Raw genomic sequence first — 57,536 nt, 5'->3', positions numbered from 1 at the left:
GTTTCGATGGCTTCGATGGAGGGCGCGAGCGGTTGTACAGGGGCTTCTGGGGGCCTGGCGGCAGCCGGCGCGGCATCAGACATGGCCTTGGCTGCGACTGGCGACGTCCTTGTGGCCGCTCCTTCCGACACCTGGGAGAACGAGGTCTCGGACGACGTCGTCTCAGTCGGGCTGGTCTTGCTTAGAGGCGTTTCGGTCGGGAGAGGGTCCTTGACCGCGACTGTCGGCTCGGACGCGGTCAGGGCCGTCGGGTCACGCTTGGCGACCGGGGCGGAGACCCGTTCGGGCGCGAGCGTCTGCAGGGTTTGGGTGGGCGAGACGTTCAGGGCGGCGAGGGCCTTGGCGACGGCCTGTGCGGCGGTCGCGGTCGGACTCGCAGCGGATGCGTCGGTTGAGGCGTCAGTCGACGCGGCAGGAGCCTCAAGCCTCTCGCCGTCAGATTGTTCGGCAGGGGCAGGGCTCGCCTGGTCGGGCGTGGTGTCGATCGGGGAAGGGGCGACGGCCTGGGTGAGCCGACTGGCGGCTTCATCCGACGCTGCCGACCTGACGGACACGGCGACGGGTTCCGGCAGGGGCGTGACGGCCGGCTGGGGCGACGCGGCTGAGTCCGATGAGGGCTGGTCCGTGTCGGCGGCCTGGATCTCGGAGGACAGGTCGGATGCGCCGATGGTCGTTTCAGGATCGGCCGGCAGTTGATCCTCGCTCACGGTTGCAGCGACCGGAACGTTCGCATCCGTCCCCGCTGTACCGGTGCTCTCGACGGCAGCGCCGCCTTCGGCCGGACGGGGCTGGAGGGCGAAGGCGAGGGCGGTGGAGATCAGGGCGTGGACCTGATTGGGGGCGGCGACCGGCTGGGCGTGCTCGGCCGATGTCGTCGTTGGAGCGGCAGGCGGAGCCGTATCCGCCGTCGCGGTCTCGGCGGCGACCAGTCCAGCGAAGGCACCGTCGTCGGCAGACGCGACGGAGCCCGTGTCGCCCCTGGGGGCGACGGTGGCGGTCGGCATGGCGAGGAGGACGGCGGCGGACATGAGGCGGCAGGCTGTTTCGGCTGGAGGCGGGGCGGCGCCTGCTGCGCCTGGGTGTTCATTGTCGGGCCTCGCAAGCGGCGGGCCAGTTCGTTGGCTGTTGTATTTGCTCGGAAAATCATGACGGAGCCGTGGGCAGGTCGTCCGTCATCGTGGCGATTCTTGCCGCGTCTTCGCGTTTTTTGCCCGGCGGCGCGGTGCGGCTTGCGTCTGGCCCGACGCTTGCGCACCTCGCCTCTCATGCAACAGGCGCGATCAGCCATCTTCAAGGAATTCAAGGCCCTGGCGGTCATTGAACATACCGTCGCCGGGCAAGAAGCGCCGCGCGGTCGGAAGGCCTTGCCGGGCGCCGACTTGGCCATGGTGGAGGCGATCCCATGTCGCTGAGTTCCATCATGAACATCGCCAACTCGGGGCTGTCCGCCGCCCAGACCCAGTTGCGCGTGGTTTCGGACAACGTCGCCAACGTCAACACGCCCGGCTATGTCCGCAAGATCGCCGAGCAGGTGTCGCTGACCACCGAGGGCGTCGGGTCCGGCGTCGAGGTCGCGAGGGTTCGCCTGGCCACCGACCGGTTCCTGCAATCCGCCAGCCTGAACGCCAGCGCCGACTCCAACCGCCAGGGCGTCCGGTATGAGTTGTACGACCGGATCCAGACCCTGTTCGGTGATCCGGGCGGAAACAGCGGCTTCTTTTCGCAGGTCGATGCGGCGTTCGCGTCGTTTGCGACCATGGCCGAGAGCGCGGGCTCCTCGCCGCTGCGTCAGGAAGCGCTGTTCAAGGTCGAAGCCCTGTTCGACGAGTCCACGCGCATCTCGGCCCAGATCCAGTCCGTGCGCGAGGACGCGGACGGCCGGATCCAGACGGCGGTCGAGAAGGCCAACGACCTGTTGCAGCATATCGAGACCCTGAACGTCGATATCGCGCGGGCCACGGTGATCAACGGCGACGCTTCCGGTGCGGAAACCCAACAGGCGACACTGATCAGCCAGCTGGCCGAATTGATGGACGTCAAGGTGTCCCAGCGCTCGAACGGCGGGGTGTCTATCCGCAGTTCCGCGGGCCTGCTTCTGGCGGGGCAGGGCGCGGCGACGCTGGAGTATCGCGGGGCCGGCGCGGTCAACGCCGAGAGCACCTTCGAGGACGTCTGGGTCACCGAGCCGGGCGGCCAGAAGCGGTCGTTCACAGACGGGCTGAAGAGCGGCGAGATCAAGGGCCTGCTGGAACTGCGCGATGTCGAAGCACCGGCGACGGCGGAACGGCTGGCCGAACTAATCACCCGGGTCGCCGACGAGCTGAACCGCGCCCACAATGCCAACGCCAGCGTGCCCGCGCCGACGACCCTGACCGGACGCAATGTCGGCCAGACGCTGGAGACGGCCCTGACCGGGTTCAACGGCCAGACCACGATCGCGGTGACCAACACGTCCGGCGTGATACAGGCGCGGGCTGACATCGTCTTTTCCGGATCGTCGATGACGGTGAACGGGGTCGGGACGACACCGGCGAACTTTCTGACGACCCTGAACGCTCAGCTCGGCGGTGCGGCGACGGCGTCGTTCACCAACGGAGTGCTGAGCCTGAGCGCGACCGGTACCAACGGCGTGGCCATCGCCGACGACGCGACCTCGCCTTCCAACAAGGCCGGGCGCGGATTCTCGCACTATTTCGGGCTCAACGATCTGGTCACGACCGACCGGATGGCGCTGTATGACGTGGGCCTGACGGCGGCGTCCCAGCACGGTTTCACCCCGGGCGAGACGGTCACCTTCCGCTTCGCCGAAGAAGGCGGGGCGCGACTGCGCGACCTGACGGTCGCCGTGCCGGCGGGAACGGGCACGATGTCGGAACTGCTGACGGCGCTGAACAGCCCGGTGACCGGGGTCGGTCGATATGGCGCCTTCGTGCTGGACGGAACGACGGGCGCGGTGACGTTCCGGGCCTCCGGATCGCCGCCGGCCGTGGTTTCAGTTGCCGAAGACACCACGACCCAGACACCGTCCGGCGTCTCGCTGACCGAGCTGTTCGGCATCGGGTCCGGGGTCCGGTCGTCGCGCGCCGACGGGTTCGCGCTGAGGACCGACATCCGCAACAATCCCGGCAAACTGGCCCTGGCCCAGTTGAACCTGGGTGTCGCGGCGGGGGCGACCGCACTGAGCGCCGGCGACGGGCGCGGGGCGCTGGGTCTGGCCGACGCGGGTCGCAGGTCGGCGAACTTTCAGGCGGCGGGCGGATCGGTGGGCGGGACCCAGTCGATCGCGCGATACTCCGCAGACCTGTCCGGTGACATCGGCGCGCGCGCCGCTGCGTCCAAGACCCGGGCTGAAAGCTCGCAGGCCATTCAGACCGAGGCGGCGGCTCGGCAGTCAGCTTACGAGGGCGTCAATCTGGACGAGGAGCTGGTCAAGATGACGACCTATCAACAGGCCTTCAACGCCTCGGCCCGGCTGATCCAGTCGGCCAAGGACATGTATGACGTCCTTCTGGGGATGGTGTGATGAACCGCGTATCGACCCCCGGCAACTATCAGTCGGCCCTGCTGAACCTGATGAATGCGCAAGCCCAGCAGACGGACGCCCAGACCCGCCTGTCGACCCAGAAGAACGCCACCGACATGGCGGGGTTCGGCCGTGGGGCCGAGAACCTGACCACGCTCAAGGCGGCGACGAGCCGGGTGCAGTCCTTCCTCGATACCGGCGAAGCCGTCGCCGCCAAGCTGGCGACCCAGGACCAGGCCCTGAACCAGATCAACGACAGCATCGGGACCGCCCGGGCCGCGATCGGCAGCGTGCTGGCCTCGGAGTCTGCCGATGTGCTGATGCTGGAACTGCGTGGCCAGTTCCAGTCGATCCAGAACGGGCTGAACGCCGAACACCAGGGTGTCTATCTGTTCGGTGGAGGCAATACAGGACAGGCCCCGGTCAATGTGTCGACCATGGGCCAGCTGGCGGCGGCTCCGGACGTGGCCTCGACCTTCGACAACGACAGCCTGACGCCGGTGTCGCGGCTGGGTGAGGGGCGCTCGATCCAGACCGGCTATCTGGCCGAGGACATCGGCACCGCCATCTTCCAGATCTTCCGCGACATCCAGGCCTATAACGACGACCCCGCGACAGGCCCGCTGACCGGCAAGCCGACGGATGCGCAGAAGACCTTCCTGACGGCCCAGCTGAGTCGCCTGGACGCCGCCAGCACCGATACGATCGAAGTGATCGCGCGCAACGGCTCGCTGGCCAAACAGGTCGAGACCACCAACGCCAGCCATCTGGGGCAGGTCGAATCCCTGGACGCCATGGTCGCGTCCAAGACCGACGCCGATCTGGCGCGGGCTCTGACGGACCTGCAACTGTCACAGGTCGCTGTGCAGGCGTCGGCCCAGGTGCTGAGCAAGCTGGGCGAGTCGTCGCTGCTCAACTACCTGCGATAAAAGCGAAAAATTTCGAACGGCCACGCTGGACCCGGAGTCTGTTCCGGAACATACAGCGAACATGGCTCAACTCGATCTGCGACAGAAGCTGGCCGTTCTGGCGGATGCCGCCAAATACGATGCCTCCTGTTCGTCGTCCGGAACCTCGAAGCGAAACTCGGTCGGCGGCAAGGGGATCGGCTCGACCGAGGGGATGGGCATCTGTCACGCCTATACGCCGGACGGTCGGTGCGTGAGCCTGCTCAAGATCCTGCTGACCAATTTCTGCATCTACGATTGCGCCTATTGCATCAACCGGGTGTCGTCGAACGTGCAGCGGGCCCGGTTCACGGTCGACGAGGTCGTCGAGCTGACGCTGAACTTCTACAAGCGGAACTATATCGAGGGACTGTTCCTGTCGTCGGGGATCATCCAGTCCGGCGACTATACGATGGAGCAACTCGTCGAGGTGGCGAGGAAGCTGCGGGTCGATCACGATTTCCGCGGCTATATCCATCTGAAGCTGATCCCCGAGGCCGATCCCCGGCTGGTCGAGGCGGCGGGGCTGTATGCGGATCGGCTGTCGGCCAATATCGAACTGCCGCGCGAAGAGGCTCTGGGCCGGCTGGCCCCGCAAAAGAGCATGGGCGTGATCAAGAAGGCTATGAGCCAGGTTCGGCTCGGCGTCGAGGCTGCCCGGCCCGGCAAGCGCGATCGGGTCAAGCCGCCGAAATTCGCGCCTGGAGGCCAGAGCACGCAGTTGATCGTCGGAGCAGACGGCGCTCCGGACAGCGAGATCCTGGATCGCAGCGCGTCGCTGTACGGCGGTTATGGGTTGCGCCGGGTCTATTATTCGGCGTTCTCGCCCATCCCGGATTCCAGTTCGACGCTGCCGCTGTCGAAGCCGCCGCTGATGCGCGAGCACAGGCTGTATCAGGCGGACTGGCTGATGCGGTTCTACGGATTTTCTGCGCCCGAGATCGCGGGGGCGACGACGGGCGGGATGCTGGATCTGGCGATTGATCCCAAGCTGGCCTGGGCGCTGAACAGCCGGGCGGCGTTTCCGGTCGATGTGAACATCGCCGATCGGGAGATGCTGCTGCGGGTGCCGGGGCTGGGGGTCAAGTCGATCGACCGGATGATGCGGGTTCGGCGCTATCGGACACTGCGACTGGAAGATGTCGCGCGGCTGTGTCGAGGCATCGACAAGGTGCGGCCGTGGATCACGGCGCTGGACTGGTCGCCGGGCGGGCTGACGGATGCGGCGGACCTTCGGGCGCGGCTGGTCAGGGAACCGGAGCCGGTTCAGCTCACTCTGTTCTGATGCGGGTCGCGACGCTTGAGCACGAGACGGATTTCGACGGGTGGCGCACGGCGGCGCGGGCGTTCCGGCTGGCAGGGGTGAGGCCGGAGGAGGCGGTGTTTCGCGTGGCTGGCCTCAGCCAACAAGCCGGGTTGTTTGAAACCCTCTCCGCTCATCCCGGCGAAAGCCGGGACCCAGTGCTTTCGCGAACCATGGCGTCAGGGATTCCCGACGGCGAACAAATCTCACCCGTTCAACCGCCCAAAGAACTGGGTCCCGGCTTTCGCCGGGATGAGCGGAAGGAGAAGGAATTCACGGTCCCCAAGGCCTTCATCGATGTCGCCAAGGAAGTGATCCTGCACCGGTCGAGCGACCGGTTCGACCTGATGTACCGTCTGCTGTGGCGGCTGCGCGACGAGCCCGATCTGATGAAGATCGTCTCCGACGTCGATGTCGCCGACGCCATGGAGCGCGCCAAGAACGTCAGTCGCGCCAGTCACAAGATGAAGGCCTTCGTCCGGTTTCGGGAGGTGAAGGACGAGGCGGGCGAGGCCTGGGTCGCCTGGTTCGAGCCCGCGCACCGGGTGCTGGAGAAGACCGCGCCCTTTTTCGTCAACCGGTTCACGACCATGCGGTGGTCCATCCTGACGCCGGACGGGTCGTGCTTCTGGTCCCCGCCGGGCGCGGGGATGACAAAAGAAGATGCGGGCTTGTCGTTCGGCCCGCCGGCCAGCGCCGCGGATGCGCCGCAGGAGGACGAGATCGAGGCCTTCTGGCAGACCTACTACGCCTCGACCTTCAACCCGGCGCGGCTGAAGACGCGAACCATGCAGGGCGAAATGCCCAAGCGATACTGGAAGAACCTGCCCGAGGCGAAGCTGATCCCGGAGCTGATCGCGGCATCGGCCGTCCGCACCGACAAGATGGTCATGTCAGCGCCTTCCGAACCCAACGCCCGGCTGGCCAAGGCCATCGCACGCGCAAACCGCGACGGGTCATTCGACGAGGGGTTCATTCCGTCCAGCCTGGAAGAGCTGCGTCACGGGGTTCAGGCCTGTCGCCGCTGCCCGCTCTATCGCGACGCCACCCAAGGTGTGTGCGGGGAAGGGCCGGCGAGGGCAAAGTTGATGATCGTCGGCGAACAGCCGGGAGACCAGGAGGATCTGGCGGGGCGGCCTTTCGTGGGGCCGGCGGGTCAGGTGCTTAACGCAGCACTTGAAGAGGCAGGGATCGATCGCGGTGAGGTGTTCGTCACCAATGCGGTCAAGCATTTCAAGCACGAGCCACGTGGCAAACGGCGTCTGCACAAGACGCCGGTGGCGTCCGAGGTCTCGGCCTGCCGCTGGTGGCTGGATCACGAGCGTCGGCTGGTGAGGCCCAGGGTGGTGCTGGCGCTGGGAGCCACGGCGTCACTGGCTGTGCTGAACCGCAAGGTGGCGGTGACCCGGGAGAGGGGACAGCCGCTGGCGCTGGACGATGGAACGGCGGCCATGATCACGGTCCATCCGTCCTATCTGCTGCGACTGCCGGACCCCGAAGCGCAGACACGCGAGCGCGCCGCCTTCCTCGCCGACCTGAGGCGCGTGAGGACGATGATGTGACGCCTTTTAGGCGCCATAGCTGAACCGTAACGAGGGATCGGCGTTCGTAACGACAGCTTGGCCATGGGCGTCGTCCCGGAGCTGGGTTAAGGGGAGTTGATGAGCACAGCCGATTTCCAGATTGAGGAGGCCCAGGGTGGCAGCGCGCGGCTGCGGCTGACCGGCGACTGGACCACGGCAGGGCTCGGTCGGTCGGCGCAATCACTCAGTGACAAGCTGTCGGGCCGCAAGATTTCCAGTGTCGATCTCAGTGGTCTGGGGCGGTTCGACACGGCCGGTGCTCTGGTCATCGTCCAGGCCTCGGACTGCGTGTTTCCGGCGGACGCCTGGGCCGACCGGCCGGAAGCGGGCCGGGTCTATGCCATGGTCGAGAAGCTGGAGCGCGAGACCGCACCTCCGCCTCGCAAGCCTGATCCGTTTACCCAGACCTTCTCCAAGATCGGCCATGGCGTGGCCGACGTCGGGGCCGAGTTTGTCCTCTCGATGGCCTTCCTAGGCCGGTTGATCACCTCGACGGGCACGGCGCTGGCCCGTCCCGGCCGGATTCGCTGGGCCGCCTGGTTCAGCCAGGCCGAGCGATCGGGGCTGGACGCCCTGCCCATCGTCGCCGTGACCAATTTCTTCATCGGTGCCGTCATCGCCTTCCTGGGGGCCAACCTGTTGACCCAGTTCGGGGCCGGGGTGTTCACGGTCCAGCTGGTCGCCGTGGCGGTGCTGCGCGAGCTGGCGGTGCTGATTACCGCCATCCTGCTGGCCGGTCGTTCGGCCTCGTCCTTCGCTGCCGAGATCGGGTCGATGCGGATGAACCAGGAGGTGGACGCCATGCAGGTGATGGGCGTCAATCCGTTCCAGGCCCTGGTGATCCCCCGGCTCGCGGCCATGGTGCTGATGATGCCGCTGCTGACGTTCATCGGCATGGTGTCGGGCTTCTTCGGCGGCCTGCTGGTGACGTGGAGCCAGCTCGACTACGGCCCGGCCTTCTTCATCCAGCGCATCAGCGAGGACCCAAACATGGGCACGCATTTGATGGTCGGGATGATCAAGGCCCCAGTGTTCGCAATCGTCATCGCCGCCATCGGCTGTCGCCAGGGCATGGCGGTATCGGGGGACGTGGAGAGCCTGGGCCGGCGGGTCACGGCGGCGGTGGTGCAGGCAATCTTTGCCATCATCCTGCTGGACGCCATCTTTGCTCTGGTCTTCCTGGAGCTGAACCTGTGAGCGCGGAAAAGGGCGAGGCCATCGGTTCCTATGACGGCGACAACCTGATCGAGGTGCGCGGTCTGCTGAGCCAGTTCGGGGAACAGGTCATCCACCGCGACCTGGACCTGGACGTGAAGCGCGGCGAGGTTCTGGGCGTCGTCGGCGGGTCGGGCACGGGCAAGACCGTTCTGCTGAACTCCATCATCGGCCTGAAGCAGCCCGAGGGCGGCACAATCCGCATCTTCGGCCACGACACCGGCGACCTGACGTCCCAACAGTCGGCCGATATCGAGCAACGGACCGGGACCCTGTTTCAGCAGGGTGCCCTGTTCTCGTCCCTGACGGTTCTCGAGAACGTCGCCTCGCCCCTGGTGGAGCATACGCGGCTGTCCAAGGACACGATCCGCGAACTGGCCGAGATGAAGATCGCCATGGTCGGCCTCAAGCCCGAGAGCCATCACCAGAAGCCGGCCGAACTGTCGGGCGGAATGAAGAAGCGGGTCGGCCTGGCCCGGGCCCTGGCGCTCGACCCGGAACTGCTGTTCCTCGACGAGCCGACGGCGGGGCTGGACCCCATCGGTGCGGCGGCGTTCGACGCCCTGATCCGGAACCTGTCGGACGATCTGGGGCTGACCGTCTTCATGATTACGCACGACCTCGATAGTCTGTACGCGATCTGCGACAAGGTCGCAGTGCTGGCTGACAAGCGGGTCGTCGAAAAGGCCACGGTGCAGGAGTTGGAGAAATCCGACCATCCGTGGATCAAGGAATACTTCCTGGGGCCGCGTGGACGCGCGGCGACCAAGTCCGCCGCCTGAGGATCGAGATGGAACGAGACGCCCACTACGCCGCCGTCGGCATCGCCACAGTCGCCCTGGTCGCGGCCCTGATCGTGTTCACGATCTGGCTGGCCCGGTTGCAGTTCAACGACGACTACGACGTTTACGACATCGTGTTCTCAGGGCCGGTGAACGGTCTGTCGGAAGGCGGCGAAGTCCACTTCAACGGCATCCGGGTCGGTGAGGTGACCGACCTGAACCTGGATCCCAAGAAGGGCGATCAGGTCATCGCCCGCATCCGTCTGGACGCCACGACGCCGGTTCGGGTGACATCCCGCGCCCAGCTGGAGCCGCAAGGCATTACCGGCCTGAACTACGTCCAGATCACGCCGGGCACCGAGGGCAGCGCCTTGCTCAAGAGCCAGTACCCCGAGAACGTCATCCCGGTGATCCAGAGCCAGCCCTCGCCGATCGCCGAGCTGCTGAGCGGGTCCGGCACCGTTCTGGCCCAGACGGTGGATGCGCTGAACCGGATTAACCGGGTGCTGTCAGACGACAACATCCGCTCGTTCTCGACCACGTTGAACAATGTCGAGACGATCTCGAACGAGCTGAACGCCCGCAAGGGCATGTTCGACCAGCTGGAACAGGCCCTGACCAAGGCGAACGAGGCCGTCGCCGAGTACCAGGCCCTGGGTGCCGACGCCCGCCGGCTGATCAACACCGACGGTCGGCAGGCCATCGAGAACATCAACAAGGCCACCGAGGAAGCCCAGGCGGCCATCGCCTCGGCCAACCGTTCGGTGAGTTCGCTGGAACGGCCGCTGGGTGATTTCGCCACCACCGGCCTGCCGCAACTGACCCAGACGATCGAGGAGTTGAATGAGGCGACCGGCTCGCTTCAGGATCTGATCGACGACGTCCGGGCCAGCCCGCGCGACTTCATCGGCCGCCCCGCATCCAAGGAACTGGAGGTCCAGCCATGACCGGCGCATCGTTCACCCGCACGGCCCTGAAACTGGCCTCCGCATTTGCCGTCACGGCGGCCCTGTCCGGCTGCGCCCTGTTGTCGACGCCCGATCCGGTCCAGACCTATCGGTTCGGCGGCGAAGCGCCCGAGGTGGTCAACTCCGCTGTGGCGGCGCGAACGGTGGCCGTGGCCCTGCGCCGCATCGATTTTCCCGAGGCGTCCAAGGGCGATCGCATCCTGGGCATCACCGGAACCGAGGCCGCCTATATCGGTGGGGCGCGCTGGATCTCGCCGGCCGAGGTTCTGTTCAACGATGCGCTGGAGGCGACGTTCGCCTCGCGTCCCGATCAGGTCCGCCTTATCGGGCGGCGCGAGGTCGGGGCCTCGACCCGGGTGCTGAGCCTGGATGTCACGACCTTCGAGGCGCGGTACGATTATGCTGGCGCGGTGCCGACCGTCGTGATCTCGGCGCGCGCCCGGATGGTGGTCCTGCCGGAACGTTCGGTGACCTCGGAACAGGTGTTCACCGTGCGCCAACCGGCGACCGAGAACCGGGTCTCGTCGATCGTGGCGGCCTTTGATATCGCCACGCGCGACCTGAACACCCAGCTTCTGGAGTGGACGGCCGGCGAAACCGACTGAGGGTTCAGAGCCCGCGTCGGGCCTGTTCCATTCTGCCGTCTTCGTCGATGCGCCGGGACCGCCCGGTCTCGACCTCGCGAACGGCGGTGTCCAGCATGGCCAGGACGGTTTCGCGAGAGGTCGCCAGACGCGCCTGATCGGGGCGGATCGTCTTCGGCTTCCTGACGTGCATGCCCAAGGCCTGGGTCCAGTCGGCGTTCCACTCGATCAGGGCTTCGCAGGCCAGTTTCAACCGATGCAGCGCCTGGACGTCCGTGTTCTGGATGACGCGGACCGCGGGCAGCAGCCGCAGAGCCGCGTCGCGGGCATCCGCCAGCCGGTGCCCCCGCTCGACGAGAGGCGCAGGGCCCGAAGGATGCAGGGCCAGCGCAGCGCAGGCGTCCAGATCAAAGGCCGCTCCCCGCATCGATTCCCACAGGCCATCCAGAACCTGAGACCGCCGGTCCAGCGCGCCGATGCGGATTTGAAGGTCGTCCAGGGATTCGCTCAGCGTCCGCGTCGCTTCGGCGAACCGGGCGCGGAAGGCCTTGAGGCGTCGTTTGCGGCTGTCGAACAGCCCGCCCAGGCCGCGACGGGTCAGAAGGGTCCGGGGGTCCAGTCGGTCGATCCCGCCCCGCAGATGGGCCAGTACGGCCAGGGCCTCGGTCAGCTCCCCGCCGCGAGTCTCTGATCGGATACGGTCGCAGGCCCCCAGGGCAGCAAGCCGGGTCGCCTCGCCGAAACCTGCAGGTTCGGCCGGCGGACGTAAGCCCTCGGCCAACTCGGCCAGACGTGCCGACGCAGGCGCAGGCAGGCCCGGCCGCGTGCGGTCGACGCGTCCCTCGCTCATCATCGCCCCCGATCCATGCGCGTCTCCCCAGCCGGACTATCGGCCCGTCAGGCCGCCGACGACAAGGGGGATCGCCTGTGGGTTGCCGGGCGGAGCGTCTAACCGACCAGCAGCGGCGAGATCGAATAGGTGGCTTCGGTCTTGGCGGCGACCTCTTCCAGGGTTACGCCCTCTGCCAGTTCGATCAGCTCAAGGCCCGCGCCGTCCGGTTTGACGTCGAACACCGCCAGGTCGGTGATGATACGGCTGACGACGCCGGTGCCGGTCAGGGGCAGGGTGCAGGCTTTCAGCACCTTGGACTGGCCATGCTTGTTGGCGTGTTCCATGACGACGACCACGCGCTTGACGCCCGCGACCAGGTCCATGGCGCCGCCCATCCCCTTCACCAGCTTGCCGGGGATCATCCAGTTGGCGATGTCACCGTTCTCGGCGACCTCCATCGCCCCCAGGATCGACAGGTTGATGTGGCCGCCCCGGATCATGGCGAAGCTGTCGGCCGAGCTGAAATAGCTGCTTTCGGGGATCTCGGTGATGGTCTGCTTGCCGGCGTTGATCAGGTCGGCGTCGACATCCTCGTCGAACGGGAAGGGACCCATGCCGAGCATGCCGTTCTCGGACTGGAGGGTTACCTCGATCCCGGCTGGGATATAGTTGGCCACCAGGGTCGGTATGCCGATGCCCAGGTTTACATAGAAGCCGTCCTGAAGCTCGCGGGCGGCGCGGGCGGCGAGTTGGTCGCGGGTGCGGGCCATGGTTACGCGACCTCCCTTTGAGTGATGGTTCGCTGCTCGATCCGCTTCTCGAAGGTGCCGAGGATGATGCGATCGACATAGATGCCCGGCGTGTGGATGTTGTCGGGGTCCAGCGAGCCAGTCGGGACGATGTGCTCGACCTCGACGACGCAGGCCTTGCCTGCGGTCGCCATCATCGGGTTGAAGTTGCGGGCGGTCTTGCGGAACACCAGGTTGCCGGCCGCGTCGGCCTTCCAGGCCTTGACGATCGACAAGTCGGCGACGAGGCCGGTCTCCATGACGTATTTGCGACCGTCGAACTCACGGACTTCCTTGCCCTCGGCGACCAGGGTGCCGACGCCGGTGGCGGTGAAGAAGGCCGGGATGCCGGCACCGCCCGCGCGGATCCGCTCGGCCAGGGTGCCCTGAGGATTGAACTCGAGCTGGAGCTCGCCGGCCAGATACTGGCGCTCGAACTCCTTGTTCTCGCCGACGTAGGACGAGATCATCTTGGCGATCTGGCGCGTCTCCAGAAGCTGGCCGAGGCCGAAGCCGTCCACGCCTGCATTGTTGGAGATGACCGTCAGATCCTTGACGCCTGAGGCCTTCAGCCCCGCGATCAGGTTCTCGGGGATGCCGCACAGGCCAAAGCCGCCCGACATCACCGTCATGCCGTCGAAGGTCAGACCCTCGAGGGCGGCGGCCGCGTCCGTAAAGATCTTGCGCATCGGCTCCCTTTTTCATTCTCTGATGAATATGCGTTGGTGGGCGGGTCGTAACGCCTGATCCTTTGCGGATCAAGGGTCGGTTGCCGCCCTCCATTATGCACGATCGCAGAAGCGGTGCGCCACGGTTAACCTTTTTCTTCGCTCGCGAGGCGCAGGCGATGGGCGGGATCGCCTTGCTGGGTTAGACACGCGGGTCGGGGCAAGTCAGGACGTGTGGGGCGTGCGGGCAGGGATCAACTCATTGACGGCGGCGCTGCTGGTCGGCGTGGCGATCGGCCTGGTGCTGACCCCGGACGGCCGGGCGTGGCTGCGCCGGCCGACGCTGCTGTTCGGGTCCAGTGCCAATGCCTCGGCCCCGGCGGTCGAGCCCGCGCCTCCGCCGGTCGCGGCCGGGCCTGCGCTTCCGACCGTGACACCGTTGAAGGATCGTCTGGCCCAACGCCGGGCGTTGCGGGTCGGGGTGTTCGGGGATTCGATGGCCGACGGGCTGTGGACCGGCCTGTACCGCGAGCTCAACGGCCAACCCGGTGTCACGGTGACCAAGTTCAGCGAGGTCTCCACCGGCCTGTCGCGATACGACTATGTCGATATCCAGGACAAGACGGCGCGCCAGATCGCCGAGACACCCGTCGACGTCGCCGTCATCCTGTTCGGCACCAACGACGCCCAGGGGATCAGCATCGACGGCCAGATCCATGATTTCGGCTCGGCCGGCTGGAAGGTGGCCTACGCCAAACGGGTCGACGACCTGGTCGCCCTGCTGAGGAGCCGGGACGTCATGGTCTACTGGGTCGGGCTACCGCGGATGAAGCGGGCGTCGTTCGACGGCAAGATGGCCGTGATCAATGAGGTCGTGTCGGCGCGGTTGGCGGCGCTGAACGTGCCCTATCTGTCGACGGTGGCCCTGACCTCGGACGCCGAGGGCGACTATGACGCCTATCTGGCGGCGACCGATACGGGGCGACGCCAGTTGATGCGGGCCAATGACGGGATCCATATGTCGATGGCCGGTTATCTGAGAATCACCGAGCCCGTCGAGGCGGCGATCCGGCGTGACGCAGGCCTGGTCGCACCGGCAGCCGCTTCGCCCGAGGCCACAGGGACGTGACCGCAAGGCTGGGCCTTGTCCTGGCGACTCTGACGCTGGCGATCGGCGTTTCGACGTCCTCCGGTTCGGCCCAGGAAAGGGCGTGGACGCCCCTGCCGTCGCCGGTCAGCCGGACCTGCCCGGACGGCCTGTGCCAAGCCGAAGCCCTGGCCCCGCTGTTCCGTGCTCTCGATGGCCGCTGGGTCGGCCACGCGAGGATCGTGCAGTTCGGAGACAGCCATACGGCCGCCGGCTGGATCACGGCGGCAGTCGAGCGGCGGTTGCGAGCGAGGTTTCCGACGCGCACGATCGACTGGACACCGGTCGGGGTGTCGGGTGCGACCCTTGAGTTGCTGACCGACCAGCGACTGCCGGTCGCAGACGCCTATCCCGACCTGATCGTCATCGCATACGGGACCAATGAGGGGTTCGACGAGGCACTCGATCTGAGCGCCTACGAGGCTCTGCTGGCCGCGCAGATCCGGCGGTTCCGGATGGAGGCACCGGCCGCTGCCATCCTGATCCTGGGCGCACCCGAGGCGATGCGGGGAGAGGGTGGTGGGACCTGTCCCGGCGACACCGAGGGGCGGTGGCGCACACCGCAGATGCTGGCGGCTGTGCGTGACGTTCAGTATCGCACGGCGGCGCGGATGAACGTCGCCTTCTGGGACTGGCGTGGGCGGATGGGCGGCGACTGCTCCGCCGACCGGCTGACGCGGGCGGGTGCTTGGGGCGATCCGCTGATGCGCGAGGACCACGTCCATTTCAACGAGGCGGGTGCCGACTGGCTGGGCGGGCTGCTGTACGATGACCTGATGACGGCGGGCCGCGCCTGGTACGCGCGCAATCCACAGGCCGCGGCGGGCGGACGTTAGATGCTGTTCCCGACCCTGGCGTTCGGCGTCTTTTTCCTGTTCGCATATTTCACCGCCTGGTCGCTGGACCGCGAGAACGGCAAGCGAAAGCTGTTCTTGCTGCTGGCCAGCTGGGTCTTCTACGCCCAGTGGGACTGGCGGTTCGTGCTGCTGCTGATCGGTTCTGCGGTGCTCAACTGGGGCGTTGCGGCCCTGATCGCGCGAAAGCCGCTCGCCGACGATGGGTCCCGGGTTGGAGCCGGCTGGCTGGTCGCGGCCGGGGTCGCGGCCAACCTGCTGATCCTGGGGGTATTCAAATACTACGGCTTCTTCGTCGATCAGGCGCTGGAGCTACTGTCCCGGTTCGGGTGGGAGCGTGACCTGCCGCTGCTCCAGATCGTGCTGCCGGTGGGGATCTCCTTCTTCACCTTCCAGGGCATCAGCTACGTCGTCGATGTGAAGCGCGGAAAGACGCCGCCGGCGAAGTCGCTGCTCGACGTCATGCTGCTGATGAGCTTCTTCCCGCATCTGGTGGCCGGGCCGATCGTGCGGGCGTCGGACCTGTTGCCCCAGTTCGACCGGGCGCCGCGCCTGACGCGGGAGATGGCGACCCATGGACTGCTGCTGATCTGCTGGGGGCTGTTCAAGAAGACGGTGATCGCGTCGGAGCTGTCGGTGCGGCTGGTCGACCCTGTATTCTTCGATCCGGCGGCCTATTCGGCGCTGGACATCGCGGCGGCCGTCTATGGCTATGCGGTCCAGATCTATTGTGATTTCTCGGCCTATTCGGACATGGCGATCGGGATCGCGGCCTTGCTGGGCTATTCGTTTCCGAGGAATTTCGATCAGCCGTACAGGGCGGCGTCGATGCAGGCTTTCTGGCGGCGCTGGCACATCAGCCTGTCGAGCTGGCTGCGGGACTATCTGTATGTGCCGCTGGGGGGCGGCAAGCGTGGGCTGGTGGCGTCCTGCATCAATGTGATGATCACCATGTTGCTGGGCGGGCTGTGGCACGGGGCGGCCTGGACCTTCATCGCATGGGGTGCCCTGCACGGCGGGGTGCAGGTGATCGAGCGGCTGGGCCGGGCGGTGCTCGGCAATCGCAGCGTGGTTCCCACGGTCGTCGGGGTGGTCGTCACCTTTCATATCGTCTGCCTGGGCTGGATCCTGTTCAGGTCGGAGACCTTCGGGATGGCGCTTCAGGTACTTGAGGGGCTGGGCAGGATGGGGCCCGCGACCCTGGTGACGCCGTTCCTCCTCACTTTGATCGTCGGCGGGCTGGCCATGCACTGGTTGCCGCCCCGCGCGATCGAGGGGCTGGCCGAGCGGATGGCACCGGCACCGTCCCTGACCATCGGCGTTCTGATCGGCCTGGGGTTGCTGCTCGTCGAGGCCGTGCGCCCCGACGGGGTCCAGCCCTTCATCTATTTCCAGTTCTAGCTCAGGGAGACGCGCGCGTGACCGACCCAACCGATCCCGAAGAGCCCGGGCCCTTTCCCACGGCGATACCGGCATCGCCGTTTCCGCCGCGAGGGCAGGAAATGCAGCTGGCTGAGGCGGGGCTGGCCGACCCACCCTCGGACTGGAACGCGAGTGCCGATGCCCACGACCTGTCGGTCGGCCACGAGACAGCACCCAGGAACGCGTTGGTCGCGCTAGGCCGGTTCGCCTTTCCGCCGGGACCGCCACCGGATGACGAGGGGGTGGCGGCACGGGACCGCCGATGGACGACCCGCGCCATCGCCTTTGCGACCTTGCTGATGCTGGTGTTCAACGCGGCCTCGATCCAGAACTGGTCACGCCAGCAGCCGCCGGGCTGGATCACATCGACCGTCCAGCAACTGGGCGACGTCTGGTCGGCCCAGCTGGCCCAGTTGGGCGCCGATCGGCCGCGCCAGGCCGTCCGGGACGGCTGGGTCAGCTTTCAGCGCCTGGGCTTCGATGGGCGAAAGCGGCCTGACGATACGGCCGCCTGACAGTCGGTCTTAACGGTAGGCGTCCATCGCTTCTTCATCACAGACCACGCCGGGATTGTTGGCGCGGGCGATCAGTTCGGCGGACGGACGGTTGGGCGCGATGACCTTGGACTCGCCATCGACGTAGTTGGACAGGAACACCCGCATGGCATGGGCGACGCCGAGGTGGTTCACCTCGCGGTGGTCGGGCTCGTAATACATTCCGCCAGAGAAGCTGCCGTTGAAGATCTCGAACGACGGGAAGTAGTCGACCCAATCGAAGGCCTTGATGGCCATCTCGGCGACGACCCGCAGCACCGACTTGGAATAGGTGGTCGAAACCAGAACGTTGCGGTTCTCGAACGTCGCGATCAGCGGCACCGGCGACACGGTCAGCAGCACCTTGATGCCCGGATTCACCTCCTTCAGTGCCTTCAGGAAGGTTTCGAGCTCCTCCCAGACCTCGGGCACGGTGAAGTTGACGAACTCGTACTTGTCCGGATCGCAGTCCCCGGCGACCACGCCGGGGGCCGATGAGTACACGGAACCGTCGGTCTTCGAGCGCCAGGCCTCGGTCAGGCCCAGGGTGAAGATGAAGACATCCGAGGTTTCAAACATGGTACGCACGGCGGCGAGGTGCGCCTCGCGATCGGCCTTGAGCTCCTTGAGCGTCGCAAAACCGTTCGGTTCGACCTGTTGGCGGAAGACGTCGAAGAACCGGCCGCGCGCATCCTTCCAATAGGTCTCGGCGGGCGTGCGGCGACCGAAAGCCTCGTCGAACAACTGGCGCAGCTGGGCTGTGGTGTAGATGTTGCCGAACCGGGCGGAGAAGACCCCGTAGTTGTGCGGCAGGCGCTGTTCGGGTTCCAGATGCTCGCCAGCCTCGGGCACATAGTAGTTAAAGCCGATCTGGCGAAGCTTGCGCGAGATGTTCTGGGCGAAACAGCTGCCGGCGGTGGCGACCTTGGAGTTCGGGTCGATCTGGAACCGGGTCATGACGACGGGGTCCAGCCGATGCGGCTCGGTGCGCGAGATGGACCGGCGCCAGAACTGGTGATCGGGGAGGCCGCGATAGGGATTGCGCATCAGATCAGTCCGCTGACGTGGTCAAAGATAGGCTGGTCGCCGGGAGCCGTGCTGAACCCCGCTCTGCGGGTCCGACGGCGATGAGCCGGCGTTGAATGAAGTCTCGAATATTGCCGGTGGAGTTAGGGGGTTACGCCCGGCGAGGCAAGGACATGGGCGCGCGATGTAGCATGCGCCAGCCTTGCCCGGCGGCTGAAACTTTTCACGGGAACTCGCCGTTCGCGCTAGGCGGCTGGACAGATGACGGTGTTTGATGAACGGTTGACCTCTCGCGTGGGAGCGAGACGGGGGCGACCATGAAGATCGATCGACGGCACGCGCTCGCCGGCGGGCTGACGGCCGGGCTGGGGCTGGGCGGGACCGAGGCCTGGGCCCAGGCGACGTCGCCGCGCGTGCGCCGCGCCGCATCGACCCTGACGGCGACCAGCGACGATGTCATGGCCTTTGCGCAAGGCGTGTCGTTGATGAAGCGCCGCAATGACAACCGGTCCTGGGCGCGGCAGGTCCGCCTGCACCGGGAGCAGGCCAAGCACGGCAACGCGCTGTTCCTGCCCTGGCACCGGCTGGAACTGGCCCACCTGGAGCGGATCATCGGTCGGTTGACGGGGCACGGGACATTCGCCCTGCCTTACTGGGACTGGCAGGGTGATCGTTTCCTGCCCAGCTGGACCACCACGCCGGGGTTGCCGCTATACGAGCGCCAGCGGGCACCGGGGGCCAACGAGCTGGACTACTCCAAGGCGCGGTGGGCGACGTCGCGCAATGTGGCCCGGCTTCAGTCCGACGACTTCACCACCTTCTGCGGCCGGATGCCGACCGGGGCAGGCTCGGTCGAGGCCTATGGGCACAACCATATCCACGTGCTGGTCGGCGGGCTGATGGGCCGGACAGAGACGGCGGCCCAGGACCCGGTGTTCTGGATGCACCACTGCAATATCGACCGGGTCTGGGCGACCTGGCAGGCCTTGGCCCGCCGCACCTACCCCGCCGCTTGGTCCGCCGAGAAGGTCGAGGGCTATATCGGTCCGGACGGCGAGAACACCGGCACCTGGCGCGCGGGGCAGGTCGTGGAGACCCGCTCGCTGGGGTACCGATACGATCAGCTCTACCCGTTTCCCCTGTTCAGCGTGGCCAGCCAGGGACCGGCCGGGGCGACGACGCGGACGCCGATCGGATCGACCGTCTACAAGCTGAGGGCCGAGGCCCGGCCGGGCGAGAGCGCGATGCGGATCGTGTTTCCCGACGATCTGACTGCGCGGCTCAGGGCGGCCGACGACACCCTGATGATCTCGGGTGTGGGCTCGGTGGCCTATGCGATGGACAGGCGTCTGCTGGATCGGTCACTCGAGATCGCCATGACCGGCGGGACGCGGACCCTGGCGCTCGGCTCTTCACCGACGTTCGTCCACCTGGGGATGATGAGCGACGGGTCGATGGCCCACCATGCGATGCCGCATGACGCCTATGCCATCGGCTTCAACTTCGGCGACGAGATCCTGAACCTGGCCCAGCGCAGCGAGGGGCCGATCGCGGTCGGGGTCACCGCCGAGGATCTGACGCCTTCGGTGCGCCGCCCGCCTGCGCAGGGACGGGTGCTGGAACTGAACGTGACCCTGACGGACATTCGCTGGTCATGAGCGCCCGACGGCTCCTGACGGTCGCCGTCGCGATCCTCGCCGTGGGGCTGCACGCCTGCGCCACGGTACAGGAGCAGCAGCCCGCCGGTGCGCCGCCGCCTGCGCCTACACCCCCGCCGCCGCCTGTGGCCATGGCTGCGCCGCCACCGCAGGTCGATCTGTGGCCCGAAGGGCGGATTCCCATGTGTTTCGAGGCCGGGGCGGTCGAGGATGACTGGGCCCGAGAACAGGTCCGGGCCGCCGCCGGGGTGTGGGAGGCCCAGGCCGACGTGAAGTTCGACTTCGCCGAGACCTGTAGCGACCCCGAGCGTGTGGCCATTCGCATCGTCCACGATCCCGAGATGTTCGCCTCGGCCAGCCACCGGGGCGTCAGCCTGAGGGACGGCGGGCGGATCGTGCTGAACGCCGAATATCTGGTCACCAACCGGCTGTGCGGGCCGCGCGGCTATGTCGGGGAGTTCCGCTGCTTCTATGCCGACGCCCTGCATGAACTGGGTCACGCGCTTGGCTTCTCGCACGACCACGTCAGCCCGCGCGCTCCGAACTGTCTGGCGCGTACGACGACGCCCGAGACCATCGCGGCGGGCGAGACCTATTATGATCCGGCATCCATCATGAATTATTGCAACGCCGACCGCTGGCTGGGCCAGCTCAGCCTGGCCGATACCTGTTCTGTGCGGGCGGCTTACGGCGTGCTGGTCGGAGATCGGCCGACGCGGGCGGACTGTTACGCTCTGGTCGGGGCCGCCCTGCCGGCGCGCTAGACCCGGGCGGCCGCCAGGGTTCGCTCGGCTTGTCGCAGGTGCAACCGTTCGATCATCCGGCCGTCCAGGCGGATCGCGCCCTTGTCGGCGTTGGTCGGGTCGGCGAAGGCGTCGACAACGGTCTGTGCGGCCGCGACCTGACGCGCGTCTGGCGTGAAGACCGCGTTGCAGGGCGCGATCTGGGACGGATGGATCAGGGTCTTGCCGTCGAAACCAAACTCAAGGGCCTGTCGCGTCTGGGTCTCGAAGCCTTCGGCATCGTCCAGCGTGTTGAAAACCCCGTCCAGGATGATCAGCCCATGGGCCCGGGCCGCCGCGACCGCCAGCCCCATGGCCCCGAGGAAGGGCGCACGCAGGGCGTCGGTCTGGACTCCCATTTCGGCGGCGAGATCGTTGGTCCCGAGCACGAAACCGGCGAGGGGGCCGGTTCGGGCCGATGCCGCCATGGCCTCCAGCCGGAACAGGGAGATGGCGGTCTCGATCATGATCCACAGCGACGTCCCGGTCGGCAGTCGCGCCGTGTAGGCCTCGATCGCCGCGACATCACTGACCTTCGGGGCCAGGATCGCGTCGGGGGCCGCCCCGGCCAAGACCGTCAGGTCGTCCTCGCCCCAAGGGGTGTCCAGGCCGTTAACACGCACCACCAGTTCGCGCCGTCCGAAGCCGCCGGCGCGCACCGCCGCCACCGCCTGGTCCCGGGCGAGCGATTTGAGATCGGGTGCCACGGCGTCTTCAAGGTCGAGGATCACGACATCGCAATCCAGAGTCCGCGCCTTGTCGATCGCACGGGCGTTGGAGGCGGGCAGGTAGAGGGCGCTGCGGCGTGGACGGACAGTCATGGCCCAACCTACCGGGCGCGGGCTTCAGGGCGCAACGGCACGATTGATCAGATCCGAAAGTCGTTCCGGGCTTGGCTAGTGGTTGTCGCGAGGGTTGCCGAACTTGTCGATGATGCGGTGGTACTTGACCGCAGGCTCCAGTACCGCGCCCGTTCCCAGTTGGCCGACCGTGGCGCGTTGCAGTTCCTGCCAGGGTGTTTGCGACGGCGGGATCTTGAATCCGCCTGCTGCATCGAGGGCGGCGCGGCGCGCGGCCAGTTCGGCCTCGTCGATCAGAACGTCCACGCGGCAGGTATTCAGGTCGACGCGGACCAGGTCACCGGTCCTGAGCAGGGCCAGGTTCCCGCCGGCCGCGGCCTCGGGCGAGGCGTTCAGGATCGAGGGGGAGCCGGAGGTGCCCGACTGGCGGCCGTCGCCGATACAGGCCAGGGCCGTCACGCCCTGTTTGATCAGGTAGGCGGGCGGTCGCATGTTCACGACCTCGGCCGCGCCGGGATAGCCGAGCGGGCCCGCGCCGCGCATGATCAGGATGCTCTTCTCGGTGATCGCGGTGGCGGGATCGTCGATCCGGTGGTGGTAATCCTCGGGGCCGTCGAAGACGACCGCAGGGCCCTCGAAGGCGTTGGGATCGTCGGGATTGGCGAGGTAGCGTTCGCGGAACTCGGCGGCGATCACGCTGGTCTTCATGATGGCGTTGTCGAACAGGTTGCCGCTCAGGACGAGGAAGCCCGCGTCCTCGACCAGCGGAGACTCCATGGTGCGGATAACGTCGGGCAGCTGGATTTCCGCGCCTCTGCAGTTCTCGCCCATGGTCTTGCCGTTGACCGTCATCGCGCCTTCGCGGATCAGGCCCTTGCTCATGAGCTGGGCCACGACGGCGGGGACGCCCCCGGCCTGGTGGAAGTCTTCGCCTAGATAGGTCCCGGCCGGCTGGAGGTTGACCAGCAGGGGAACGGCGTGTCCACGGGTCTGCCACTCCTCGATCGGCAGTTCGACGCCCGAGTGCCGGGCCAGTGCCGTGATGTGCACCGGCGCATTGGTCGAGCCGCCGATGGCCGAGTTAACGACAATGGCGTTGTGGAAGGCGTCTTGGGTCAGGATGTCGGAGGGCTTCAGATCCTCATGCACCATGTCCACGATCCGCTTGCCGGTCAGATAGGCGACCTGGGGCCGCTCGCGATATGGGGCCGGGATGGCGGCGGAGCCGGGCAGGGACATGCCCAGGGCCTCGGCCAGGGAGTTCATCGTCGATGCCGTGCCCATGGTGTTGCAGTAGCCGACCGAGGGGGCCGAGGTGGCGACCAGATTGATGAATCCTTCGTAGTCCAGTTCGCCGGCGGCCATCATCTCGCGGGCCTTCCAGATGATGGTGCCCGAGCCGATCCGCTCGCCTTTGAGCCAGCCGTTCAGCATGGGTCCAACCGACAAGGCGATGGCGGGGATGTCGACCGTGGCGGCCGCCATGAGGCAGGCGGGTGTGGTCTTGTCGCAGCCGATAGTCAGGACGACACCGTCCAGCGGGTAGCCATACAGGAGCTCGACCAGACCCATGTAGGCGAGGTTGCGATCCAGGCCGGCGGTCGGACGTTTGCCTGTTTCCTGGATCGGGTGGACCGGAAACTCCAGAGCGATGCCGCCCTGTTCGCGAATGCCCTCACGAACGCGTTTGGCCAATTCGATATGGTGCCGGTTGCAGGGGGCCAGGTCTGACCCCGTCTGAGCGATGCCGATGATCGGCTTGCCCGATCGTAACTCTTCCAGCGTCAGCCCGTAGTTCAGGTACCGCTCCAGATAGAGGGCCGTCATGTCGGGGTTTTGCGGGTTGTCGAACCAGGCGCGTGAACGCAGCGGTTTAGCCATGGCGAATCTCTGAGTGGATTTACTCAGACAATTAGCGAAGCATCTTTAGCTTGGCAAGCAAATGCTACCGGTGTCATCGCTCATTCATGGCACCGGCGGTCTGAGCCAGGGCGTGATTCACCAGAGCCTCCATGGCAGCATGCGCTTCTTCGGCGTCTCCGGCGGCGACCGCGTCATAGACCCGCCAGTGCTCCGGCATGGGATCCGGGGGCAGGCGGCGCTTGCGCTGTTTGTAGTGGGTGGTCCATCGCACACCGGCTCCGATGGTGGACGCCAGACTGATCAGCGGCGGGTTTCCAGTAGCAACCAGCAGGGCCTGGTGGAAATCTCTGTCCGCCGCCTGGCCGGCCTCGGTCTTGAGGGTGAGGCGCTCCATGTCATTGAGCGCCTTCCTCATCTGGGTGAGTTGTTCGGTCGTACGGCGCTTGGCGGCCAGAGCTGCGGCGGCCGGCTCGACGATCAGGCGCAGTTCAAACAGGCCGTCGACCATGACACGACTGGGCTCGCTCTCGAAGAACCAGGCCAGCACATCGGGATCCAGCAGGTTCCACCGCTCCATCGGCAGGACGCGCGTACCCGTCCGGGGCCGGCTTTCCACCAGACCCTTTGCCGCCAGGATACGGATGGCCTCACGATAGGCGCTGCGGGAAACCTGCAGCTGTTCGCTGAATTCGATCTCATTGGCCAGGATTTCTCCGGGCGGCCGCTTGCCGGAGACAATCGACGTTCCCAGGTCACGAGCGATGGCCCCGTGCAGGCGTCCCTGGCCGGACGATGGACGTGTGAACGGTGGCTTGGTCTTGGAAGGCATGACGGCATCCGGATCTGACATCTCCCTGTACAGGAATTCGGCACCCGGCGACCATTGACCGGACACCGAAATGCGCCCTATCGTGATGTTAGCGCTATCATCGCCGGACAAACCGGTGAGTACACAGGGAAGAGACGAGATGACCGACGTGACCGGTAAACAGATGACGTTTGGTCGTCGCACACTGCTGGCCAGTTTCGCGTCTGCGCTCGCACTCTCGCAGATGCCCGGTGTCGCAAGAGCCCAGAGCCTGGCCAGGCCGGACGCGGACGCCCTCTATCGTGACCCCAGCCAACCGGTAGACCGCCGCGTCGAGGATCTGCTTCAGCGGATGACGCTGGAAGAGAAGGTCGCCCAGATGGTCGGTATCTGGGAGACCAAGGGGCTGATCCAGAATCCGGCCGGCGACTTCGATCCGGCCAAGGCAACGACTGCGTTTCCAAACGGACTCGGACAGATTTCTCGGCCTCAGGACAAGCGCGGTGTCGATCCGGCCCTGAACGGTGCCGCCGGTGCCGCCGGAGACGCGGTCAACCGTACCGGTCGCGAAACGGCCGACTATGCCAACGCGGCCCAGAAATGGGCCGTCGAGAACACCCGGCTGGGTATTCCGCTGATCCTGCATGAAGAGGCCCTGCACGGATATGTGGCGCGCGGCGCGACCAGCTTCCCCCAATCGATCGCCCTGGCCAGCACCTGGGATCCGGATCTGTTGACGCGGATATTCGGCGTCGCGGCCCGTGAGATGCGGGCGCGGGGTGCGCAACTGGCCCTGGCTCCGGTCGTCGACGTCGCCCGCGATCCGCGCTGGGGTCGTATCGAGGAGACCTATGGCGAGGATCCGCATCTGGTCGCCGAGATGGGTCTGGCGGCGATCCGCGGTTTCCAGGGCGACACCCTGCCGCTGGCCCCCGACAAGGTCTTCGTCACGCTCAAGCATATGACCGGCCACGGTCAGCCCGAGAACGGCACAAACGTTGGGCCGGCGAACATCTCGGAGCGGACACTTCGCGAGAATTTCTTCCCGCCGTTCGAGCGGGCCGTCACCGAACTGCCCGTCATGGCTGTCATGGCGTCGTACAACGAGATCGACGGCCTGCCTTCGCACGCCAACCGCTGGCTCCTGCATGACGTGCTGCGCGAGGAGTGGGGGTTCGAGGGTGCCGTCGTGTCCGACTATTTCGCGGTGCGGGAACTGAACACGCGCCACAAGATGTTCGCCTCCATCGAGGAGGCCGCGATGCGGGCTCTCGATGCGGGTGTCGATATGGAACTGCCTGATGGCGAGGGCTACACCAAGCTGCCGGGACTGGTTCAGGCCGGCAAGGTCGATATCGCTGCGATCGACGACGCCGTGCGGCGCGTTCTGAAAATGAAATTCCTGTCCGGCGCGTTCGAGAAGCCCTATGTCGACGCCCGACGCGCCGACGCCCTGACGGCGACGCCGGACGCGGTCGCCCTGGCCCGCGAGGCGGCGGCCAAGGCGATGGTCCTGCTTAAGAACGAGGGCAATGTGCTGCCCCTCGACCCGTCGAAGATCACGCGAATGGCGGTGCTGGGCACCCACGCGCGCGACACGCCGATCGGCGGATACAGTGACGTTCCGGCCCACGTCGTCAGCGTGCTGGAGGGCATCCAGGCTCAGGCCGGCGGCCGGTTCGCCGTCGATTATGCCGAGGCGGTGCGGATCACCGAGAGCCGTTCGTGGAGCGCGGACAAGGTCGATCTGGTCGATCCTGAGGTCAACGCCGGCCTGATCCGCGAGGCCGTGGCTACGGCTCGCAACGCCGATGTCATCGTCATGGTGCTGGGCGACAACGAACAGACCAGCCGCGAGGCCTGGGCCGACGAACACCTGGGCGATCGTGATTCGCTCGAGCTGATCGGCCAGCAGAACGATCTCGCCCGCGAAATCTTCGCCCTGAACAAGCCGACGATCATCGTCCTGCTGAACGGGCGGCCGCTGTCGGTGAATTTCGTCGCCGAGAATGCCGATGCCCTGATCGAGGGCTGGTACCTGGGTCAGGAGACCGGTCACGCCGTCGCCGACGCCCTGTTCGGCAAGGTCAATCCGGGCGGCAAGCTGCCTGTTTCGATCGCGCGGTCGGTGGGACAACTGCCGATCTTCTATAACTACAAGCCGACGGCGCGCCGGGGCTATCTGTTCGACGAGACGACGCCGCTGTTCCCGTTCGGTTTCGGCCTTTCGTACACGACCTTCGATGTGTCGACGCCGCGTCTGGCGCGGTCCACGATCGGACGGTTTGAAAAGGTCCGGGTGGAGGTCGATGTCATCAATACCGGCGCGCGAGCCGGCGATGAAGTGGTTCAGCTCTATGTCCGGGACGACCATGCGTCCGTCACCCGTCCGGTGCTGGAACTCAAGCATTTCGAGCGCGTGAGCCTGGCTCCCGGTGCCAAGACCACCGTGACATTCGAGCTGACACCGCGCGATCTGGCGTTCTGGAACATCGACATGGAACGTGTGGTCGAGCCAGGCACATTCACCATCAGTGCGGGGCCTAACTCGGTCGATCTGAAGGCGGCGACACTGACCGTCGCCGCCTGACCGAACCAGACGTCGGAGCCGGGCCTGTTTGCGAAAGCGTGCATGTCCAAGGGCTCCGATGTCGACGCCGCGAGGCCGGAGATCGCTTGACACCGGGAGCAGGCGAGTTGAATGTGGTAGCGCTAACAAGAACGACCGAGCTGCAAGCTCCGGCGGGGGACCATGACCAAGATTGTTGACTATCTGCCCGCCGACTGGCGCGAGGCCGTGCTTCTGGGCCGGCTTGAGTTGCCGGAGGGACCTACGCCCGTCCTCGTACGAGGTGGGCGTGTGCTCGACATCTCGCAGTTTGCCGCCACCACTGCCGACGCCGCCGCGAGGGCCGACCTCCGAACGGCAACGGGACCCGACCTGGGGGCTCTGGACGAGATGGAGTTCTCCGTCGCGTGGGACGATGGGTCCGCCGGCGCCATGAAGCTGCTGTCGCCCCTCGATCTGCAATGCGTGAAGGCGTCGGGCGTGACCTTCGCCGTTTCAGCGGTCGAGCGCGTGATCGAGGAACGGGCGCGGGGCGATGCCGGCCGCGCCCAGTCCATCCGCGCCCAGTTGGCCGAACGGGTCGGTGCCGACCTGTCGGCGGTGAAACCCGGGTCCGACCAGGCGATGGCGCTCAAGGACGCCCTGATCGCCGACGGCCTGTGGTCGCAGTATCTGGAAGTCGCGATCGGCAAGGACGCCGAAATCTTCACCAAGGCCCCGGTGCTGTCGTCAGTCGGCTGGGGTGACTGGGTCGGGGTTCGGTCCGACAGCGCGTGGAACAATCCGGAGCCGGAAGTCGTCGTGGTTTGCGATGCCACGGGCCGGCCGGTCGGAGCGGCGCTCGGCAATGACGTCAATCTGCGCGATATCGAGGGGCGCAGCGCCCTGTTGCTGGGCAAGGCCAAGGACAACAACGCCTCGGCAGCCCTGGGGCCCTTCATCCGACTGTTCGATGACGGTTTCAGCCTGGACGATGTGCGCAACGCCGTCGTCTCGCTGGAGGTGACGGGAGACGACGGGTTCGTGATGACGGGGGCCAGTTCCATGAGCCTGATCAGCCGCGACCCGCTGGACTTGATCGGTCAGACCGTCGGCACGACCCACCAGTATCCGGACGGGTTCGCCCTCTATCTGGGGACCATGTTCGCGCCGATCCAGGATCGCGACGCGCCGGGACAGGGCTTTACCCATCACATCGGCGACCGGGTCAGGGTATCGTCGCCGCGCCTTGGTGTTCTCGAGAACAAGGTGACGACCTGCGATCAGGCCCCGCCCTGGACCCTCGGCGTCTCGGGTCTGATGCGCAATCTCGCCGCTCGCGGCCTTCTGGGAACCGCCGTATGAGCCGTGCCATCTATCCGTCGCTGAAGGACCGTCTGGTCGTGGTCACCGGCGGGGGCTCCGGCATCGGGGCCGGGCTGACCGAGGCGTTCGCGCGTCAGGGTGCCCGGGTCGTGTTCCTGGATGTCGCCGAGGCGGACTCGCTGGCGCTGGCCAGCGAACTGGCCACACTCACGCCGGCTCCGCGCTTCATGCTCTGTGACTTGAAGAACCTGTCGGCACTGAAGTCCACGCTCGCCGAGATCATCGACGAGTACGGTCCGGTCGATATCCTGCTGAACAATGCGGCGAACGACGATCGCCACAGCCTGACCGAGGTGACGCCGGAATACTGGGACGACCGGATCGCGGTGAACCTTCGCCATTTGTATTTCGCCGCCCAGGCCGTGGCCCCGGGGATGCGCGAGCGGGGCAGTGGTGTGATCCTGAACCTGGGGTCGATCAGCTGGCACCTGGGCTTGCCGGACCTGTCGCTCTACGAGACGGCCAAGGCCGGGATCGAGGGGATGACGCGGGCGCTGGCGCGTGAACTGGGGGTCGACGGCATTCGCGTCTCCTGCATCGTGCCCGGCAACGTCAAGACGCCGCGTCAGATGAAATGGTACACACCTGAAGGCGAAGCCGAGATTGTCGCCGCGCAATGCCTGAAAGGCCGACTTGAGCCGCAGGACGTTGCTGCACTCGCGCTGTTCCTGGCATCCGACGATGCACGTTTGATTACAGGGCATGAGTATTTCGTAGACGCCGGCTGGCGCTGAGGCGACGATCAATCCGGGCCAAAAGAGCCCATCGGGAGGATAACGACTATGGCTGGACCAACAGGGGGGCTCTCGGAGCCGACCGGCGCGGGAATGGATCGCGTCAATCTAGGCTTCATCATCGCCATCGTGGCGGTCGCGACGATCGGCGGACTGTTGTTCGGCTATGACAGCGGTGCCGTGAACGGCACTCAGGCGGGCCTTCAGGAGGCGTTCAACCTCGATGCGACGGGATTGGGCTTCACCGTAGGATCTCTGTTGATCGGCTGTGCCTTCGGCGCGTTCTTCGCCGGTCGACTGGCCGACGTCGTCGGACGTCGATCCGTCATGATCATGGCCGCCGTCCTGTTCCTGGTCGGAGCCCTTATCCAAGGTTTCACGGATGTGCACTGGCTGTTCGTCGCCGCGCGTTTCGCCGGCGGCATGGCCGTTGGTGCCGCCAGCGTTCTGTCGCCCTTGTACATTTCCGAGGTCGCGCCAGCCAATATTCGCGGCCGCATGAGCACGGTCCAACAGGTGATGATCATCACTGGATTAACCGCCGCCTTCTTGGTCAACTATTTCCTGGCTCAACAGGCGGGAAGCAGCCTTGGCGAGATTGGCGGAAGAGAGGCTTGGCGCTGGATGTACCTGGCCCAGGCCGTGCCCGCCGCCGTCTTCCTCGGCGCCCTGTTCCTGATTCCGGAAAGCCCGCGTTATCTGGTGATGCGCGGTAAGGACGAGGCGGCCCGCGCCGTTCTGACCCGCCTTTCGGGGGCCGAGGCGGCCGACCGCAAGCTGGGTGAAATCAAGGCCAGCTTCGACAAGGGCCACAAGCCCAGCTTCGCCGACGTGATGTCGAAGAAGACGCTGTTTCGACCCATCGTCTGGGCCGGCATCATGCTCGCGACCTTCCAGCAGTTTGTCGGCATCAATATCATCTTTTACTACGGCGAGACGCTTTGGCGCCTGGCCGGCGTCTCCGAAGAAGTCGCGCTGGAACGCAACATCCTGTCCGGTGCCGTATCCATCGCGGCCGTCCTGGTCGCTCTGGCCGTGATCGACAAGGTCGGACGCAAGCCTCTGCTGCTGATCGGTTCGACCGGCATGGCGGTGACGCTCGCTGCGATGACCTGGGCGTTCAGCGGTGCCAGCGCCGACGCTGCCGGAAATCTCGCTCTGAGTGACACTGCAGGCCTCGTCGCGCTGGTCGCGGCCAACCTGTATGTGATCTTCTTCAACTTCAGCTGGGGCCCGGTCATGTGGGTCATGCTGGGTGAAATGTTCCCGAACCAGATGCGTGGCTCGGCCCTGGCGGTGGCGGGCCTGGCCCAGTGGGGCGCCAACTATCTGGTCGTCCAGAGCTTCCCTGCGCTGGCTGACGGGATCGGCCTGGCCGGGACCTACGCCCTCTACACGGCATCGGCCGTGATCAGCATCTTCCTTGTCCGCTCCTTTATCCAGGAGACGAAGGGCAAGGAGCTCGAAGACATGCAGGGCTGAGCCGACAATCAATGCGTCCGGCCACGCGATCCATGCCAGTTCGGCATTCGCGTGGCCGGGCGGCCACCCTACATAGATGACGAACCTCTCCCCAAGGATACGACCATGACCGACACCCTCGACCTCGCCCACTGGATCAACGGCGAGAAGGTCAATGCAGATCGGCCCGGCGAGAGCCACAATCCGTCCAACACGAACGAGATCATCGCCCGTACGCCCAAGGGCGGCGCGGCCGAGGTCGATCTGGCCGTCGCGGCGGCCAAGGCGGCCTTCCCCGCATGGTCCGACGCCTCGCCGGAAGTGCGTTCCGACATCCTGGACAAGGCGTCCAACATCCTGATGGAGCGCCGCGAACAGGTCGGTCGGCTGCTGTCGCGCGAGGAGGGCAAGACCCTGGCCGAGGGGATAGGCGAGACGGCGCGGGCCGCTCGCATCCTGAAGTATTTCGCCGGCGAGGCCCTGCGCATCCACGGCCAGAACATGCTGTCGACAAGGCCGGGCGTGGAGATCCAGACCTATCGCCAGCCCGTCGGCGTATTCGGCCTGATCACGCCGTGGAACTTCCCGATCGCCATTCCGGCCTGGAAGATCGCGCCCGCCATCGCCTTCGGCAATACGGTCGTCATCAAGCCGGCGGGTCCGACCCCAGCGACCGCCGAGGCCCTGATCGCCATCCTGCATGAGGCGGGCCTGCCCGCCGGCGTGGTCAATATGGTCATCGGCGACGGCGACGTCGGTCGCGCGATCGTGGCCCACAAGGACATCGACGGCATCTCCTTCACGGGCTCGCAAGGTGTCGGCCAGGGCGTCGGGAAGGGGGCCATGGAGCGTCAGGCCCGGGTTCAGCTGGAGATGGGCGGCAAGAATCCGCTGGTCGTGCTCGATGACGCCGACCTGGACCGTGCCGTGGCGATCGCGCTGGACGGTTCCTTCTTCGCCACGGGACAGCGCTGTACGGCCTCCAGCCGCCTGATCGTCCAGGACGGCATCCACGATCTCTTCGTCGAGGCCCTGGGGGAAAAGGTCCGTGCCCTGAAGGTCGGCGACGCCCTGGATCCGTCGACCCAGATGGGTCCGGCGGTTTCCGAGAGCCAGATGGAGACTAGCTACAAATATATCGACATCGCCCGTTCGGCCGGTGGGCGGATCGTCACCGGCGGCAACCGTCTCAACCTCGACAATCCGGGTTGGTACGTCCAGCCGACCCTGATCGCCGACACGTCTCCCGACGCCGTGATCAACACCGAAGAGGTGTTCGGCCCGGTCGCCTCGACCATCCGCGTCAAGAGCTATGACGAGGCCCTGGAGATCGCCAACGGGGTCGAGTTCGGTCTGTCGGCGGGGATCGCCACGACGTCGTTGAAGTATGCGCGGGATTTCCAGCGTCGGTCCAAGGCCGGGATGGTGATGGTCAACCTGGCCACGGCTGGCGTCGACTATCACGTCGGTTTCGGCGGATCGAAGAAGTCCAGCTACGGCGCCCGCGAGCAGGGCTACAATGCCGCCGAGTTCTTCACCCAGCACAAGACCGCTTATAGCTGGAGCTGATCGCCCGCTTCAAAGTCGGGTTGTAAAGGTAAGGCGTCATCTTCGGATGACGCCTTTGCTGTCACGACGCCCGGCAGTAGGCCGAGATGAAATCCTCATGCCTGGGCATCCGGGCGACGAGATCGCCGATGACCCGCGTCAGCACGCCCATCCGTTTCTGAACCAGGGCTGCGGGGAGGGTGTCGGCGAGGGGCTCATAGGTCCGGGGCATGACGCCCTGGCCCAGAAGCACGGCGATCCAGCTGGCTTCGCTGAACAGTTCGTCCTCGTACCGGAAAAGCCGGCCGGTGGCGCGGAACAGGTCGATCTTGCGGGCCAGGGAGTCGGGGATCGGCATGTCTCGCACCTGACGCCAGAAGGCCGTGTCGTCGCGCGCCGTCGCCTTGTAGTGCAGGATGATGAAGTCGCGCACCTGTTCGAACTGCTGTTGCGAGAGCCGGTTGTATTCGGCGATCAGAAGCGGATCGAAGCGCCTGTCAGGCATCATCGTCATCAGCTTGGAGATCCCGCTCTGGATCAGGTGAATGCTGGTGGACTCAAGCGGCTCCAGAAAGCCTGAGGCCAGACCCAGAGACACGCAGTTCTTGACCCATTGCGACCTTCGCCGCCCCGTTACGAAGCGCAGCGCGCGGGGTTCGTCGAGCGCAGGGGCGTCCAGGCCGGCCATCAGCTCGGCGCGCGCCTGATCGTCGGAGATGTGGCTGCTGCAATAGACGTGGCCGTTGCCGGAGCGATGCTGCAGCGGAATGCGCCAGCGCCAGCCGGCGGACCCCGCCGTGGAACGGGTATAGGGTGCCAGGCTCGTCAGCCTTTCGGTCGGAACCGCCAGCGCCCGGTCGCAGGGCAGCCAGTGCGACCAGTCCTCATAGCCCGCGTGCATGGCCTTCTCGATGATCAGGCCCTGAAAGCCCGAGCAGTCGATGAAGAGGTCCGCTTCCAGACGCCGGCCATCGGCCAGGATAACCGCCTCGACGAACCCGTCCCCGGCGCGAAGCACGGTGTCGACGATCCGACCTTCGTGCCGGACCACCCCCTTGGCCTCCGCATGACGCCGCAGGTAGAGGGCATAGAGACCGGCGTCGAAATGATAGGCGTACTTCAGCGTCTGAAGGGCCGGTGGTGCGTCGCGGTCCGGCTTTATAAAGCGACCAGCCTCGGCCGCGACGGTGCTGAGGTTGTAGGCGCCGAGGGGCGAGGATTCGCCGGCGGCGCGCTGTCGAAGCCAGTGCTGGTGGAACTGGACGCCGTCCATGTCCACGCCGAAAGGGCCGAACGGATGGATGTAGCGGCCGCCGGTCCGGCCCCAGTCAACGAACTCGATGCCGAGCTTGAACGTCGCCTGGGTGGCGCGCATGAAGTCGGCCTCATCGATGCCGAGCAGGCCGTTGAAGCTGACGATCGGCGGGATGGTCGCCTCTCCGACCCCGACCGTGCCGATCTCTTCGGACTCAACGACAGAAATCCGGGTCACGCCGTTTCCGGAGAGTCTGGACAGGGCCGCCGCCGCCATCCAGCCGGCCGTGCCGCCGCCGACCACCAGGATGTGGCGAAGGGTTTCGGAATTGCGGTCAGGGGTCTGCATCGGCGACGACTATAGTCTCGGATATGTCTGACATAAGGGCTATTCTTCGCGCGATGACACCATGTCCCACTGCCATCGCCAGTGCGCGTATCGAAAGGATCGGTTCGGAGCGGGAGCCTTTGCTGGTCCTTGACGAGGCCGTGACGGAACCTGAACGCCTGGTGGAGATCGCGGCGAGCGCGTCAACCTTCGCCGACGCCGCGACGGGCGGCGACAATTTCTATCCGGGGCGTCTCGCGCCCGCGCCGCTGGAGTATGTCGGTGCCCTCAGCCGCGCTCTCGATCCCCTGATCCGCGAACATTACGATCTGCCAGACGTCGCGCCTTGGCGGGCCAGTTGCAACTTCGCCCTGGCGACCCTGGCTCCCGAACGTCTGCGGCTGGCGCAAAGCATCCCGCATGTGGACACGGTCGATCCGCTCCAGTTCGCGGTTCTCCACTACCTGTGCGATCCGGCCTTCGGCGGCACGGCCTTCTATCGTCACCGGTCCACGGGATACGAAACTCTGACGGTGGATCGTCTAGAGACCTATCAGTCCGCGCTGGACCGGGAGCTTGAGGCGGAGCCGCCGCAGTTGGGCTATATCAATGGCGACACGGCCCAGTTTGCCCTGATGCACCGGACGGACTGCGTGTTCAATCGTGTCATCGTCTATCGGAGCTGCCTGCTCCATTCGGGCCAGATTCCCCGGCCGGAAGCGCTGTCGGCCGATCCCCGCCAGGGCCGGCTGACCGCCAACATCTTCCTGACCTATCGGCCAGTTCGAGCGACACCGTAGGCCCTTATCCGCGTCGCAGGCCGGCGGCGAGGAATTCGCGAATGCGGCGCGCCAGCGTCGGCGTCATCCGGCCCAGGACGCCCGGGCTCTGAACAGGTATATGAGCGGCGGGATCGCCGTCGGCTTCAAAGACGTAGTGTTCAAACATCGCACGCCAGGCGTCCCTATGCGCCGGCGGCAGGGGCCGCACCGTCATCACCGAATGGATCATGGCCTCGAACGGGGAGGGTGGGGCACCGGCGGCGTTCCACCAGTAGTTCACCAGTAGATTGAACGGCGACAGGGCCTCGACCTGGTGCCACCACAGCGGCGGGATATAGATGGCGTCGCCCGGCCCGAGATCCGCCGTCACGGCGTGCGACATGGCCTCGGCAAAGCGGGGAAAACGCTCGAGGTCGGGGTCTTTCACAGACACGAGACTGACCGGCTGGCCCGCCAGGGTGAAGTCCAGAGGGCCCACATACAGGTTCCTGACCTGGTCCGGTGGAAACAGGGTGAAGCGCCGACGGCCGGCGGCGACACAGGCGATGTTGTCCGAGAGATCATAGTGGGTCGAGACGGTGACGGCGTTGCCGACCCACAGCCGCGCCATGGCCCGGGGATCCAGCAGAGGCAGGACGTGGGTGTTCGCGAACGCGGGGACGCAACCATCCGCAACGGCGGCCCCGGCATAGAGAGAAGGCGCTTTCGGGTCGTCACGGTATCCAAGCAAGCGGTCGAGAATTTCGACCAGCGCCGCCTGTCCGCGCTCGAAATTCGTGCCGGTCAGTGTGTCGTCATAGAAGAAGCGCCCGCCGATCTCGGGTGACCCTGAGAAGGTCTCGAGCGGCTGGTCGTTCGCGTGGGCCCTGAGCCAGGCCGCGACGGCTTCGTCGCTGTCTTGTGCTGCGTGAACGACAGGCCAATGCGAAACCAGGTTCCTGATGACGACGGGCTTGTAGGCGGGAAGAATGTCGCGCTCGAACTCCAGCCGGGTCAGGAGTGCCCGGACCGGAATGGGTCTCGCTTCGGGGAGGGCGGAACGCGACACGGAGACCATGGGCTCAGACTAAAGAAAAAGCCCCGACGGGTGAACCGTCGGGGCTGGAGGTGGTCGTCAGGGGTGGGTCTAGAAGGTGGCGCGCACGATGAAGGTGAAGCGCCGGTCGTTGATGAACCAGGAGCGGCCAGTCCTCAGCAGGTCGTTGTTGAGGACCTGCGACGTGCGGGTGACCTCGTCGGTCAGGTTGACCGCCTGAATGCCGATCTTGACGTTGTCGTTGAGTGAATAAAACGCCGATCCGTCCAGTTGGCCGGTCGCCTCGTTCATGATCGGCGCGAATGGGACGATGACGTCGCGCGGCGTGATCAGGAACTCGGAGCGCCAGGCATAGGCGAGGCGGATGGCGATCGGCCCGCGCTCGTAGAAGCCGGCGAGGTTGGCCGTATGCTCCGACAGGTTCTGGAGCGGCAACAGGCTGGTGTCGATGTTGGCGACACGTCCGGCGGCCACGTCCGGGTCGGTGTTGGACAGGGTGCTCTGGGGAACGCCCTCGGAGTCGATGTAGGTGTAGTTGGCGTTGAAGCCGAAGCCGGCGAACCGTTCAGGCAGGATGGAGTCGAGCGTGGCCTGCCAGGCGACCTCGAAGCCCTTGACGGTCGCCGTTTCGTCCGAGTTGACCGGCGTGGTCACCACGGCGTCGAACGTGGCACCGTTGTTGGTGAAGGCCTGTCGCACCGTGCCGTTGGTGATGACGTCGCTCAGACGCTTGTAGAACAGCGAGAAGGTGAACGAGCCGGGGTTACCGTAGTACCACTCGAACGAGGCGTCGAAGCTGTCGGCCTGGATGGGTTTGAGCAGCGGGTTGCCGACGGCGAAGCGTCCGGTCGGACGCCCGTCCACGATGTCGAGTTCGTTGGCCGACAGGTTCACGTTGAAGAAGTTGCGCGTGAGACCGATGTCCGGCGGCGTAATGGCCTTTGAATAGCCGAAGCGGAAGATCTTCCCGCCGTCCATCTCGGCCTTCAGGTTGAAGCTCGGCAGGAGGTAGTCGAAGGTCGTCTCTGCCGTATCGGCGACGATCGCGCCATTGGCGAAGTTGCGGGCCGCCTGGCGGTTCGCAGGCGAGACCAGCCGGCAGAAGGCCGTCGGCGTCGTGCCGACCGGAACGGCGGCGCATTCCGCCTCGGTGCTGAAGGTACCGCGGGGGAAGGCCAGATACCCGCCAGCCTGACGATTGGTCGTGGTGTAACGCAGGCCCATGTTGCCGCTGAGCCTGACGCCGTTGGACAGCTCTCCGGCGTATCGAAGCATTCCGTAGAACGCATCGCTCTGTTCATCGACCGGGTTGATCTCGTTCAGGCGGTACTGGGTCCCTGGAACGACGTCGCATCGCATGGCCAGGGGCACCCAGTTCTGCGGACATCCGTCGCCGCCCAGGCGGGCACGCCATTCGTCACCGACCAGAAGGCCGAAGGCGGCGTAGGCGTCGTAGTTCTGGACGATGTTCTGATTGTAGAACAAACGCGGCTGATCTCCTGTCGGGACCGGAACCTGGCCGCGGAAGAAGTTGCTGAAGGCAAAGGTCTCGAACATCGATCCGACGAGGGTGCCGGCCGTGCCAGGTGTGCCTTGCTCGTTCGGTGTCGGAACGCCGTCGGCGAGGTCGTTTAGCCAGACGGGTCCGCCGCCGCCCCACTGTTCGCTGATCACACCCCAGTTATAGGACGAGAAGCGCGTGGTCTGTTCGCGTTCGGCGCGGCGATAGCCGAACCGGACGGACTCAAGCCAGCTGTCCTCGTCGAACGAGTATTCGCCGTCCAGCTTGATGGCCGTCAGTTCGCCCTCGCTGTCCTCGGCATGGTCCATGTTGTTGCGGACGAAGCTGTTGAACGGGTCGCTGAAGTTGGCGTTGGCACCATTGTAGTAGCGCGGGCAATCCGTGTCCGGGGTCGGCGGCGTGGCTGGGCATTGCCTGACGGTGCCGTTCTCCGACGGCGGCAGGAAGGTGACGATCGGCACCTCGTCGCCGCGGAGCTGGATCTGAGCGTTCTGGTAGGTCGAGGCCCACAGGGTTGCGTCGAGGTTCTCGACCGTCGATTCGACACGCTGGAGGTCAAGTGCGAACTTCAGCTTGTCAGTCGGTGTCCATTTGAAGTTGAAGCCGTAATCCGTGGTGATGTTCTCGGAGAAGACATCCCGGCGTTGATTGTTGCTCTGGAGGCCGAACTCGGGGTTGCGGTTGTCGCGGCCGTCCTGTTGGTCGGCGCGCCAGCCGGTCGGGCCGGTGATGGTGCCGTTGGTGAAGACGCCGTCGTCGCCGAACTCGAAGGTCGTGCCGAGGACCGGACGCGAGTCGCCGTTGGAGGTGACGTTGTCGGTGGCGATTTCGACCGCATGCTCGGTCCAGGCCTGGGTCGCTTCGGACCGCAGAAACTGAGCCGTGGCGATCATGGTCCGATCAGGGCTGCGCCATTGTGCTGCCGCAGCATAGCCGGTGCGCTGGCGATCGAATTCCTGCGAGCGGAAGGAGGCGCCGCGCGGGAAATAGATCGGCTGCGATGCAATGCCCGACCGCAGCGAGAAGTTGGAAATCTGCTGGCCGTCGCCGCGGGACTTCAGCTGCGAATCGACGAAGTTGGCGAGGAAGCCGAACTCGCCGAGCGAGTTCTCCCAACGCTTGCTGCCCAGGATCGAATAGGTGGGCGTGTATTCCTCGGCCAGATCGCCGTAGCTGAGTTCGGCCGAGGCCGACAGCACGTCTCCGGCTTGATCGAACGGGACGCGGGTTCTCAGGTTGACCGTGCCGGCGATGCCGCCCTCGATCAGGTCGGCCGACTGGTTCTTGAACACGTCAACGCCGGCGAGGAGTTCGGATGGGACGTCGGCGAACCCGAGGGCGCGACCGTTGTTGGCCGTGAAGGCGTCGCGACCGTTGAACTCGGAACGGACGAAGGTGAGGCCGCGCACGACGACGCCGCTGCCTTCAACGGAGAAGTGGTCAGGGTCCACACCGGCGGCGAAGCGGTCGATCGAGACACCCGGGACGCGTTGAAGGGCTTCGGTGACGGAACGGTCGGGGAGGGCACCGATGTCCTGTGCGCTGATCGAATCAACGAAGACTTCGGCGTTGCGCTTGATGGTCTGGGCGCTTTGCAGGCTTCCACGAATGCCGGTGACCACCACTTCCTCGACCTCGGTATCGTCGGGATCGTCCTGGGCCGGAGCGGTCTGGGCCGAGGCGGGGGCACCGTAGACGGCGGCGGCGACAGCGAGCGCGGAGGCCCCATGACGCGCCCAATGGCGGTTGTGGGCCCGACCGGGCGCAGCTGTGGTGGCGGCCTGATGCATTTGTTTTCTCCCCAAGTGTTATAAAGTAGCGATTTGGTAACGCTACCATTGGTTCGAGACATACCGCAGTCCGAAGGGCGCTTCAAGTGTCTGAGTATTGGCAAGGTGCGTCAAATAACCGCCTGATTTTGCTGCGTTGCACAAATCAAAAGCGTCTTGCGGAACCCGCGTCGGCCGTGGTCAACCATGAGAAGGTTGGGAGCGCTAACGGACATGGTGGCGGAACGTATCCGGACGATCGTTATCGTGGGTGGCGGAACCGCGGGCTGGATGACGGCGGCGGCCCTATCGACCTTGCTGAACCGCTCTGGTCTGAGCATTCGACTGGTCGAGTCCGAGGAGATCGGGACGGTCGGGGTTGGTGAAGCGACCATTCCCCACATCCGCAGTTTCAACCAGAGGCTGGGTCTGGACGAGGACGAGTTCATGGCCCGGACTCAGGCCACCTTCAAACTGGGGATCGAGTTCCGGGATTGGGGCCGCCTGGGCGACTCCTACATCCACCCGTTTGGCGCCTATGGACGGTCGATCGAGCGCGTCGGCTTTCACCACCACTGGCTTCGACTGAGACGCGCGGGCGTGGCGGCCGACATCCACGACTATTCCCTGCCGGTCGTGGCGGCGCGCTTGGGGCGGTTCATGCGGCCGGAGACCGACCCCCGGTCCTTGCTGTCCACATTCTCCTATGCCTTCCAGTTCGATGCGGGGCTCTATGCCGCCTATCTGCGCCAGCATTCAGAGGCGCGAGGCGTGGTGCGACGTGAAGGCAAGGTCGTCGATGTCGAGCTGAACCGGGACAACGGTCACATCCGCAACGTCGTCCTGACCAGTGGCGAGCGATTGGAAGCAGATCTGTTCATCGATTGCTCCGGCTTCCGCGGTCTGCTGATCGAAGGCGCGCTGAAGGCCGGCTTTGAGGACTGGACGCGATGGCTACCGTGCGACCGCGCTGTTGCGGTGCCGTGCGACACCGTAGAGGCCTCGACGCCCTATACCCGCGCCACGGCTCTGGAAGCCGGCTGGTCGTGGCGGATCCCGCTCCAGCACCGTGTCGGCAACGGCTATGTCTATTCCAGCGCCTTTCTGTCGGACGATGACGCGGTGGAGCGTGTCATGGGCCGTCTGGAGGGCCCGGCCCGCGCCGAGCCTCGCATGTTGCGGTTCACGACGGGGCGGCGGCGCAAGCAATGGATGCACAACTGTGTCGCCATCGGCCTGTCCAGCGGCTTCCTGGAGCCGCTGGAGTCGACCAGCATCCACCTGATCCAGACCGCGATCACCAATCTGATCGAGCTGTTCCCCGACGCGGACCACGATCCCACCGACGCCGACGAGTTCAACCGGATCATGGAACTGGAATACGACCGGATCCGCGATTTCCTGGTGCTGCACTACAACGCCACGGAACGGGACGACACGCCGTTCTGGAACCATTGCCGGACGATGGAGGTCCCCGACAGCCTCGCCGAGAAGGTGGCTCTGTTCAAGGAGCGCGGTGTCGTCGCCCGGTATCGCGATGGCCTGTTTCTGGAGCCGAGCTGGCTCGCCGTCTATTTCGGCCAGAGGATCGAACCCGAAGCCTATGATGCGCTCAGCGATCGGGCACCCGAGGCGGCACTGGCCGAAACGCTCGAGACCCTGCGGACATCCGTGCAGCGGGCTGCGGCGGCAATGCCTTCGCATGAGGCCTTCGTGAAGGCCTGCTGTGCAGCCAAGGCCATGGCATGACGCGCAGCGTCCTCATCGTCGGTGGCGGTTCGGCAGGCTGGATGACGGCGGCGGCGCTTTCGCGGGCGACGCGGGGTCGCGTGGCGGTGCGCTTGCTGGAAGACCCGGACCAGATCGAGGACACCGGGGTGCTGGGGCCGTTCGAGGCAACCCTGCCGTCGCTGAACGGTTTCAACGCCTCACTGGGACTGACCGAGGCGACCCTGATCGCCAGGGCGAACGCGACCTTCCGGCTGGGCACGATGTTCAGGTCGTGGACCCGCAGAGATCACGACTACATCCATCCGTTCAGTGAGTTCGGCGGGACGATGGACGGGGTGCCGTTTCATCATCACTGGCTGAGGCTCAAGCAGGCCGGGATGGCACCGCCGCTTGAAGGTTTCGCCGTCGCAGCCGTGGCGGGACGAGCCGGTCGGTTCAGTCTGCCGTCGGACGACCCCCGCTCCGTGACCTCGACGATGGCCTATGGGCTGCACCTGCCCGTCGTCGACTATGTGGCCCTGGTTCGAGACGTCGCTTTAGCCGCGGGCGTCGAGCGGATCGCGGGACGGTTCGCGGACATCGAGCGACTGGCGGAGGGAGAAAGCCTGAAGGCCGTCATCGCCGATGACGGACGTCGGTTCGAGGCGGACCTGTTCATCGACGCGACGGGCCAGAAGGGTGCTCTGATTTCACGCCTGGACGCGGGCCGGGTGGATTATTCGCACTGGCTCCCGTCCGATCGTATCAGCGTGGCCCTGGGCCCGGCCGAAGCCCTGGGCCCGCTGACGGAGGCGAAGGCCTTGCGAGGCGGCTGGTCCTGGAAGGCCCCTCTGGGGAACGGCGTCGGGACCATGCGGGTCTCGGCCAGCGCCTTCGAGGCCTCGGGCGCACAGCCGCAGATCAAATTTTCAAATGGGCGGCGGTCCCAGGCCTGGGTCGGCAACTGTGTCGCGATCGGATTGTCGGCGACGACCTTTGAACCCCTGGAGGCGTCCGGTCTGCATCTGGTTCAGAGTGGCGTGAGCAAGCTGCTGGGCCTGTTCCCGTCGAACGATTCGATGACTTCCGCCGCTGCCGAGTACAATCGTCTGATCGCGGCCGAGGCCGATCGGCTGCGGGACTTCATGATCCTGCACTACCGGGCGAACGCCCGCAAAGGCGAGCCGCTGTGGGACGCTGTCCGCAATACGGCTCCACCGGATGAACTGGCCCACAAGGTTCGAATGTTCTCAAGTCGCGGGCGCGTCAGTCTGTACGACGAGGAAACCTTCGAGGATTCCAGCTGGATCGCCGTATTCATGGGCCAGAACCTAATTCCGCGACGGTATCATCCGATCGTCGATCAGACGCCGATCGCGGACCTGGCCGCACGTCTGGGACGCATGCAGGCGGTGATCGGTCAGGCCGTCGAAGCCATGCCGACCCACGCCGCGATCCTGACCCGATACTCACGCGAACCGACACAACCCAGGCCATCGTGACCCATGACGACTGACAACCGCATACGAAAGATCGCCATCGTCGGCGGGGGCACGGCAGGCTGGATGACCGCAGCTGCCCTGGCCAAGATCCTGGGCCCCGGTTACGCCGAGATCACTCTGATCGAGTCCGACGAGATCGGGACCGTCGGCGTCGGTGAGGCGACGATCCCCCAGATCCGCACCTTCAACACCATGCTCGGTCTGGACGAGGACGAGTTCATCCGGCGCACCCAGGGGACCTTCAAGCTGGGCATTCAGTTCCGCGACTGGGGCCGCATCGGAGATCGCTATTTCCATCCGTTCGGCCCGTTCGGCGTGGATATGGAGGGCGTGTCATTTCACGCCTTCTGGCTGCGGCTGAACCAGCAGGGCGATTCCTCGTCGATCTCCGAATACTCCCTCCAGGCCATGGCGGCCGAGCGGGGCAAGTTCATGCGCCCCATCGATGCCGGCCGATCGCCCCTGTCCAAGATCGCCTATGCCTTCCATTTCGATGCAGGACTGTATGCCCGCTATCTGCGGGACTATTCCGAGGGCCGGGGCGTGACGCGGCTGGAGGGCCGGATCGTCGATGTCGCCCTGCGTGGCAGTGACGGGTTCGTCGAACGCCTGAACCTGGACGACGGTCGGACCGTCGAGGCTGATCTGTTCGTCGACTGCTCCGGTTTTCGCGGGCTGCTGATCGAGGGGGCCTTGGCGACCGGTTACGATGACTGGTCGCACTGGCTTCCCGCCGACCGGGCCGTTGCCGTTCCGTGCGAGCGGGTCGGGGATCCGGTGCCCTTCACGCGCTCGACGGCGCGGGCCGCTGGATGGCAGTGGCGGATCCCGCTCCAGCACCGGACCGGCAATGGCTACGTCTTTTCCAGCCGCTTCATCGGCGAGGCCGACGCCACGGCAGACTTGCTGAGCCAGCTGGATGGCAAGGCTTTGGCCGAGCCCCGGACGCTTCGCTTCACGACCGGGCGACGCAGGAAATCCTGGAACAGGAACGTCGTCGCGCTAGGGCTGGCGTCAGGCTTCATCGAACCGCTCGAATCCACCAGTATCCACATGGTCCAGAGCGGCATCGCCAACCTGTTGGCCATGTTTCCGACCAAGGCGTTCGAGCAGGCCGAGACGGACCGGTTCAACCGGGTCGTCGCCTATGAGGCCGAGCGGATCCGCGACTTCATCATCCTGCACTACAACGCGACCCAGAGGACGGACACGGAATTCTGGAACTACGTCCGGACCATGCCCGTGCCGGACAGCCTTCTTGAAAAATATGAGATCTTCCGCAGCCGGGGCCGGGTGTTCCGGGAGAACGAGGAGCTGTTCAACGACACCAGCTGGTTCGCCGTCATGATCGGCCAGAATGTCGCCCCGGCCAGCTATGATCCTGTCGCCGATGTGCTGACCGTCGACGAGACCCGGCGACGGCTGGCCCAGACGGCCGAGGCGATCCGCAACTCGGCGGATTATATGCCGGCCCACTCAGCGTTCATAGCCGAGCATTGTTCTGCTTGAGGGAGTGGGCAGCTTGGCCTTAGCCTTGCCGTCGCGGTCGGTCCGTGTAATTGTCTGAGTTGTCGATCCGGGCGCTGCAGGCTCGCAATGTCGGCCTAAACTTCATATTCGATCAGCCGGGCAAGAGCTGAAAGGCGGGGGCATCCATGCACGCGATGACAACGACCGAGATATTTCTGATCGCGCTGCTGCTGATATTCACGGCGCCGTATCTGATCTGGCGCGGCCTGCGCACCGACTACTACGCGCCTCTCGTCGTTGTTCAGATCGTGTGCGGGATCCTGCTGGGCCCAGGAGTGCTCGGAGCCGTCGCCCCGGGCTACTATGAGTTCGTCTTCAATCCTCAGGTCATCACCGCTCTGAACGGTGTGGCTTGGTGGGCCGTGATGATCTTCGTCTGGATCGCGGGGATCGAGCTGGACCTGAAGCAGGCGTGGGCTCGGCGCGGTGAGACCGGGGTCACGGCGGGGCTGGCCCTTGTCGTGCCGCTGGTGTTCGGCGCTGTGGCCGGTGTCGCGATGCTTCAGCTTCCGGGCTGGGTCGGGGCGAACGGTCAGCCCTGGCAGGTCGTGCTGGGCATCGGCATGGCCTGTGCCGTGACGGCCCTGCCGATCCTGGTGCTGTTCCTCGAGAAGCTGGAGATACTGCGGCTACCGTTGGGACAGCGCGTGCTTCGCTACGCCAGCCTGGACGATATCGCCATCTGGGGCGTGCTGGCCCTGATCCTGCTGGACTGGGAACGGGTCGGACGTCAGGCGATTTTCCTGGTGGGCTTTGCGGTCGCGACCTATGCGATCCGGGCGCTGATGAAGCGGCTGCAGGAACGCGACCGCTGGTATGTGTCCCTGATCTGGCTGGCAGGTTGCGGGTTCGCGGCCGACTGGTGCGGGCTGCATTTCATGGTGGGGGCCTTCCTGTCGGGCGCCGTGCTGGACGGCGAATGGTTCGACCGCAAGCGGATGGACCAGTTTCGCGACCATATCCTGTTGGCCATCATGCCGGTCTTCTTCCTCAGCACGGGCCTGCGGACCCAGTGGGACGTGGGCGGGGTGGCGGTGTTCGGGGCCGCGGCCTTGCTGTTGTTCGCCTCGGTGGCAGGCAAGTTGGCGGGTCTTCAGATCGCCGGTCGCATCCTGAAATGGGAGAAGGGCGAGGCCTCGATCATCGGGTGGCTGCTTCAGACCAAGGCCCTGATCATGATCATCTTCGCCAACATCCTGCTGGACCGGGGGATCATCACCAACGAGACCTTCACCGCGCTTCTGCTGATGGCCGTCGGATCGACGATGCTGACCATCCCGATGGTCACGCCGGCGCTGCGCAAGCTGAAGGATCTCGCGACCCGGGGAGGTTAGCCGGGCGACAGGAAGGCCGCGACCCAGACGAAGGGCGCGTTCCAGTTGATGGCCACCTCGTTCTGGGTGAAGGCCCCGATGTCGTCGCGCCAGCAGGTCTGGGGCAGGCATTTGCCACGCATCGTCTCGGCGACCGGATCGCTCATATTGGTGTTGTTCGGCCCCCCCGAGAGCACCCCGGCCGGAGGCACCGGATAGGCGGGGTCGCTGGAGTGGGCCCAGAACCGGTGGTGCGGATTGCGCATCGGCCGGTCGCCATATCCGGTCACATAGGACTGATCGAGCGGATTGCGGCCCAGCACATAGTCCATGGCGGCCACGACCCCGTTCCTGAATGCGGGGTCTCCGGTGAAATCATGCGCCAGCCCCAGCACCATCGCCCGGTTCATCAGATTGCCGTTGGAGCCCCAGCTGTAGTTCGGTCCCGCGAAGGGCTGGCCGTAACCCTGTGTCGCGCCCTCGGAGAGATAGGCCCGGCCGGCCGCGATCAGGGCCTGGCGCGCGCGCTGACGCTCGGCTTCGGGAAGACGATCAGTCGACAGGGCCAAGGCGATGGTCCCGAGGGTTCCCACGCCGTTCCAGCCGATATCCCCCGTCGCGCGATCTCCGGTCGGACCCGCCAGATAGTGGCGCGAAGCCCTCAGAGCCTCCAGCAAGGCCGAGTCTCCGGTGGTGACGTAGAGTTCTGCCGTGGCCCAATAGAGTTCGTCAGTCAGGTTGTCGTCACCGTAGTCACCGCCTCCGTGGAAGGAGCCCACGGCGTAGATGTCCGGATGGCGTCTCGCTGCGGCCATCCCGCGTTGGGCGGCGTCCAGCGCGCGGGCCGAGAACGCGGGGTCGATGGTCTTCCAGATCCGCGCGGCCTGGGCGGCCACGGCGACCATGTTCAGGGTCGCAGCCGTGTTCGGGGCATAGAGATACCGCGTCTCCGGATCGTTCGCCGGGGCCATAGGCAGGGCTGTCCAGCGGACGTCGTGGACCTTGTGATGCACCAGGCCGCCGGCGCCGATCTCGGTGAAGGTCAGAGGCTGTTCTCGAGTGAATCGGCCCACGGGAACGCGCAGGCGTGCGCCGTCCGGGACCTGCATCCGCAGCAGGAACTCGACCTCCCAGCGGGCCTCGTCCAGCAGGTCCGACACACCGTTGCCGGCCTCGGGGATGTCGGCCGAGCCGTCCGGATAGGGGGCGGCTTGCCCTGACAGCGTGGCGCGTTCCCAGGCGTTCAGCAGGGTCCAGGTCGAGATGCCGCCGTTGACGACATATTTGCCGTGGTCGCCCGCGTCATACCAGCCTCCGGAGACATCGAGGGTGTAGTCGCAGCCCGGCCAGACATTGCCGCGCATGTCTTCGCCCGCAAAACAGGTCGCGCGATCCGGTGCATGTCCCGCGGGGCGAGCGAGATCCGGGCGGGCGACGTGTTCGGCCTCGATCGCGATCCCGCTGCGGTTCTCGTAGAAGAAGACAAGGGCGTCGCGCTTGATCGCCGCAAACGGCGCGTCGGAGATCACGAGGTTCCGGCGATGGTCGCCGATTGTCAGCTGATAGGTTCCCGCCGCGCGGAGATCGTCGAACCGGATCGTATGGACATGGTCGCCGGACGTTGGGTCGAGCCCGACCACGACCGTCTGACCGCGAAGCACAACACGGCCGTCCGCGGCGGCGATAGACCAATCGAGGGTGCGCGTTGCGGGGTTCACGAGCGTGGCCGCCTTGGGTCCATCAGTCTCGAACGCGACCTGGTTCATTCGGACGGGATCCAGCGGTGGGATCTGAGCCATCGTTCCGCTGCCTACGGAGGCCGTCGCCAAGGCAGCGAGGCTGACACGGAAAACCGTCCGAACCCTGTTTGAAATGGGCATGGGAACACCTCGATGATCTGGACCAGGGCAGTCGGGGTCAGTGGCCAGACCGGGCATGGGGGCCGAAGGTGACGCCGACGAAGCCGCCGGCGGTGCGGGTGCTGAGGATGGTGCCATCCACGTCCCGGGCCAGGGTGGTCCAGTCTCCCCGTTCGGCGGCGTAGGCGAAGTCGTAGCGATCGGCGCGAGCGGTGACGCGAAGGCGCGTGGCGTCGGCCGGCCCGGCCAGAGGGGCGTTGGCGATCACGACGCCCTCGGCAGCCTCTGAAGGACCGGCCCGGCGGCGAAGTTCGACGACCGGCTTTCCGGCCTCCTGCCCGACGGCCAGGAAGTAGAACCAGTCGTCGTTCTGGAGGGTGGCAAGGCCGGCGCGGTCACCGTCCTCCTTTGGTGTCCAGTGCATCACGGTTTCGGCGGTGGCGAACTGATGCTGCTGGCGTCGACCGAGAAAGGACGGGTTGGCGTTGTCGCCCAGGTCGACGGGACGCGGCGTGAGGCTCAGGGAGCCCGGCTGTGACGTCAGGTCGTACCAGGTCTCGCGCGGATTGCGCATCATCATCCAGTAGGACGGAAGGGCAGGGCCGTCGAACGCATCGACGACGCGGAACGGGCCGGTGGTCGGCACGGCCGGCGCAGGCTGCCGGGGCAGGTCCGGGCGCTCGGCCTGATAGGGGATCACCTGGCCCGGGATCGTGATGATCGGCCATTCGCCTGACCAGTCGACGGGCAGAAGGAAGGTCTCGCGCCCGGTATTGTACTGGTCCGGCCCATAGGGCCGCACGGCCAGGAAGGTGGCCCACCAGTCGCCGTCGGGGGTCTGGACCAGGTCGGCGTGTCCGGCCGAGGTGATGGGGTTCGGGCGCGTCGGGTCGAGGCCGCGCTGCGTCAGGATCGGGTTGCCGGCAAAGGCCTCGAACGGGCCGTCGGGTGACCGCGATCGAAGGGCGACCTGGGAATGGCCCTCGGCGGTGCCGCCCTCGGCGCAGGTCAGATAATACCAGCCGTTGCGATAGGTGAGGTGAGGGCCCTCGATCCAGATGGGCCTGGTGCTGAAATCCACGCCCCCGTTCACCAGCACGGTGCGGGCCCCGTAGGTAGCCTGGCGCGCGATGTCGAATTTCTGGATCCAGATGGCTCGATGGCCTTCGTATTCGGGCATGCCCTGCGGCGGGCCGTTGTTCAGGATCCAGGCCTGACCCTCGGCATCGACGAACAGCGAGGGATCGATGGCGCCTTCAAGGTCGGGCAACCAGACGGGGTCGCTCCACGGCCCGGCCGGGTCGGTCGCGGTAATCAGGAAATTGCCGCCGCAGTCGACGCAGGTGTTCAGGATGTAGAACAGCCCGGCATGATGCTCGATGGTCGGGGCGAAGACGCCGCGCGATAATCCGAGTCTGGCGAAATCCAGCTGGCCGGGCCGGTCGATCGCATTGCCGATCTGGGTCCAGTTGACCAGGTCCTTGCTGTGAAAGACCGGGATTCCCGGGAAGTAGGAGAAGGTCGAGGTGACCAGATAGAAGTCGTCTCCGACCCGGGTCACGGACGGGTCGGGATAGAAACCGGTCAGGATCGGGTTGCGGTACTGGCCCGGCGAAACGGGCACCGACGTCGCCGGATCGCGGCCCTCATAGGTGAAGGATTCGAAGCGCGCAGGCGCGGTCTGGGCGAGGGCCGTCCCGGTAAGCAACGCTGTGGCCAGACCCACGGAAAGGGCAAGAAAGTGCTTTTTCATTTGTCAGACATTTAGGGGTGATCTTATAAGGTTGGCAACCCCTGACTGGAGCCACCCATGATCGACAGACGCGCGTTTCTTGCGAGCACCGCCGTGCTGGCGATGCCGATGGCCGCGAGCGCGGCACCCCGCGATACAGATCGTCCGTCGTTGCACAGACTGGCTGCAAGCAAGGGGATCCTGTTCGGCACGGCGATCAGCGCCGGTCAGGCGACGGCCCGCGCCGGGACGCCCGAGGAGCGCTATCGCGCCGTGGTGCTGGCGGAATGCGGGGCCCTGGTCTGCGAGAACGAGATGAAGTGGCCCGCCCTGAGGCCGGATGCCGCGACCTTCGACTTCTCGCGTTCCGATGCAATCGTGGCCCTGGCCGAAGGGCATGGGATGAAGATGCGCGGCCACACCCTGCTGTGGCACCATCCGGACTGGTTCCCGCGCTGGCTGACCGAATACGATTTCGGCTCACGGCCGGCGGTGGAGGGTGAGCGGGTGCTCCAGGCCCACATCCGTCGCGTCGGCGAGCACTATCCGCAGGTCGTGTCGTGGGACGTGATCAACGAGGCGGTCGACGCCGATACGGGCGAGCGGCGCGAGACCAGCCTGTCGCGTGCGATGGGGCCGGAGGTGTTGGACGTCGCCTTCCACACGGCCCGCGAGGCGGCCCCGAAGGCCCGGCTGCTCTACAACGACTACATGAGCTGGGAGGCCGGCCATGAGAACCACCGCGCGGGGGTCCTGAAGCTGCTGGAGGGGTTCAAGACGCGGGGCGTGCCGATCGACGGACTGGGCGTGCAGAGCCATATCGGCTCGGGCAATGCCGACAACTCGGTCGGATTTGACACCGCGCAGGAGACGGAATGGCGGCGGTTCCTGGACGAGGTCACCGGCATGGGGCTGACGCTCGAGATCACCGAGTTCGATGTCCATGACAAGAACCTGCCGGCCGATCCGGTCGTCCGGGATCGCGAGGTCGCGGCCCTGGGGCGTCGGTATCTGGACCTGATGCTGGAGTATCCCCAGCTGGACACGGTCATGGCCTGGGGGATGTCGGATCGATACACATGGTTGCAGGGTCGCTGGCCCCGCGCCGACGGTCTGCCCAAGCGAACCAATCCCTATGATGCGGAGTTCCGGGCCAAGCCCTTGCGCGAGGCCATGGCGGCGTCCTTCCAGGCGGCCGCACCTCGACCTCAGGCCGTCTGACGCGGCCCGGTGCATCCATGGCGGTGGCGGTCCTGAAAAGGGGCCGCCAAACCGCCAAACCGCCAAAAAGAGAAAAGCAGGGATGGCGGTGGCGGCCTCGAAAACACGCCGCCAAACCGCCAAACCGCCAGATACCCAAATCTGGAACGCCATGCGGCGACGTTCCCCATCCTGACTTTTCAAAGACCCGTTTGAGGACATGGCTTCGCGACAGATCGGGCGCAAGTAGCGGATAGGAAAATATTCAGGCCGAGTGGCGCGCGATTCACCCTGATATGTGGCGGTGATGCAGGGCCTCGCCTGAGGGTCTCTTGAATCTAGGGTCCAGCTCACCACGCCACATCTTCTTGTCATCGTCGGGCTTGTCCCGAGGATCCAGACTCACGCTGGTGCTGCTTGGTGGGGGTTGGGATCCTCGGGACAAGCCCGAGGATGACGGGCCAACGAAGGTTCACGTCACCTGCTTGTCAGACGAAGATTCGACCCAGCCGAACTGTGTGCAAACCTCAGTTCCCCGGCGCGAACGGGAACGACAGGGCCTTGTAGTAGGACAGGGGATGGGCCGGGGGCGTCACGCCGGCCGGCAGGGCGCGGCCCGAGACGTCGCTGAAGTAGGCGATGCTGGCGTCGCGCCACCACTGGGCCTCGTTCTGCTGGATCGCCAGGAAGGCGGAGACCTCCTCGAACCGCTGGCTGTCGATCTCGGTCTCCAGCCCCGACCAGGTCCGCCGCATCTCCGCGACGGACGCCACGCCCTCATCATAGGTGTGGACGAGTTCGGTCCAGAGGGGGCGGCCAGACGGCATCCGGTAATCCCAGCTCAGGTGATGGAACCACAGCAGTTCAGTCTGCGGTGTCGTCGCCGGATCGGCGTAGCGGGCGGCGAGGGCCGGGGCGTACTGGGCGATGGCGTTGCTGCCGGTCGCGGTACGATCGAAGCCGATCCCGGTCGGGCCGGCCTGATGGTAGTAGACCGGGTTCCACTCGGGCCGGGCGAGGTCGGCGACCCAGGGGCCGGGTCCATAATGGTGGCCGGTCGCCATGACGTGGTGCAGGCCGAGCGGCGTCATGTAATCGACCACGGCTTCGCGTGACGCCATCATCATCTCCACGATCGAACCGACGGCCTGTGCTTCGTTCGTGAAGGTCATGCGGGCCCATTCCTCGGCGATCGGCCGGGCGCGGGCGGCTTCGGGATCCCAGGCCATGCGACCGAAGACGTACCAGTTGGCCTGATCGAAATGGGAGCCGGACCAGTTACGGTCCGAGCCGATGTTGGCGACGCCGGCCATCCCGGTCAGGGCGTGCCCATCGACCGAACCATCGACGACCCGGGCCACGGTCGCGCCGGGGCCGGGGCGCAAGGTTTCCGACTGCAGCGCCTCTTCGTACATCGTCCCCAGATAGGCGAGATGGGTCGCGAACCCGAGGTATTCCTTGGTGATCTGGAACTCGATCATCAGGGGCGTTTTCGGCATGGCCCCGAACATCGGGTGGAAGGGCTCGCGTGGCTGGAAGTCGATCGGCCCGTTCTTGACCTGGACGATCACATTTTCGCGGAACTGGCCGTCCAACGGCGTGAAGTCGGCATAGGCCTGTCTGGCGCGGTCGTCGGGGTTCTCGTGCGAATAGACGAAGGCGCGCCACATCACGACGCCGCCGTGCAGGGCCACGGCATCGGCCAGCAGATTGGCACCCTCCGCGTGGGTGCGATGATAGTCCTGAGGGCCGGGCTGGCCTTCGGAGTTCGCCTTGACCAGGAAGCCGCCGAAGTCGGGTATGGCGGTATAGATCTCGTCCGCCTTGGCGCGCCACCAGGACTGAACCCGGGGGTCGAGCGGGTCGGCGGAGGTCAGGCCACCGATCTCGATCGGTGCGCTGAAACGCGCAGACAGATAGACCTTGATACCATAGGGCCTGAAGACATCGGCGAGGGCGGCGGCCTTTTCGATATAGGGCGCGGTCAGGCTTGTGGCGCTGGCGTTGACGTTGTTGAGGATCGTGCCGTTGATGCCGATCGAGGCGTTGGCCCGGGCATAGTCCGTATACAGAACGGGGGTGAAGTCCGGCAGGCGATGCCAGTCCCAGATCGACTGACCCGAATAGCCACGCTCCACATGGCGATCCAGATTGTCCCAGTGGTTCAGGACCCGCAGTGCGACCTTTGGGCTCGACGCGATGTCGAGGTCGGCGACCGAACCGCCGGTCTGGATCCGACGCAGGAAGGCGAAGGCGCCGTACAGCAGGCCGACGTCCGTATTGGCCGCGATCACGGTCGCCGCGCCGCCGTCGATCGTCACGCTGCGGATCAGATAGCCCTCTCGGCCCAGGTCGGAGAGGGGCAGATCGAGCGCTGCGATGGCCGGGGCCGAGGACGTGCCGTAGACGATCGCGCCCGGCCTGATCCTCGGCGTGACGGCCGGGAGTTGGCCCAGGAGGCCTTCGATGCCCCGTGACAGTTCGGCGGTGACGATGTCGACGGTGGGGCCGGCGGCCTGGGGTGCGAGGCTGAGCGTATGGGGGTGGGCCGCGACCGCCTGTTCGGTGGGGACGGGTCGGTAGCGCAGCCAGAGGTCATAGCCGTCTTCGGCCCGGACGCTCGTCGAGGCGGCCATGGCAAGGGCCCAGGCGAGAAGGCATGACCCCACGGTCAGGATGTTCGGTCGCACGTCGGTTTCCTCCATCGACCCGTGACCGGGTTCTCGAACAGGCTGAGCCGATAGCGGTTGACATCGCTCGGGGCCTGCATTCTGGTAGCGCTATCATGACATGACCCCGGCGCAAGACCAAGGGCAGAGACGGCGCAAGCCGTCGCGGAGGAAGAAAGTGTCCAGGCTCACACACGAGGGCACCCGGTGCCCGGCGGGGGCGATGCCTCCACGACCTGTCGATGCGCGCGCGTGGTTCGGTCGGCTGAGCATCGCACTTCTGTGTCTCTCCTTCAGTTTGAGCACCGCTGCGGCCCAGACGTCGGCGCCGGTGGAGCGATGGGTCGGGGCCTGGGCCTCGTCCCAGCAGGTGCCGGAGCCCAACAATGCCTTGCCGGCCGGTGCGCTGGACGATGCGACGCTTCGACAGATCGTCCGCCTGACGCTGGGCGGCTCTCAGGTCAGGGTTCGGGTATCGAATGTGTTCGGGGTGACGCCGCTGGTGATCACCGCCGCGCGGATCGCCAGACCGGTGGTCGTCGATGGCCCCATCATTGATCCCGCGACCGATCGCGCCCTCACCTTCGCCGGACGACCCGGCGTGACCATCCCCGCCGGAGCCGAGGTCACGTCCGACCCGCTGGCGCTGGAGACCTCGGCCCTGGACAGTCTGACCGTGAGTCTGCATTTCGCATCGATGCCGTCGGTCCAGACGAGCCATCCGGGGTCGCGCGCCACCTCCTATGTCGCCAAGGGTGACAGGACCGGAGCCGCCGATCTGCCGGACGCCCTGCGTGTCGATCACTGGTACAATCTGTCCGGCGTGGATGTGCTGGGCGCAGGTGATCGGGTGGCGATCGCGGTCATCGGGGATTCGATCACCGACGGCTATGGCGTGGTGGCGAACAGCAATACGCGGTGGACGGACGGCTTTGCCGAACGGCTCCAGGCGTCGATCGGAACCGCGCGCTTCTCGGTTCTGAATCATGGGCTCGGGGGCAACCGGGTGCTGCTGGACGGCCTGGGGCCGAACGCCCTGGCACGGTTCGAGCGCGACGTCCTGGGCCAGACGGGTGTCGGCTATTTCATCATCATGGAGGGGGTGAACGACCTGGGCTCCCTGACCCGCGAAAGACCGGCCAGCCCCCAGCAGCACGCCGACCTCGTGCATTTCGTCACCGCCGCCTATGGCCAGATGGTCGAGCGCGCGCGGGCGCGTGGCATCGTGGCGATCGGGGCGACGATCACGCCGTTCAGCGGCTCGGACTACTATCGGCCGCCGGCCGAGACCGAGGCCAGCCGAAACGCGATCAATGCCTGGATACGGACGCCGGGCAATTTCGACGCGGTCATCGATTTCGACGCCGTGATGCGCGATCCGGCCAATCCGACCCGGTTGCGGCCTGAGGTCGACAATGACGGTCTGCACCCCTCCATCGCCGGCTATCGCGCAATGGCGGATGCTGCCGCCGAAGTCATTTCCAGGATCCAGCAGCCATGACCAGAACGATCGCCCGCTTCGTCACGGCCCTGGCTGCCCTTGTCGCCGCGGTGGCGCCGCTGACGGCGGCGGCGCAGCAGATCGCCCTGACCTTCGACGACCTGCCGTCTCACAGTGCCCTGCCGAAGGGCGAGACGCGGGTCGGTGTGGCTGCTCGGGTGATCGCAGCGCTGAACGAGGCTGACGCGCCTCCGAGCTATGGGTTCATCAACGGAGGGTCGGTGGTCGCCGATCCTGAAAGCGGTCGCGTGCTGGCGTTGTGGCGGGCGGCGGGGCATCCGCTGGGAAACCACACCTGGACCCATATGCGGCTCGATGACGAGGATCGCGGGCCCTTCAAGGCCGAGATCGAGATGAACGAGCCCCTGCTGGCGGCCGTGATGGGCGAGGCGGACTGGCGCTGGTTCCGCTATCCGTACCTCTATGAGGGCGCGACCGCGGAGGCGCGTTCGGACGTCAGGCGCTTTCTGTCCGGGCGAGGTTATCGCGTGGCCAGCGTCACGCTGAGCTTCGACGACTATGCCTGGAACGAGCCCTATGCCCGTTGTGCGGACAAGGGAGACGCCGAGGCCATCGAGCGGCTGGAGGCCAGCTTTCTGGCGTCCGCGCGCACCAGCCTGATCCAGGCCCGTGCCCGGTCGAAGGCGGCCCTGGGGCGCGACATCCCCTATGTGCTGCTGATGCATATCGGGGCGTTCGACGCCCGCATGCTGCCGAAGCTGCTCGACCAGTACCGTCGCGACGGGGCGACCTTCGTGACGCTTGAGCAGGCACAGGCCGATCCCTTCTATGCCGGTGACACGCAGGTGCCGCTTGGGACGGATCAGCTCGGCCTGCCGTCCTTTGCCGGTGAACCGCAGGGCTCCGTGATTCCGGCCGATCTCGATCGGCTTTGCAGGACCGGTTGAGCCTCAGGCTTCGCCGGCCTTGGCCGCCTTCGATTTCGCAGGCTTTGACCCCAGGCGGGCAGGGGGGGCGTCGGATTGGCGAAGGATCAGGTGATAGGGCATGATCTCGTCGACGGGCTTGGCGGCCTGGCCCGAGCCCTTTCGCCGGATCGCCTCGGCCAGCAGCAGGACCGCGTTCCGCGACATCTCCGAGACCGGCTGGCGGATCGTCGTCAGCTCGGGCCAGACGGTCGTGGCCAGGGCGGTGTCGTCGAAGCCGCACACTGTCAGGTCGCGCGGCACGTCCATCCCGAGACGATGGGCGACCGCGATGGTCGCGGCGGCCATGTCGTCGTTGCTCGCGAAAATGGCCGTCGGGGCGACCGGGAGCGACAACAGGCGATCGGCCGCATCACGACCGGAGTGATAGGTGAAGAACCCCTGGGCCACGAGCTCGGGATCGATGGCGATTCCCTCAGCCGCCAGGGCCGCGACATAGCCCTCGTAGCGCTGGGCGCTGGCCGTCTGGTTGGGATGTCCCCGGATGAACCCGATCCGGCGGTGCCCACGTTCGATGAGATGGCGGGTCATGGCCTCTGCGGCATGGAAGTCGTCGATACGGACGGCGGACGCAGACACGGGAGGCTCGCCCGTGGCGACCACGACCGTCGGCAATCCCGCCAGTCTCAGACCCTCGACGATGGCGGAGGCGTCACACAGGGGCGGCGGAAGGATCACCCCGTCGACGCCGGCGGCGACCAGTCGGTCGACGGCCCGCAGCTCGGCCTCTTCGGTATCGCATTTCTGGACGACGAGCTGGAAACCGCTGCGGCTGCACTGATCCAGGCTGCCAAGCAGGAACTCGCTCAGATAGGCCGCGCTGGGGTTTGAATACAGAAGGCCGACGCTGATCGCGCTGGCGCTGGCCAGATTCCGCGCCGCTGCGTTGGGTGCATATCCCAGCTCGCGGATCGCCTCGCTGACGCGTTCACGGGTGCTCTCGCGGACGTTCTTTTCGCCGTTGATGACGCGGGACACGGTCATCGGCGACACGCCCGCATGACGGGCCACGTCGGTGATGGTCTGGCCACCGGCGCGGCGGCGCTTTGTCCTCTGATCCAAGCCTGCCTCCCCCTTGGCGATCATGTTTCATAGCCGGGATGAGGGATGACGGCGAGGGCGGTGGACCGGATGCGCGCCGTCACCGCGGTGGCGGCCCGGACGACTCCCGGATCAGCAAGGTGTGGGCATGATCCTGGCGCATGGTCACCGGGGTCCCGTCCAGCTGGGACACGACCATGTCCGCAGCCGACGCACCCATCTCGAAGACGGGTTGCCGGACCGTGGTCAGGCGCGGCCATGTGATTCTCGACACCTCGGAGTCGTCGAAGCCGACGATCGAGATGTCTTCAGGGGCCGACAGTCCTCGCTCGCGCGCGGCCATCAGGGCACCGACGGCCATGTCGTCGTTCTGGGCCAGGATCGCGGTCATTCCGGCCTTGCGGTCGAACAGTCGGCATGCCGCCTCGTAACCACTGGCGCGTGTGAACAGTCCTGGCTCGATCATGATCGGGTCCAGGGCGACGCCGGCCGCCTCAAAAGCCTGGCGGTACCCGATCAGGCGCGCAGCACTGGAGGCGTGGGTCGGATCGCCCAGGATCACGGCGATCGAGACATGACCCAGGCTCAACAGGTGTTCGGCGATCTCACGCCCGGCCGCAACGTCGTCGATCAGGTTGCTTGGGCCGGCCTGCAGATCCTGGGTTGGAGCGATGCGGGCAAAACGGATGCCGGCGGCGGTCAGATCGGCAAGGACGCGCGGGTTGTCGGATGCGGGCGGCGCCAGAACCACGCCATCCAGAGCGGCCGAGCGCAGCAGGCCGACGACTTCGGCCGCGCGGTCCTGGATTGAGGATACCGGGATCACGACGAGACGATAGCGGGTCAACCTGAGCCGATCCAGCACGCCCATCTGCAGTTCGACGACGTAGCTGGGGGAGGGGTTCTCGTAGAGAAGGCCGATCAGGTGCGATCGGCGCCGGACCAGTCCCTGGGCGAATACATTGGGATGATAGTCGAGTTCCTGGGCCGCTTCGCGCACACGTTCCCTGACCGCAGCGCTGACGTTCGGAGCGTCGTTGAAGACCCGCGACACGGTCTTGATCGACACACCGGCCTTCAAGCCGACATCGACAATGGTCGCGCGCCGTATCTCCTTCACCAATGCTGCCCGTCCTTCTGGCGCTGTTGCCTGTGTTTCACGGCTAGCCGCTTGCGCGGGCCGGGTCCAGCTTGGAGCTTGAACCACATTTGGAACATCATTCCGATAGCGCTAACATAAATGCCATTGACAACGTGCGACAACTGGCCGATTTCTACCCTGCGAGTGGCACGAACGCCGCCGAATAAAACAGACGTCGGCTAAGCCGACGCGGAGGGAAACATGAGGGAAATGACGTTCATAAAGACGCTTGCGCGCTCGAGTTCGGCTCTGGCGCTCATGACCGGCCTGATGCTGCCGGCCGCCGCTCTGGCGCAGACCGCGCCGACCGGGCCGCAATCCGAGGACGCGACGTCCCTGGATGAAATCATCGTCACCGGGGTCCGGGCCAGCCTGGATCGGGCGATGGACATCAAGCGCAATTCGTCGGGCGTCGTGGACGCCATCTCCGCCGAAGACATCGGCAAATTCCCCGACACCAACCTGGCCGAGTCCCTCCAGCGCGTCAGCGGCGTGTCGATCAACCGCGTCAACGGCGAAGGCTCCGAAGTGACGGTGCGCGGCTTCGGCGGCGGCTTCAACCTCGTCACCCTGAACGGCCGTCAGATGCCGACTGCGAACGTCGTCGCTGTCGGTGGCGACCAGAACGTCGACTTCGCGACGGCGACCAGCCGTTCGTTCGACTTCTCCAACATCGCTTCCGAAGCGGTCGGTCGCCTCGAGGTCTACAAGACCGGCCGGGCCGAAATGCCCTCGGGCGGCATCGGTGCCACCATCAACGTCGTCACCCGCCGGCCGCTCGACAACCGCGAAGCCGGCCTGCAAGGCAGCTTCGGCGTCAAGGCCGTCGCCGACACCAGCGTCGATCGCGGCGATGAGATCACGCCCGAAGCCTCCGGCCTGCTGAGCTGGACCGACGACAATCAGAAGTTCGGTGTCCAGGTCTTCGGTAGCTACC

The 57,536-nt window shown here is 66.0% G+C and carries 44 protein-coding genes; 28 read left to right on the top strand and 16 right to left on the bottom strand.

The genetic code is table 11. From position 1 onward, the window contains the following. Nucleotides 1-1,028 (bottom strand): hypothetical protein (locus JHC99_RS01110; protein WP_292151628.1); only part of this gene is annotated, 1,028 nt, incomplete at its 3' end. A gap of 374 nt (nucleotides 1,029-1,402) precedes the next feature. Here JHC99_RS01110 and flgK point away from each other — a divergent pair. The 8 genes from flgK to JHC99_RS01070 all read left to right on the top strand — a co-directional run bounded on the left by flgK (nucleotide 1,403) and on the right by JHC99_RS01070 (nucleotide 10,926). Continuing rightward, on the top strand, nucleotides 1,403-3,523 hold the full coding sequence (gene flgK, locus JHC99_RS01105) for a flagellar hook-associated protein FlgK (protein WP_292151627.1): 2,121 nt from the start codon (nucleotides 1,403-1,405) through the stop codon (nucleotides 3,521-3,523). After that, nucleotides 3,523-4,452 (top strand): flagellin, encoded by a 930-nt coding sequence (locus JHC99_RS01100; protein WP_292151626.1) that lies wholly within the window; start codon nucleotides 3,523-3,525, stop codon nucleotides 4,450-4,452. Before flgK ends, JHC99_RS01100 begins: the two co-directional genes overlap by 1 nt. Before the next feature lie 61 nt (nucleotides 4,453-4,513). Continuing rightward, nucleotides 4,514-5,755 carry a putative DNA modification/repair radical SAM protein gene (locus JHC99_RS01095; RefSeq protein ID WP_292151625.1) on the top strand — a complete coding sequence of 414 codons (1,242 nt, stop codon included), beginning with the start codon at nucleotides 4,514-4,516 and terminating at the stop codon, nucleotides 5,753-5,755. Between the two features lie 191 nt (nucleotides 5,756-5,946). Continuing rightward, the gene (locus tag JHC99_RS01090) at nucleotides 5,947-7,335 is read left to right on the top strand and encodes a UdgX family uracil-DNA binding protein (RefSeq protein ID WP_292151624.1); all 1,389 of its coding nucleotides are present in this window, start codon (nucleotides 5,947-5,949) and stop codon (nucleotides 7,333-7,335) included. Nucleotides 7,336-7,434: 99 nt separating this feature from the next. After that, on the top strand, nucleotides 7,435-8,553 hold the full coding sequence (locus JHC99_RS01085; RefSeq protein WP_292151623.1) for an ABC transporter permease: 1,119 nt from the start codon (nucleotides 7,435-7,437) through the stop codon (nucleotides 8,551-8,553). Next, entirely contained in the window at nucleotides 8,550-9,353 is an 804-nt protein-coding gene (locus JHC99_RS01080; RefSeq protein WP_292151622.1) for an ABC transporter ATP-binding protein, read from the top strand. The genes JHC99_RS01085 and JHC99_RS01080 overlap by 4 nt, the downstream gene beginning before the upstream one ends. A gap of 8 nt (nucleotides 9,354-9,361) precedes the next feature. Then, the gene (locus tag JHC99_RS01075; protein ID WP_292151621.1) at nucleotides 9,362-10,300 is read left to right on the top strand and encodes an MlaD family protein; all 939 of its coding nucleotides are present in this window, start codon (nucleotides 9,362-9,364) and stop codon (nucleotides 10,298-10,300) included. Beyond that, nucleotides 10,297-10,926 carry an ABC-type transport auxiliary lipoprotein family protein gene (locus JHC99_RS01070; RefSeq protein WP_292151620.1) on the top strand — a complete coding sequence of 210 codons (630 nt, stop codon included), beginning with the start codon at nucleotides 10,297-10,299 and terminating at the stop codon, nucleotides 10,924-10,926. The genes JHC99_RS01075 and JHC99_RS01070 overlap by 4 nt, the downstream gene beginning before the upstream one ends. A gap of 4 nt (nucleotides 10,927-10,930) precedes the next feature. On the opposite strand, the gene JHC99_RS01065 is transcribed toward JHC99_RS01070, so the two are convergent. The 3 genes from JHC99_RS01065 to JHC99_RS01055 all read right to left on the bottom strand — a co-directional run bounded on the left by JHC99_RS01065 (nucleotide 10,931) and on the right by JHC99_RS01055 (nucleotide 13,214). Further along, nucleotides 10,931-11,755: a hypothetical protein gene (locus tag JHC99_RS01065; protein WP_292151619.1), complete on the bottom strand. Its 825-nt coding sequence runs from the start codon at nucleotides 11,753-11,755 to the stop codon at nucleotides 10,931-10,933. A 98-nt stretch (nucleotides 11,756-11,853) separates the two neighbouring features. After that, complete coding sequence (locus JHC99_RS01060; protein ID WP_292151618.1) at nucleotides 11,854-12,507, bottom strand: 3-oxoacid CoA-transferase subunit B; 654 nt, start codon at nucleotides 12,505-12,507, stop codon at nucleotides 11,854-11,856. A gap of 2 nt (nucleotides 12,508-12,509) precedes the next feature. Then, on the bottom strand, nucleotides 12,510-13,214 hold the full coding sequence (locus JHC99_RS01055; RefSeq protein WP_292151617.1) for a CoA transferase subunit A: 705 nt from the start codon (nucleotides 13,212-13,214) through the stop codon (nucleotides 12,510-12,512). A 220-nt stretch (nucleotides 13,215-13,434) separates the two neighbouring features. On the opposite strand from JHC99_RS01055, the gene JHC99_RS01050 reads away from it, so the two are divergent. Genes JHC99_RS01050 through JHC99_RS01035 form a run of 4 tightly spaced genes read left to right on the top strand, consistent with a single transcriptional unit; the run spans nucleotide 13,435 to nucleotide 17,131 of the window. Then, the gene (locus tag JHC99_RS01050; RefSeq protein ID WP_292151616.1) at nucleotides 13,435-14,322 is read left to right on the top strand and encodes a DUF459 domain-containing protein; all 888 of its coding nucleotides are present in this window, start codon (nucleotides 13,435-13,437) and stop codon (nucleotides 14,320-14,322) included. Then, nucleotides 14,319-15,176: a GDSL-type esterase/lipase family protein gene (locus JHC99_RS01045; protein WP_292151615.1), complete on the top strand. Its 858-nt coding sequence runs from the start codon at nucleotides 14,319-14,321 to the stop codon at nucleotides 15,174-15,176. The genes JHC99_RS01050 and JHC99_RS01045 overlap by 4 nt, the downstream gene beginning before the upstream one ends. Then, nucleotides 15,177-16,595 (top strand): MBOAT family O-acyltransferase, encoded by a 1,419-nt coding sequence (locus tag JHC99_RS01040; RefSeq protein WP_292151614.1) that lies wholly within the window; start codon nucleotides 15,177-15,179, stop codon nucleotides 16,593-16,595. Nucleotides 16,596-16,612: 17 nt separating this feature from the next. Next, the gene (locus JHC99_RS01035) at nucleotides 16,613-17,131 is read left to right on the top strand and encodes a hypothetical protein (protein WP_292151613.1); all 519 of its coding nucleotides are present in this window, start codon (nucleotides 16,613-16,615) and stop codon (nucleotides 17,129-17,131) included. 9 nt (nucleotides 17,132-17,140) lie between these two features. Here JHC99_RS01035 and JHC99_RS01030 read toward each other — a convergent pair whose 3' ends face one another. Further along, the gene (locus JHC99_RS01030) at nucleotides 17,141-18,196 is read right to left on the bottom strand and encodes a GSCFA domain-containing protein (RefSeq protein ID WP_292151612.1); all 1,056 of its coding nucleotides are present in this window, start codon (nucleotides 18,194-18,196) and stop codon (nucleotides 17,141-17,143) included. A 296-nt stretch (nucleotides 18,197-18,492) separates the two neighbouring features. On the opposite strand from JHC99_RS01030, the gene JHC99_RS01025 reads away from it, so the two are divergent. Together JHC99_RS01025 and JHC99_RS01020 are read left to right on the top strand one after the other, a co-directional pair. Further along, nucleotides 18,493-19,833 (top strand): tyrosinase family protein, encoded by a 1,341-nt coding sequence (locus JHC99_RS01025; RefSeq protein WP_292151611.1) that lies wholly within the window; start codon nucleotides 18,493-18,495, stop codon nucleotides 19,831-19,833. Further along, nucleotides 19,830-20,597, top strand: a complete 768-nt coding sequence (locus JHC99_RS01020) for a hypothetical protein (RefSeq protein ID WP_292151610.1) — start codon at nucleotides 19,830-19,832, stop codon at nucleotides 20,595-20,597. The genes JHC99_RS01025 and JHC99_RS01020 overlap by 4 nt, the downstream gene beginning before the upstream one ends. Here the strand turns inward: JHC99_RS01020 and JHC99_RS01015 are convergent. The 3 genes from JHC99_RS01015 to JHC99_RS01005 form a co-directional block, all read right to left on the bottom strand. Next, a complete protein-coding gene (locus tag JHC99_RS01015; protein WP_292151609.1) occupies nucleotides 20,594-21,436 on the bottom strand; it encodes a CoA ester lyase in 843 nt (280 codons plus the stop codon). The genes JHC99_RS01020 and JHC99_RS01015 overlap by 4 nt on opposite strands. Before the next feature lie 75 nt (nucleotides 21,437-21,511). After that, complete coding sequence (locus JHC99_RS01010; RefSeq protein WP_292151608.1) at nucleotides 21,512-23,296, bottom strand: IlvD/Edd family dehydratase; 1,785 nt, start codon at nucleotides 23,294-23,296, stop codon at nucleotides 21,512-21,514. 73 nt (nucleotides 23,297-23,369) lie between these two features. Further along, complete coding sequence (locus JHC99_RS01005) at nucleotides 23,370-24,107, bottom strand: FadR/GntR family transcriptional regulator (protein WP_292151607.1); 738 nt, start codon at nucleotides 24,105-24,107, stop codon at nucleotides 23,370-23,372. Nucleotides 24,108-24,246: 139 nt separating this feature from the next. Here JHC99_RS01005 and JHC99_RS01000 point away from each other — a divergent pair, with 139 nt between their 5' ends. The 5 genes from JHC99_RS01000 (at nucleotide 24,247) to JHC99_RS00980 (ending at nucleotide 31,784) form a co-directional block, all read left to right on the top strand. Further along, nucleotides 24,247-26,676 carry a glycoside hydrolase family 3 N-terminal domain-containing protein gene (locus JHC99_RS01000; protein WP_292151606.1) on the top strand — a complete coding sequence of 810 codons (2,430 nt, stop codon included), beginning with the start codon at nucleotides 24,247-24,249 and terminating at the stop codon, nucleotides 26,674-26,676. A 162-nt stretch (nucleotides 26,677-26,838) separates the two neighbouring features. Next, complete coding sequence (locus JHC99_RS00995; RefSeq protein WP_292151605.1) at nucleotides 26,839-27,999, top strand: fumarylacetoacetate hydrolase family protein; 1,161 nt, start codon at nucleotides 26,839-26,841, stop codon at nucleotides 27,997-27,999. Next, on the top strand, nucleotides 27,996-28,754 hold the full coding sequence (locus JHC99_RS00990) for an SDR family oxidoreductase (RefSeq protein ID WP_292151604.1): 759 nt from the start codon (nucleotides 27,996-27,998) through the stop codon (nucleotides 28,752-28,754). The genes JHC99_RS00995 and JHC99_RS00990 overlap by 4 nt, the downstream gene beginning before the upstream one ends. 48 nt (nucleotides 28,755-28,802) lie before the next feature. Further along, the gene (locus JHC99_RS00985) at nucleotides 28,803-30,236 is read left to right on the top strand and encodes a sugar porter family MFS transporter (protein WP_292151603.1); all 1,434 of its coding nucleotides are present in this window, start codon (nucleotides 28,803-28,805) and stop codon (nucleotides 30,234-30,236) included. A 105-nt stretch (nucleotides 30,237-30,341) separates the two neighbouring features. Continuing rightward, on the top strand, nucleotides 30,342-31,784 hold the full coding sequence (locus JHC99_RS00980) for an aldehyde dehydrogenase family protein (protein WP_292151602.1): 1,443 nt from the start codon (nucleotides 30,342-30,344) through the stop codon (nucleotides 31,782-31,784). 61 nt (nucleotides 31,785-31,845) lie between these two features. Here the strand turns inward: JHC99_RS00980 and JHC99_RS00975 are convergent, their stop codons facing one another. After that, the gene (locus tag JHC99_RS00975; RefSeq protein ID WP_292151601.1) at nucleotides 31,846-33,366 is read right to left on the bottom strand and encodes a tryptophan halogenase family protein; all 1,521 of its coding nucleotides are present in this window, start codon (nucleotides 33,364-33,366) and stop codon (nucleotides 31,846-31,848) included. A gap of 23 nt (nucleotides 33,367-33,389) precedes the next feature. Here JHC99_RS00975 and JHC99_RS00970 point away from each other — a divergent pair, with 23 nt between their 5' ends. Further along, the gene (locus tag JHC99_RS00970; protein WP_366927696.1) at nucleotides 33,390-34,145 is read left to right on the top strand and encodes a DUF6445 family protein; all 756 of its coding nucleotides are present in this window, start codon (nucleotides 33,390-33,392) and stop codon (nucleotides 34,143-34,145) included. Nucleotides 34,146-34,149: 4 nt separating this feature from the next. Here the strand turns inward: JHC99_RS00970 and JHC99_RS00965 are convergent, their stop codons facing one another. Continuing rightward, the gene (locus JHC99_RS00965; protein WP_292151599.1) at nucleotides 34,150-35,175 is read right to left on the bottom strand and encodes a cupin-like domain-containing protein; all 1,026 of its coding nucleotides are present in this window, start codon (nucleotides 35,173-35,175) and stop codon (nucleotides 34,150-34,152) included. A 78-nt stretch (nucleotides 35,176-35,253) separates the two neighbouring features. Continuing rightward, nucleotides 35,254-38,475 (bottom strand): TonB-dependent receptor, encoded by a 3,222-nt coding sequence (locus JHC99_RS00960; protein ID WP_292151598.1) that lies wholly within the window; start codon nucleotides 38,473-38,475, stop codon nucleotides 35,254-35,256. A gap of 213 nt (nucleotides 38,476-38,688) precedes the next feature. Between JHC99_RS00960 and JHC99_RS00955 the strand changes: the two genes are divergently transcribed. From JHC99_RS00955 to JHC99_RS00940, 4 genes are all read left to right on the top strand, one after another. Beyond that, nucleotides 38,689-40,203: a tryptophan halogenase family protein gene (locus JHC99_RS00955; protein ID WP_292151597.1), complete on the top strand. Its 1,515-nt coding sequence runs from the start codon at nucleotides 38,689-38,691 to the stop codon at nucleotides 40,201-40,203. Beyond that, complete coding sequence (locus JHC99_RS00950) at nucleotides 40,200-41,666, top strand: tryptophan halogenase family protein (RefSeq protein WP_292151596.1); 1,467 nt, start codon at nucleotides 40,200-40,202, stop codon at nucleotides 41,664-41,666. Before JHC99_RS00955 ends, JHC99_RS00950 begins: the two co-directional genes overlap by 4 nt. 3 nt (nucleotides 41,667-41,669) lie before the next feature. Beyond that, the gene (locus JHC99_RS00945) at nucleotides 41,670-43,175 is read left to right on the top strand and encodes a tryptophan halogenase family protein (RefSeq protein ID WP_292151595.1); all 1,506 of its coding nucleotides are present in this window, start codon (nucleotides 41,670-41,672) and stop codon (nucleotides 43,173-43,175) included. 146 nt (nucleotides 43,176-43,321) lie between these two features. Continuing rightward, the gene (locus tag JHC99_RS00940; protein WP_292151594.1) at nucleotides 43,322-44,530 is read left to right on the top strand and encodes a cation:proton antiporter; all 1,209 of its coding nucleotides are present in this window, start codon (nucleotides 43,322-43,324) and stop codon (nucleotides 44,528-44,530) included. On the opposite strand, the gene JHC99_RS00935 is transcribed toward JHC99_RS00940, so the two are convergent. Beyond that, entirely contained in the window at nucleotides 44,527-46,275 is a 1,749-nt protein-coding gene (locus JHC99_RS00935; protein ID WP_292151593.1) for a glycoside hydrolase family 9 protein, read from the bottom strand. The two genes, JHC99_RS00940 and JHC99_RS00935, sit on opposite strands and share 4 nt — an antisense overlap. Before the next feature lie 151 nt (nucleotides 46,276-46,426). Next, nucleotides 46,427-48,121: a glycoside hydrolase family 43 protein gene (locus JHC99_RS00930; protein ID WP_292151592.1), complete on the bottom strand. Its 1,695-nt coding sequence runs from the start codon at nucleotides 48,119-48,121 to the stop codon at nucleotides 46,427-46,429. Nucleotides 48,122-48,178: 57 nt separating this feature from the next. Here JHC99_RS00930 and JHC99_RS00925 point away from each other — a divergent pair, with 57 nt between their 5' ends. Further along, complete coding sequence (locus JHC99_RS00925; protein ID WP_292151591.1) at nucleotides 48,179-49,321, top strand: endo-1,4-beta-xylanase; 1,143 nt, start codon at nucleotides 48,179-48,181, stop codon at nucleotides 49,319-49,321. A gap of 506 nt (nucleotides 49,322-49,827) precedes the next feature. Here JHC99_RS00925 and JHC99_RS00920 read toward each other — a convergent pair. Then, nucleotides 49,828-51,936: an alpha-glucuronidase family glycosyl hydrolase gene (locus JHC99_RS00920; protein ID WP_292151629.1), complete on the bottom strand. Its 2,109-nt coding sequence runs from the start codon at nucleotides 51,934-51,936 to the stop codon at nucleotides 49,828-49,830. 211 nt (nucleotides 51,937-52,147) lie between these two features. On the opposite strand from JHC99_RS00920, the gene JHC99_RS00915 reads away from it, so the two are divergent. After that, nucleotides 52,148-53,470, top strand: a complete 1,323-nt coding sequence (locus tag JHC99_RS00915; protein ID WP_292151590.1) for an SGNH/GDSL hydrolase family protein — start codon at nucleotides 52,148-52,150, stop codon at nucleotides 53,468-53,470. Continuing rightward, nucleotides 53,467-54,378, top strand: coding sequence for a polysaccharide deacetylase family protein (locus tag JHC99_RS00910; protein ID WP_292151589.1), 912 nt, complete (start codon nucleotides 53,467-53,469; stop codon nucleotides 54,376-54,378). The genes JHC99_RS00915 and JHC99_RS00910 overlap by 4 nt, the downstream gene beginning before the upstream one ends. Before the next feature lie 3 nt (nucleotides 54,379-54,381). On the opposite strand, the gene JHC99_RS00905 is transcribed toward JHC99_RS00910, so the two are convergent. Then, on the bottom strand, nucleotides 54,382-55,479 hold the full coding sequence (locus JHC99_RS00905) for a LacI family DNA-binding transcriptional regulator (RefSeq protein ID WP_292151588.1): 1,098 nt from the start codon (nucleotides 55,477-55,479) through the stop codon (nucleotides 54,382-54,384). 79 nt (nucleotides 55,480-55,558) lie between these two features. Continuing rightward, nucleotides 55,559-56,578, bottom strand: coding sequence for a LacI family DNA-binding transcriptional regulator (locus tag JHC99_RS00900; RefSeq protein ID WP_292151587.1), 1,020 nt, complete (start codon nucleotides 56,576-56,578; stop codon nucleotides 55,559-55,561). A gap of 231 nt (nucleotides 56,579-56,809) precedes the next feature. On the opposite strand from JHC99_RS00900, the gene JHC99_RS00895 reads away from it, so the two are divergent. Continuing rightward, the coding region (locus JHC99_RS00895; RefSeq protein WP_292151586.1) for a TonB-dependent receptor plug domain-containing protein at nucleotides 56,810-57,536 on the top strand (727 nt) is incomplete at its 3' end.

Origin of the sequence: Brevundimonas sp. (genome assembly GCF_016463485.1) — a bacterium.
In the GTDB taxonomy this organism is placed as follows: Bacteria; Pseudomonadota; Alphaproteobacteria; order Caulobacterales; family Caulobacteraceae; genus Brevundimonas.
This window is presented reverse-complemented; position numbering and strand designations above follow the sequence as displayed.

Excerpts from the sequence above, each read along its gene's own strand:
- JHC99_RS00975 (WP_292151601.1), bottom strand. The coding sequence starts at position 33,366 with ATGCAGACCCCTGACCGCAATTCCGAAACCCTTCGCCACATCCTGGTG.
- JHC99_RS01030 (WP_292151612.1), bottom strand. The coding sequence starts at position 18,196 with ATGCGCAATCCCTATCGCGGCCTCCCCGATCACCAGTTCTGGCGCCGG.
- JHC99_RS01005 (WP_292151607.1), bottom strand. The coding sequence starts at position 24,107 with ATGCCTTCCAAGACCAAGCCACCGTTCACACGTCCATCGTCCGGCCAG.
- flgK (WP_292151627.1), top strand. The coding sequence starts at position 1,403 with ATGTCGCTGAGTTCCATCATGAACATCGCCAACTCGGGGCTGTCCGCC.
- JHC99_RS01010 (WP_292151608.1), bottom strand. The coding sequence starts at position 23,296 with ATGGCTAAACCGCTGCGTTCACGCGCCTGGTTCGACAACCCGCAAAAC.
- JHC99_RS00925 (WP_292151591.1), top strand. The coding sequence starts at position 48,179 with ATGATCGACAGACGCGCGTTTCTTGCGAGCACCGCCGTGCTGGCGATG.
- JHC99_RS00950 (WP_292151596.1), top strand. The coding sequence starts at position 40,200 with ATGACGCGCAGCGTCCTCATCGTCGGTGGCGGTTCGGCAGGCTGGATG.
- JHC99_RS01015 (WP_292151609.1), bottom strand. The coding sequence starts at position 21,436 with ATGACTGTCCGTCCACGCCGCAGCGCCCTCTACCTGCCCGCCTCCAAC.
- JHC99_RS01060 (WP_292151618.1), bottom strand. The coding sequence starts at position 12,507 with ATGGCCCGCACCCGCGACCAACTCGCCGCCCGCGCCGCCCGCGAGCTT.
- JHC99_RS01090 (WP_292151624.1), top strand. The coding sequence starts at position 5,947 with ATGGCGTCAGGGATTCCCGACGGCGAACAAATCTCACCCGTTCAACCG.
- JHC99_RS01070 (WP_292151620.1), top strand. The coding sequence starts at position 10,297 with ATGACCGGCGCATCGTTCACCCGCACGGCCCTGAAACTGGCCTCCGCA.
- JHC99_RS01020 (WP_292151610.1), top strand. The coding sequence starts at position 19,830 with ATGAGCGCCCGACGGCTCCTGACGGTCGCCGTCGCGATCCTCGCCGTG.
- JHC99_RS01085 (WP_292151623.1), top strand. The coding sequence starts at position 7,435 with ATGAGCACAGCCGATTTCCAGATTGAGGAGGCCCAGGGTGGCAGCGCG.
- JHC99_RS00990 (WP_292151604.1), top strand. The coding sequence starts at position 27,996 with ATGAGCCGTGCCATCTATCCGTCGCTGAAGGACCGTCTGGTCGTGGTC.
- JHC99_RS00940 (WP_292151594.1), top strand. The coding sequence starts at position 43,322 with ATGCACGCGATGACAACGACCGAGATATTTCTGATCGCGCTGCTGCTG.
- JHC99_RS00920 (WP_292151629.1), bottom strand. The coding sequence starts at position 51,936 with ATGGCCGCCTCGACGAGCGTCCGGGCCGAAGACGGCTATGACCTCTGG.
- JHC99_RS00985 (WP_292151603.1), top strand. The coding sequence starts at position 28,803 with ATGGCTGGACCAACAGGGGGGCTCTCGGAGCCGACCGGCGCGGGAATG.
- JHC99_RS01065 (WP_292151619.1), bottom strand. The coding sequence starts at position 11,755 with ATGAGCGAGGGACGCGTCGACCGCACGCGGCCGGGCCTGCCTGCGCCT.
- JHC99_RS01100 (WP_292151626.1), top strand. The coding sequence starts at position 3,523 with ATGAACCGCGTATCGACCCCCGGCAACTATCAGTCGGCCCTGCTGAAC.
- JHC99_RS00910 (WP_292151589.1), top strand. The coding sequence starts at position 53,467 with ATGACCAGAACGATCGCCCGCTTCGTCACGGCCCTGGCTGCCCTTGTC.
- JHC99_RS01040 (WP_292151614.1), top strand. The coding sequence starts at position 15,177 with ATGCTGTTCCCGACCCTGGCGTTCGGCGTCTTTTTCCTGTTCGCATAT.
- JHC99_RS00980 (WP_292151602.1), top strand. The coding sequence starts at position 30,342 with ATGACCGACACCCTCGACCTCGCCCACTGGATCAACGGCGAGAAGGTC.
- JHC99_RS01055 (WP_292151617.1), bottom strand. The coding sequence starts at position 13,214 with ATGCGCAAGATCTTTACGGACGCGGCCGCCGCCCTCGAGGGTCTGACC.
- JHC99_RS01075 (WP_292151621.1), top strand. The coding sequence starts at position 9,362 with ATGGAACGAGACGCCCACTACGCCGCCGTCGGCATCGCCACAGTCGCC.
- JHC99_RS00930 (WP_292151592.1), bottom strand. The coding sequence starts at position 48,121 with ATGAAAAAGCACTTTCTTGCCCTTTCCGTGGGTCTGGCCACAGCGTTG.
- JHC99_RS01025 (WP_292151611.1), top strand. The coding sequence starts at position 18,493 with ATGAAGATCGATCGACGGCACGCGCTCGCCGGCGGGCTGACGGCCGGG.
- JHC99_RS00935 (WP_292151593.1), bottom strand. The coding sequence starts at position 46,275 with ATGAACCAGGTCGCGTTCGAGACTGATGGACCCAAGGCGGCCACGCTC.
- JHC99_RS01095 (WP_292151625.1), top strand. The coding sequence starts at position 4,514 with ATGGCTCAACTCGATCTGCGACAGAAGCTGGCCGTTCTGGCGGATGCC.
- JHC99_RS00955 (WP_292151597.1), top strand. The coding sequence starts at position 38,689 with ATGGTGGCGGAACGTATCCGGACGATCGTTATCGTGGGTGGCGGAACC.
- JHC99_RS01000 (WP_292151606.1), top strand. The coding sequence starts at position 24,247 with ATGACCGACGTGACCGGTAAACAGATGACGTTTGGTCGTCGCACACTG.
- JHC99_RS00945 (WP_292151595.1), top strand. The coding sequence starts at position 41,670 with ATGACGACTGACAACCGCATACGAAAGATCGCCATCGTCGGCGGGGGC.
- JHC99_RS00995 (WP_292151605.1), top strand. The coding sequence starts at position 26,839 with ATGACCAAGATTGTTGACTATCTGCCCGCCGACTGGCGCGAGGCCGTG.
- JHC99_RS00960 (WP_292151598.1), bottom strand. The coding sequence starts at position 38,475 with ATGCATCAGGCCGCCACCACAGCTGCGCCCGGTCGGGCCCACAACCGC.
- JHC99_RS00970 (WP_366927696.1), top strand. The coding sequence starts at position 33,390 with ATGTCTGACATAAGGGCTATTCTTCGCGCGATGACACCATGTCCCACT.